48 protein-coding genes and 4 pseudogenes are annotated in these 50123 nt (G+C 38.7%); 22 read left to right on the top strand and 30 right to left on the bottom strand.

Features of this window, described 5'->3' with window-relative positions:
• Nucleotides 1-207 (top strand): annotated as a pseudogene (locus FJR06_RS20630) (hypothetical protein); the annotation flags it as partial.
• Here the strand turns inward: FJR06_RS20630 and FJR06_RS24795 are convergent.
• The 3 genes from FJR06_RS24795 to FJR06_RS20640 are packed head-to-tail and all read right to left on the bottom strand — an operon-like array spanning nt 183 to nt 1625.
• A complete protein-coding gene (locus FJR06_RS24795; protein WP_256369533.1) occupies nt 183-317 on the bottom strand; it encodes a hypothetical protein in 135 nt (44 codons plus the stop codon). The pseudogene FJR06_RS20630 and the gene FJR06_RS24795 sit on opposite strands and share 25 nt — an antisense overlap.
• Nucleotides 299-1006 (bottom strand): molybdopterin-dependent oxidoreductase, encoded by a 708-nt coding sequence (locus FJR06_RS20635; protein WP_015083681.1) that lies wholly within the window; start codon nt 1004-1006, stop codon nt 299-301. The genes FJR06_RS24795 and FJR06_RS20635 overlap by 19 nt, the downstream gene beginning before the upstream one ends.
• Nucleotides 1007-1031: 25 nt before the next feature.
• The gene (locus FJR06_RS20640) at nt 1032-1625 is read right to left on the bottom strand and encodes a cytochrome b/b6 domain-containing protein (protein ID WP_015083682.1); all 594 of its coding nucleotides are present in this window, start codon (nt 1623-1625) and stop codon (nt 1032-1034) included.
• Nucleotides 1626-1970: 345 nt separating this feature from the next.
• On the opposite strand from FJR06_RS20640, the gene nblS reads away from it, so the two are divergent.
• A complete protein-coding gene (gene nblS / locus FJR06_RS20645) occupies nt 1971-3941 on the top strand; it encodes a two-component system sensor histidine kinase NblS (RefSeq protein ID WP_015083683.1) in 1971 nt (656 codons plus the stop codon).
• Between the two features lie 25 nt (nt 3942-3966).
• Here nblS and FJR06_RS20650 read toward each other — a convergent pair whose 3' ends face one another.
• On the bottom strand, nt 3967-4338 hold the full coding sequence (locus tag FJR06_RS20650) for a zinc ribbon domain-containing protein (RefSeq protein WP_168632372.1): 372 nt from the start codon (nt 4336-4338) through the stop codon (nt 3967-3969).
• Between the two features lie 215 nt (nt 4339-4553).
• Here FJR06_RS20650 and FJR06_RS20655 point away from each other — a divergent pair, with 215 nt between their 5' ends.
• Nucleotides 4554-5066 (top strand): hypothetical protein, encoded by a 513-nt coding sequence (locus FJR06_RS20655; RefSeq protein ID WP_015083685.1) that lies wholly within the window; start codon nt 4554-4556, stop codon nt 5064-5066.
• Between the two features lie 50 nt (nt 5067-5116).
• Here the strand turns inward: FJR06_RS20655 and FJR06_RS20660 are convergent, their stop codons facing one another.
• Nucleotides 5117-5998, bottom strand: a complete 882-nt coding sequence (locus tag FJR06_RS20660; RefSeq protein ID WP_168652178.1) for an alpha/beta fold hydrolase — start codon at nt 5996-5998, stop codon at nt 5117-5119.
• Between the two features lie 254 nt (nt 5999-6252).
• Here FJR06_RS20660 and FJR06_RS20665 point away from each other — a divergent pair, with 254 nt between their 5' ends.
• The 6 genes and pseudogenes from FJR06_RS20665 (at nt 6253) to FJR06_RS20690 (ending at nt 10159) form a co-directional block, all read left to right on the top strand.
• On the top strand, nt 6253-6564 hold the full coding sequence (locus FJR06_RS20665; protein ID WP_015083687.1) for a carbon dioxide-concentrating mechanism protein CcmK: 312 nt from the start codon (nt 6253-6255) through the stop codon (nt 6562-6564).
• An 89-nt stretch (nt 6565-6653) separates the two neighbouring features.
• A complete protein-coding gene (locus FJR06_RS20670; RefSeq protein WP_015083688.1) occupies nt 6654-7001 on the top strand; it encodes a carbon dioxide-concentrating mechanism protein CcmK in 348 nt (115 codons plus the stop codon).
• 295 nt (nt 7002-7296) lie between these two features.
• Complete coding sequence (locus FJR06_RS20675) at nt 7297-8430, top strand: HetZ-related protein 2 (protein WP_168652179.1); 1134 nt, start codon at nt 7297-7299, stop codon at nt 8428-8430.
• A gap of 94 nt (nt 8431-8524) precedes the next feature.
• A pseudogene (locus FJR06_RS20680) lies at nt 8525-8926 on the top strand (trans-aconitate 2-methyltransferase); the annotation flags it as partial.
• Nucleotides 8919-9896 carry a PrsW family intramembrane metalloprotease gene (locus FJR06_RS20685; RefSeq protein WP_168652180.1) on the top strand — a complete coding sequence of 326 codons (978 nt, stop codon included), beginning with the start codon at nt 8919-8921 and terminating at the stop codon, nt 9894-9896. The pseudogene FJR06_RS20680 and the gene FJR06_RS20685, both read left to right, overlap by 8 nt.
• A gap of 32 nt (nt 9897-9928) precedes the next feature.
• A complete protein-coding gene (locus FJR06_RS20690; RefSeq protein WP_041458611.1) occupies nt 9929-10159 on the top strand; it encodes a type II toxin-antitoxin system VapB family antitoxin in 231 nt (76 codons plus the stop codon).
• 259 nt (nt 10160-10418) lie between these two features.
• Here FJR06_RS20690 and FJR06_RS25005 read toward each other — a convergent pair.
• The 8 genes and pseudogenes from FJR06_RS25005 to FJR06_RS20735 all read right to left on the bottom strand — a co-directional run.
• Nucleotides 10419-10883 (bottom strand): annotated as a pseudogene (locus FJR06_RS25005) (6-pyruvoyl tetrahydropterin synthase family protein); the annotation flags it as partial.
• Nucleotides 10884-10913: 30 nt separating this feature from the next.
• Nucleotides 10914-11687: pseudogene (locus tag FJR06_RS25010) on the bottom strand (6-carboxytetrahydropterin synthase); the annotation flags it as partial.
• 439 nt (nt 11688-12126) lie between these two features.
• The gene (locus tag FJR06_RS20710) at nt 12127-13035 is read right to left on the bottom strand and encodes a MoxR family ATPase (protein WP_015083692.1); all 909 of its coding nucleotides are present in this window, start codon (nt 13033-13035) and stop codon (nt 12127-12129) included.
• Nucleotides 13036-13245: 210 nt separating this feature from the next.
• Complete coding sequence (locus tag FJR06_RS20715) at nt 13246-13836, bottom strand: hypothetical protein (RefSeq protein WP_015083693.1); 591 nt, start codon at nt 13834-13836, stop codon at nt 13246-13248.
• Nucleotides 13833-15251 carry an AAA family ATPase gene (locus FJR06_RS20720; RefSeq protein WP_168652182.1) on the bottom strand — a complete coding sequence of 473 codons (1419 nt, stop codon included), beginning with the start codon at nt 15249-15251 and terminating at the stop codon, nt 13833-13835. Before FJR06_RS20720 ends, FJR06_RS20715 begins: the two co-directional genes overlap by 4 nt.
• A 153-nt stretch (nt 15252-15404) precedes the next feature.
• Entirely contained in the window at nt 15405-16403 is a 999-nt protein-coding gene (locus FJR06_RS20725; protein WP_015083695.1) for a bifunctional riboflavin kinase/FAD synthetase, read from the bottom strand.
• A 146-nt stretch (nt 16404-16549) separates the two neighbouring features.
• Entirely contained in the window at nt 16550-17305 is a 756-nt protein-coding gene (rsmG, locus tag FJR06_RS20730; protein ID WP_015083696.1) for a 16S rRNA (guanine(527)-N(7))-methyltransferase RsmG, read from the bottom strand.
• A gap of 235 nt (nt 17306-17540) precedes the next feature.
• Nucleotides 17541-18221, bottom strand: a complete 681-nt coding sequence (locus tag FJR06_RS20735) for an ABC transporter ATP-binding protein (protein WP_015083697.1) — start codon at nt 18219-18221, stop codon at nt 17541-17543.
• A gap of 121 nt (nt 18222-18342) precedes the next feature.
• On the opposite strand from FJR06_RS20735, the gene FJR06_RS20740 reads away from it, so the two are divergent.
• Genes FJR06_RS20740 through FJR06_RS20750 form a run of 3 tightly spaced genes read left to right on the top strand, consistent with a single transcriptional unit; the run spans nt 18343 to nt 20204 of the window.
• Nucleotides 18343-19266 carry a Sll0314/Alr1548 family TPR repeat-containing protein gene (locus FJR06_RS20740; RefSeq protein WP_015083698.1) on the top strand — a complete coding sequence of 308 codons (924 nt, stop codon included), beginning with the start codon at nt 18343-18345 and terminating at the stop codon, nt 19264-19266.
• Nucleotides 19267-19311: 45 nt separating this feature from the next.
• Complete coding sequence (locus FJR06_RS20745; protein ID WP_015083699.1) at nt 19312-19764, top strand: DUF3531 family protein; 453 nt, start codon at nt 19312-19314, stop codon at nt 19762-19764.
• Between the two features lie 8 nt (nt 19765-19772).
• Complete coding sequence (locus tag FJR06_RS20750; protein WP_015083700.1) at nt 19773-20204, top strand: NUDIX hydrolase; 432 nt, start codon at nt 19773-19775, stop codon at nt 20202-20204.
• 294 nt (nt 20205-20498) lie between these two features.
• Here FJR06_RS20750 and FJR06_RS20755 read toward each other — a convergent pair whose 3' ends face one another.
• The 3 genes from FJR06_RS20755 to FJR06_RS20765 all read right to left on the bottom strand — a co-directional run bounded on the left by FJR06_RS20755 (nt 20499) and on the right by FJR06_RS20765 (nt 22368).
• A complete protein-coding gene (locus tag FJR06_RS20755) occupies nt 20499-20771 on the bottom strand; it encodes a cupin domain-containing protein (RefSeq protein WP_168652183.1) in 273 nt (90 codons plus the stop codon).
• Between the two features lie 9 nt (nt 20772-20780).
• Nucleotides 20781-21119 carry a Mo-dependent nitrogenase C-terminal domain-containing protein gene (locus FJR06_RS20760; RefSeq protein WP_168652184.1) on the bottom strand — a complete coding sequence of 113 codons (339 nt, stop codon included), beginning with the start codon at nt 21117-21119 and terminating at the stop codon, nt 20781-20783.
• Nucleotides 21120-21552: 433 nt separating this feature from the next.
• Entirely contained in the window at nt 21553-22368 is an 816-nt protein-coding gene (locus FJR06_RS20765; protein ID WP_168652185.1) for an HAD family hydrolase, read from the bottom strand.
• Between the two features lie 105 nt (nt 22369-22473).
• On the opposite strand from FJR06_RS20765, the gene FJR06_RS20770 reads away from it, so the two are divergent.
• Nucleotides 22474-23304, top strand: coding sequence for a hypothetical protein (locus FJR06_RS20770; protein ID WP_168652186.1), 831 nt, complete (start codon nt 22474-22476; stop codon nt 23302-23304).
• Nucleotides 23305-23404: 100 nt separating this feature from the next.
• Here the strand turns inward: FJR06_RS20770 and FJR06_RS20775 are convergent, their stop codons facing one another.
• The 4 genes from FJR06_RS20775 to FJR06_RS20790 all read right to left on the bottom strand — a co-directional run bounded on the left by FJR06_RS20775 (nt 23405) and on the right by FJR06_RS20790 (nt 28181).
• Entirely contained in the window at nt 23405-24121 is a 717-nt protein-coding gene (locus FJR06_RS20775) for a DevA family ABC transporter ATP-binding protein (protein WP_015083705.1), read from the bottom strand.
• A 115-nt stretch (nt 24122-24236) separates the two neighbouring features.
• Entirely contained in the window at nt 24237-25391 is a 1155-nt protein-coding gene (gene devC, locus FJR06_RS20780) for an ABC transporter permease DevC (protein ID WP_015083706.1), read from the bottom strand.
• Nucleotides 25392-25460: 69 nt separating this feature from the next.
• A complete protein-coding gene (locus tag FJR06_RS20785) occupies nt 25461-26879 on the bottom strand; it encodes an HlyD family efflux transporter periplasmic adaptor subunit (protein ID WP_168652187.1) in 1419 nt (472 codons plus the stop codon).
• Between the two features lie 570 nt (nt 26880-27449).
• Nucleotides 27450-28181, bottom strand: coding sequence for a phycocyanobilin:ferredoxin oxidoreductase (locus FJR06_RS20790; protein WP_168652188.1), 732 nt, complete (start codon nt 28179-28181; stop codon nt 27450-27452).
• A 264-nt stretch (nt 28182-28445) separates the two neighbouring features.
• On the opposite strand from FJR06_RS20790, the gene FJR06_RS20795 reads away from it, so the two are divergent.
• Nucleotides 28446-28859, top strand: a complete 414-nt coding sequence (locus tag FJR06_RS20795) for a hypothetical protein (RefSeq protein WP_051155262.1) — start codon at nt 28446-28448, stop codon at nt 28857-28859.
• Nucleotides 28860-29028: 169 nt separating this feature from the next.
• Entirely contained in the window at nt 29029-29445 is a 417-nt protein-coding gene (locus FJR06_RS20800) for a DUF4351 domain-containing protein (RefSeq protein WP_051155263.1), read from the top strand.
• A 20-nt stretch (nt 29446-29465) separates the two neighbouring features.
• Here the strand turns inward: FJR06_RS20800 and FJR06_RS20805 are convergent, their stop codons facing one another.
• On the bottom strand, nt 29466-30059 hold the full coding sequence (locus FJR06_RS20805) for a nucleoside triphosphate pyrophosphatase (RefSeq protein WP_015083709.1): 594 nt from the start codon (nt 30057-30059) through the stop codon (nt 29466-29468).
• Between the two features lie 70 nt (nt 30060-30129).
• Entirely contained in the window at nt 30130-30675 is a 546-nt protein-coding gene (gene psbP, locus FJR06_RS20810) for a photosystem II reaction center PsbP (RefSeq protein WP_015083710.1), read from the bottom strand.
• A gap of 211 nt (nt 30676-30886) precedes the next feature.
• On the opposite strand from psbP, the gene mnmA reads away from it, so the two are divergent.
• Nucleotides 30887-31939, top strand: a complete 1053-nt coding sequence (gene mnmA / locus FJR06_RS20815) for a tRNA 2-thiouridine(34) synthase MnmA (protein ID WP_015083711.1) — start codon at nt 30887-30889, stop codon at nt 31937-31939.
• Between the two features lie 299 nt (nt 31940-32238).
• Here mnmA and FJR06_RS20820 read toward each other — a convergent pair whose 3' ends face one another.
• The 3 genes from FJR06_RS20820 to FJR06_RS20830 all read right to left on the bottom strand — a co-directional run bounded on the left by FJR06_RS20820 (nt 32239) and on the right by FJR06_RS20830 (nt 35629).
• Complete coding sequence (locus FJR06_RS20820; protein ID WP_168652189.1) at nt 32239-32958, bottom strand: class I SAM-dependent methyltransferase; 720 nt, start codon at nt 32956-32958, stop codon at nt 32239-32241.
• Between the two features lie 471 nt (nt 32959-33429).
• A complete protein-coding gene (gene arsS, locus FJR06_RS20825; RefSeq protein ID WP_168652190.1) occupies nt 33430-34404 on the bottom strand; it encodes an arsenosugar biosynthesis radical SAM (seleno)protein ArsS in 975 nt (324 codons plus the stop codon).
• 424 nt (nt 34405-34828) lie between these two features.
• Nucleotides 34829-35629 (bottom strand): formylglycine-generating enzyme family protein, encoded by an 801-nt coding sequence (locus tag FJR06_RS20830; protein ID WP_015083714.1) that lies wholly within the window; start codon nt 35627-35629, stop codon nt 34829-34831.
• Between the two features lie 339 nt (nt 35630-35968).
• On the opposite strand from FJR06_RS20830, the gene FJR06_RS20835 reads away from it, so the two are divergent.
• Nucleotides 35969-36787 carry an Rpn family recombination-promoting nuclease/putative transposase gene (locus tag FJR06_RS20835; RefSeq protein ID WP_168652191.1) on the top strand — a complete coding sequence of 273 codons (819 nt, stop codon included), beginning with the start codon at nt 35969-35971 and terminating at the stop codon, nt 36785-36787.
• Between the two features lie 71 nt (nt 36788-36858).
• Here the strand turns inward: FJR06_RS20835 and arsM are convergent, their stop codons facing one another.
• Nucleotides 36859-37827: an arsenosugar biosynthesis arsenite methyltransferase ArsM gene (arsM, locus tag FJR06_RS20840; RefSeq protein WP_015083716.1), complete on the bottom strand. Its 969-nt coding sequence runs from the start codon at nt 37825-37827 to the stop codon at nt 36859-36861.
• Between the two features lie 279 nt (nt 37828-38106).
• Between arsM and FJR06_RS20845 the strand changes: the two genes are divergently transcribed.
• Entirely contained in the window at nt 38107-38730 is a 624-nt protein-coding gene (locus FJR06_RS20845) for a TMEM165/GDT1 family protein (RefSeq protein ID WP_168652192.1), read from the top strand.
• 125 nt (nt 38731-38855) lie between these two features.
• Here FJR06_RS20845 and FJR06_RS20850 read toward each other — a convergent pair whose 3' ends face one another.
• Nucleotides 38856-39887, bottom strand: a complete 1032-nt coding sequence (locus FJR06_RS20850; RefSeq protein WP_254434462.1) for a lipopolysaccharide assembly protein LapB — start codon at nt 39885-39887, stop codon at nt 38856-38858.
• Nucleotides 39888-40278: 391 nt separating this feature from the next.
• On the opposite strand from FJR06_RS20850, the gene FJR06_RS20855 reads away from it, so the two are divergent.
• On the top strand, nt 40279-41268 hold the full coding sequence (locus FJR06_RS20855; protein WP_015083720.1) for a hypothetical protein: 990 nt from the start codon (nt 40279-40281) through the stop codon (nt 41266-41268).
• Nucleotides 41269-41418: 150 nt separating this feature from the next.
• Here FJR06_RS20855 and FJR06_RS20860 read toward each other — a convergent pair whose 3' ends face one another.
• Together FJR06_RS20860 and hisD are read right to left on the bottom strand one after the other, a co-directional pair.
• On the bottom strand, nt 41419-42588 hold the full coding sequence (locus tag FJR06_RS20860; protein ID WP_148764610.1) for a homocysteine biosynthesis protein: 1170 nt from the start codon (nt 42586-42588) through the stop codon (nt 41419-41421).
• Nucleotides 42589-42687: 99 nt separating this feature from the next.
• A complete protein-coding gene (gene hisD, locus FJR06_RS20865; RefSeq protein WP_168652193.1) occupies nt 42688-43983 on the bottom strand; it encodes a histidinol dehydrogenase in 1296 nt (431 codons plus the stop codon).
• Between the two features lie 645 nt (nt 43984-44628).
• Here hisD and rpsT point away from each other — a divergent pair.
• From rpsT to rpoB, 3 genes are all read left to right on the top strand, one after another.
• Complete coding sequence (rpsT, locus tag FJR06_RS20870; protein ID WP_168632342.1) at nt 44629-44916, top strand: 30S ribosomal protein S20; 288 nt, start codon at nt 44629-44631, stop codon at nt 44914-44916.
• 114 nt (nt 44917-45030) lie between these two features.
• Complete coding sequence (locus FJR06_RS20875) at nt 45031-45816, top strand: TatD family hydrolase (protein WP_015083022.1); 786 nt, start codon at nt 45031-45033, stop codon at nt 45814-45816.
• A gap of 727 nt (nt 45817-46543) precedes the next feature.
• Nucleotides 46544-49882: a DNA-directed RNA polymerase subunit beta gene (gene rpoB, locus FJR06_RS20880; protein WP_168652194.1), complete on the top strand. Its 3339-nt coding sequence runs from the start codon at nt 46544-46546 to the stop codon at nt 49880-49882.
• Here the strand turns inward: rpoB and FJR06_RS24095 are convergent.
• A partial coding sequence (locus FJR06_RS24095; protein ID WP_217359803.1) for a hypothetical protein occupies nt 49830-50123 on the bottom strand: 294 nt, incomplete at its 5' end. The two genes, rpoB and FJR06_RS24095, sit on opposite strands and share 53 nt — an antisense overlap.

A 50123-nucleotide genomic window follows, 5' to 3' on the forward strand; every position in this document is an offset into this window, starting at 1 on the left:
AGTTCTCCAAATGCTTCGCCCGTACAGTGGTCGCATTTGGAAGATAAATTATCGGTCATTGCCAAAAATAGTTCTCCAAATGCTTCGCCCGTACAGTGGTCGCATTTGGAAGATAAATTATCGGTCATTGCCAAAAATAGTTCTCCAAATGCTTCGCCCGTACAGTGGTCAGTTGTCAGTTGTCAGTTGTCAGTGGTAATTAGATAATTTTCTTTCTCCTGATTCCTGACTCCTGACTCCTGACTCCTGAACTCCTGACTCCTGACTCCTGACTCCTGACTCCTGACTCCTACTTTATTTACAATCCTGCAAACCATTCATAACCCAAATCCTCCCAATAACCTTGAGCATTTGATAATTTACTGGTGAGGGTAACTCGTGTCACCCATTTACTTTGTTTATAGCCAAGTTTAATGGGTGAAGCTAACCGCAAAGGCGCACCATTTTCCACAGGCAAAGCTGCACCATTTTTTTGATAAGCTAATAGGGTTTGTGGGTGTAAAGCTGAGGCTATATCCCAACTTTCATAATAACCATCTGCTGATTTAAAATAGGCATATTTAACCGAGGATTTAGGTTGAGAAAGGGCGATAATTTCCCGCAAACGAATGCCACCCCATTGCACAATTGCCGCCCAGCCTTCTACACAAACATGACGAATAATCATAGAAGTAAGGGGTAAGGCTTGAATATCTGCCATACTCAAACTCAGCGGATGATTTACTTCACCATCTACAATTAAACGATATTTTGCTAGATCAATAACTGGTGTAGATTTAAAACTATTAATTATTAACTTATTTGGTTCAATTTGATTAGGTAAAAATTCTGGAACTGGCTTTTGAGGCTGAAATATCAATTCTTCAAATTTCTGATTGAGAGGTTCAGAAAGTTTCCCTACTAAATCTGCAAATATAGGTGTACCACAACCACCAAGTAATAAACTCATACTCGATAAACCAGAAAGTTGTAAAAACCTTCTTCGGGTAAATTCATGATTATTCATTTTGATGCCTAAATTCTGCTATTTTTTACAAAAATATAGATTTTGTCAGGGGATTTCCCCCTACCTTCTGCCCTAACTTCCAGTGAAGCCAGACAAATATTACCACTGTTGGTACAGCAGCAAAGTGGACAATTCTTAATGCTTGCCAACTGCCAAAAATATCAACTATCCAATAAAATTGAGCAGGTTTGTACATTCCTATGCCTGTAAATATTGCCAGTAATAAAATAGGAATGATTGCTGTATAAATAATTCGATGCCAAGCATAATTTAAACGTTGGTGATTCTGACTTTTTTGTAATGCCTTGATATCTTTTTCGCTAACAAATCTATTTTTCCAGCGTTGGGTAACGAAAATATAAATTCCATAGCAGAAAAGATTCAGAGAAAATAGCCACATGGCTGCAAAATGCCAATGTCTACCTCCAGCCAACCAACCACCTAAAGTAAACAGGGGGAAAATATATAATCCACCACGTCCGCCAAAAACAGGATTAGCATTATAAATTTGCAATCCACTGGTGATCATAATAAATAAGCTGATGAAATTACAATAGTGGAAAATTTTTGCCCCTATTGCTTGGGTGGGTGATTTACGTGGTGTTTCCGGAGAATTCATAGATAGAATAGGAAAAATTTAATTACGTTATCAGTATTTTGGGGATAATTGACTGAGTGAGAATGTTTGTTAACCCTAGAAAGTTGAAATATTCTCAATTTTGGATTCTAGATGATTACGTATTTTACATTGTAATAGTCCCATCACATTACCTTTCTTGCAACTAAGTTTTTACGATTACTCCAAAAACATAGTTAAATTAGAAAAGAAGAGGTAAAAGATCAACTATATTCTTTCCTCTGTCCCCTGTCCCTCCTGCCAATTCCTAGCACGTTTGGAAAATTAACTGGCAATTTTTAGTTTTTGGGATAGAAAACAACGAACTACTAACAACCGTATTTTAAGATGCTGGCTCTTTTTACAAATTTCCGAGATGAATTCGCCTCTGGTGCATCAAAAGCACTCGCCAATTGGTGGTCAGAGTTTACCCTTCAGACCAAACTCCTAGCCGTCGCCACCCTCATGGTTTCCTTGGTCATGAGTGGTTTGACCTTCTGGGCTGTAAACACAATTCAGCAAGATGCACGTCTCAATGATACCCGCTTTGGTCGTGATTTAGGATTACTCCTGGCCGCAAATGTAGCCCCCCTAATTGCTGATCACAATTTAACTGAAGTTGCCCAATTTTCTCAACGTTTTTTCAGTGCCACTTCTAGCGTGCGTTATATGTTATACGCTGATGAAACTGGGCAAATGTTTTTTGGTCTTCCTTTTTGGGAACCAGAGGTAGAAAACTCCCTCACTATTAAGCGCCATATCCAACTACCAGAAGATTATTCTGACAATCAAGATCAACCAATGGTTAGGCAGCATAACACCCCCGATGGTGCAGTTACAGATGTATTTGTGCCTTTAATAGTAGATAAAAAATACTTAGGTGTATTAGCAGTTGGTATTAACCCTAACCAAATCGCAGTCATATCCACTAATTTCACCCGTGATGTTACCATTGCCGTTTTTATCACAATTTGGGTCATGGTGATTTTAGCAGGAGTAATTAATGCTTTAACTATTACTAAACCTATTAAAGAATTGCTAGTAGGTGTTAAACAAATTGCGGCTGGAAATTTTAAACAGCGCATAGATATCCCTCTCGGTGGTGAACTAGGAGAAGTAATTTTCAGCTTCAATGAAATGGCAGAACGGCTAGAACGTTATGAAGAACAAAATATTGAAGAATTAACTGCCGAAAAAGCTAAATTAGAAACCTTAGTCTCCACCATTGCTGATGGTGCAGTTTTGATTGATAATAATATGCAAGTAATATTAGTTAATCCCACTGCTAAACGGATTTTTAATTGGGAAAGTGTGGATGTTGTTGGTAGTAATATACTCCATCACTTACCCCATACTGTCCAAATGGAAATATCCCGGACTTTATATGAAATGGCAGCAGGTGAATGTGAAAGTGCTGAATTTCGTATCCTCCTCAAACAACCTACTCAACGCACAATTCGCATTGTTTTAACCACAGTTCTTAACCTCCAACGGGAAAGTATTAAAGGTATAGCTATCACTGTCCAAGACATTAGCCGGGAGGTGGAACTAAATGAAGCTAAAAGCCAGTTTATCAGCAATATTTCCCATGAATTAAGGACTCCTTTATTTAACATCAAAACCTATATTGAAACTTTACATGATTATGGCGAAGATTTAGGTATTGATGAACGCAAGGAATTTTTGCAAACAGTTAATAATGAAACTGATAGACTCACCCGCTTGGTTAATGATGTTTTAGATTTATCAAAACTTGAATCTGGTCGGAATTACACTTTTGATAAGGTAGATTTACCACAAGCAATAGAACAGACATTACGGACTTATCAGCTTAATGCTAAAGATAAAGGTATTGAACTGTGCCAGGAACTGACTCATGATTTACCTTTTGTTCTAGGAAATTATGACTTGTTACTGCAAGTTTTTGGGAATTTAATTGGTAATTCTCTTAAATTCAGTCTAGCTGGTGGTAAGGTAGTTATCCGTGCTTATCAACTAGATGCTAATTCTCATTCTCAGCATCATTCTGGTAAAGTGAGAATTGAAATTAGTGATACAGGAATTGGTATCGCACCAGAAGATCAACAGGCAATTTTTGACCGATTCTTTCGTGTAGAAAATAGAGTTCATACTCTAGAAGGAACAGGTTTAGGTTTATCAATTGTCAGAAACATTATGGACAGACATCATAGTCAAGTTAATTTGGTAAGTGAAGTTGGTATTGGTACTACTTTTTGGTTTGATTTAGAAATATTTGCGGAAGAGATTTCATCAACTGGGGAAATTATGCCAGAAAACTTAGAAGTAAAGACAGTTTAAGGGCAGTTTTCGTGATTCTGTTATATCAAGAGTTGAACAAGGTTATTAATAAACAAACTAATAACAAAGTTAGTATTAATAACAAAGTTTGATGGCGTTTTATCCAATTATTAACCCTTGTACTCAAGTTATAATTAGAATTTTGCTTTTGCGATTCTAATTCACTTTCTTCTATATTTTGATAGAGAGTACAATCTTGAGCATAGGGATATTGAGGAAAGTTACAGGTATGATCAAAGTGATAGCTACAACTGTCGCATAGATGATCATTTCCTTGAGCGCGGTGCAAAGGAATACCAGGATGTCCATAAGCTTTCAGCAATAGCCGACACTGAGGACAAGTAATTGCTTGACTATCAATAATTTGATGACAACGAGGACAAGATATAGTAGCCAAAACAGAAAAAGGATAGGTAATTAAACATCTTGATTTTATCTATTATCTGCACTAATATCAATAATTCATCCGTATTTATCTGCGTTTATCTGCGTTTATCTGCGGTCAATAATTCTTGAAATCTGATTTTGCAAAGAAATTGGGAATATAAGATTTTATTGTCACTTCCAGACGTATACTTAAATAATGACGGCGTAATTGGAGTTGATAAAGTAATGCCTAAAAAAAATCTCTCTAACTTAATACAAGAAGAAACCACAAAATTTATACCCTTACAAAATGAACCTGTAATTGAAGTTTCGGCTGAAGCAGTATTGGAAACCCAAGTACAAACGGATAATAATCAGTTAGAACTAGAAGCCAGTATTAAAGAATTACAGCAAACAGTTTCTACATTAAAACAAAAAGAATCTACTTTAATCAAGCAAATTAGTGATTTACAAACAGCTTTTTCAGAAAAAGAAGCATTGGTAGAACGTTTGACAAATGAACTTTACGAAACAAAACAAACCGCTTTACAACTAGCAGATTCCAACTCTCAGTTACTAGAAGAAATCAAGGGTTTAAAACAACCTAGTCAACAACCTCATTCACAACTTAGTCAACAAGCTAGTCAAATTTCCAAATCCATTCAATACAAAAAATCTCATAGGTCAATAGAACGACTTCAAGAAAAACCCAATCAAGACAGTGAGGATTTTTCCAAAAATACTTGGTTGTATGATTGAAGTTAAGAATTTAGATCCCCGACTTCTTGAAGAAGTCGGGGATCTTGTTGCTAAAACTCTAATATATGTTCAGCGACAATTTGTGATTGTTCCAAGTGAGGAATATGACCACAATCTTTAATCCAAATTAGCTGACTTTGGGGAATTGCTTTGGCAAATTTCGGAGCGTCCCCAGTTCCTAAAATTTTATCACTATCACCCCATAAAATTAAAGTTGGTTGTGCAATTTTGGCAAGTTGGGGAAATTTAAAAGCACCATAACCGCCACTTTTGGTAAAGGCAATTAAGGCTTGAGTCCAATTAGGCATTTGTAAGTGTAATTCTCCACAGCACAAAGCATCCTCGGAGATCAGATTTGGGTTTTTATATGCAGTTCGACAAATGCTCTTCCGCACTTTGGGATTTCGCAAAAATTCCGTCGCCCAATAATCCAAAGGTGGAAATATATATTTACTTAATGGGGAATTACCTTTCAAACCCGCACTATCTATTAATACCAATTGTTTTACCGCCTCTGGGTAAGTGAGGGTAAAATCTATAGCCGCAGCCCCACCCATTGACGCACCCACCAAAATCACAGGTTGGTTAATCAGGGTTTGCCAAAATGAGTAGAGATGGTTTTTAATCGTGACCGAACTGTAAGCAATCCCCGGTAATCTATCTGTAAAGCCAAATCCCAATAAATCTACAGCCCAAACTGCATTTTTTTCAGCTAGTAAAGGCAAAAGTCGGCGGTATTCCAGCACCGAACTATCAAAACCATGAATTAATAAAATCGGTGTACCACCATGACCTTGTTGGACATAAGTGGTATTAATGGGTTCATTGGCGGCATGAGTAATAATCGCCTGACTTTGGATATTTTGAGCCAAAGCGATGGATGTTGGTTCTGTGAGTTGCCCAACTGCGGCAGGAAGAAAACTTGGAAACATAAACTCCAGTTTACATCAGTGCGGATCACCTTAGGGACTCCCAAATAAAAAAATGTCCCAAAACTGACGCAAAAATTCTCTCTCTGTGTTCTCTGTGCCTCTGTGGTTCGTTTATTGAGATAATTTATTTCTTGCAAGTCCCTTAGCTAATACCCAGTCACCAATTAAAAAAGAAAATTTCCGCAAAAATTAAAATAGGGACACAATCCACGTAAAATAGGAATCAATTATCCCGATAGTAGGAGATTTAAGCCATGCCAATGGCAGTTGGCGCAATTGAAACATTAGGTTTTCCTGCGGTTTTAGCATCAGCAGACGCAATGGTCAAAGCTGCTAGTGTCACGATTGTTTATTACGGTATCGCGGAAAGTGGTCGCATGATAGTTGCTGTCAGAGGCCACGTTGCGGAAGTGCAAACAGCCGTAGCCGCTGGAATTGTTGCTGGTGAAGAAGTTTATGGCGGTGAGGTTATTACCCACTACATTATTCCCAACCCCCCGGAAAATGTGGAAACAGTCTTACCTATCCACTTCACCTCCAAATCTGAACCTTTCCGTATTTTCTAAGTAAGTTCGCTATGAAAAATTGAAGCATTTCTTCATAAAAATTAACTTGTAGCAACCGATAACTTTATATTCAAAACAGGAGATTAAAAATGTCATCACAGGCAGTTGGATCATTAGAAACTAAGGGTTTTCCCGCCGTTCTCGCAGCAGCAGACGCAATGGTAAAAGCCGGTCGAGTTACCCTCGTTGGTTATATCAGAGTTGGGAGCGCTCGCTTTACCGTCAATATTCGTGGTGATGTTTCCGAAGTTAAAGCCGCTATGGCAGCCGGTGTGGATGCTGTAGAAAAAGTTCATGGTGGTACTCTCGAATCCTGGGTAATTATTGCCCGTCCCCATGAAAACGTAGAAGCTGTATTGCCAATTGCTTATACAGCAGACGTTCAACAGTATCGAGAATCTGTGGAAAATCCCATTATCGGTGCTGCTAGGATCTAATTTCATCTATTAGGTGGGCAATGGGTAATAGGTAATAAACCCCTATTCCCTCTTTCCCTAAATAGCAACTTGCATCAATAGTCCACAATATTATTATGTTCGTAATCCCATAACGGCTGAATCTTTACATCAAATTTATTAATTCATCCGTCTTAATCTGCGGTTAATTATTCTTGAAATATTATTCAATGTAGGTTCATCTTAATTTGATATTACGGTCTATGGAACGAATCAATTAGGAGTTATTACCTGCTACTAAATCGCTAAATCTAATTTCAAGGAGCGCAATGTTGCTATGACACAAGATGGGGTAAATTTAGCTCAATATTGGCAACAGCGACTAATTACAGAATGTCCAGAACAAAGTCAGGCTACTAGACAAAGTATTCTTAATTGGCTTTTGGGAGTGGATTTAGCACGGTTTGATCTACTTAACCCCAAAGAACTAGAAATTGCTAAACAAGCAATGGAATATCGGTGGCGAATTCTGCACAAACGCTATTTAGGTATGAGCAGAGAAAAGGCTTATCGTCAACTCATTAGCCGCTTGAGTAGTGTAGTGGCGGTAAGAAACAAAATTCAGATGTGGATATCTCTCAGCCGCGATCGCCAACGAAGCGTTATTGATGTGCTGCAAGAGGTCCTCCAAGAACTGATGCAAAGTGACTCATATATCCAACAACAAATGACTCACATTACCGCAATCACAACGGACAAAAGATTGCGGGATACGTTACTATTTGCCAGCATAGAAGAATATTGTTTGCGTCCAGTTCGGAATCAACCGATATTAATGTACCGCTTTGTTAACTACCTGCGAAAAATCCAGAGAGGAGGCTTAACACAAGTACCTACTAGCGAATTAGTGAAACTTGTTTCTGAGGAAATTCTCACAGAAAATAACGACAATCCGATTAGCTTAGTTGATAATCAAGCGATCGCTCAATATCAAGAAACCCAACACTTAGAAGAACAACAAGCTAACCGTCAACTTGTACAGCAAGAATTTGAACAATACTTATTAGAAAATATTGGACAACAAGCAGTAGATTGGTTGCGCTTATATCTGCAAGGCAAATCCCAAGAAGAAATTGCCAAACAACTCAACAAACCCATTAAAGAAGTATATCGGCTGCGAGAAAAACTCAGTTATCATGCCGTGCGAGTCTTTGCCATTAAAGGCCAACCAGAACTAATTGATCACTGGTTGTCCATTTCCCTAGAAGAACATAATTTAGGGCTAACAGAAACCCAATGGCAACAACTTTCAGAAAAAATCACTCCCATAGGACAACAAATCCTCAACCTCCGCAAAGCAGGTAACTCCATAGAAGTCATAGCCCAAGAACTACAACTGAAAACCCATCAAGTTCTAGGTGAATGGACAAAAGTTTATCTTACAGCCCAAACCCTGAGAATTCAAAATTAGCATAAATTGAGAAAATGCCAGATTCACTAAATATAGCCTCAAATCTGGTAAATATGTCATAAGTTAAAAAGAGTGTCAAAGACAAAAATGAATTGCACAGATTTCTCACCAAGCGCAAGATATATTAGACTTAGGATGTGCAGTGGTATTAAGTACCTTCGCCTTACAGGCAGTATATCCCCAAGCCAAAATTACTGGTTTAGACTTATCTCCTTACCTTCTAGCTGTAGCTAACTATCGGACTAAACAACGTCGTCTTGCCCAAATCAACTGGGTACATGATCAAGCTGAATCTACGGACATGAATCCCAAATCGGAAAATTACAAAAAAATGCCAACTTATATTTTGACGTTGCTTAAAAGTACCGAACCTTATTTAGATGAATATTTTAGTTTGGACATTGAACAAGCCCTAATTGGGGCAGGTTTACAAGCTCCTACTATTACTAGCAATAGTCCTCGTTACCGTACTATCATTGCTCAGGTGAGTGGCTAATTTATATTTAGTGCTGTGGGCAGTTATCCCCCCCCTGTTGTTTTTGTGGTTTTACTACCGCAGAACTCCTGCTGCCCCACCGTGGTTAAATTTATTGATTTTGTTCATTATTGGCGCTATCTCTGGTTTTGCTGCTCTGGGCTTGGAATGGGCTATGGAAAATGTAGCTAACCGGGTTTTAGACTGGCAACAGATCCAGCGTCATTTTTCTGGTGTCGTTTTTCGGCAAATATTAGCGATCGCTCCCATTGAAGAAGGTTGTAAATTAGTAGCAGTTATTCTGCCCATTTGCTATTTACAACGTCAGTATCATCTCCGAGCTACTACAGTTTTTTTATTTACCATAGCCGTGGCTTTAGGTTTCACTGCGGAAGAAACCTGGATTTATTTATCTCACGGCACATCTTCAATTCTAGACCGCATTATTGGTACTCCAGTTCATGCGATGTTTTCTGCTCCTTGGGGGTACGCTTTAGGGATATATATTTCTGCTAGTAGAAGGTTAAATCGAGATCGGGATTTAATTTTTATCGCTTGGTTAAATTCTGTTTGCTTTCATGCTTTAGTCAATATTTTATCTATTTCTGTGAGGTTTTCGCAGCCCACAAATTTACTCATTTATGGGTTATTTCCTTTACTATTATGGATGTTTTGGCGGTGGGAACAACTACTGCGAAAACTCCAGAGAAAACATCCTTTAGTGTTAATTTCTGGACATACATCCTCCGCTCGCACTTGGCAAAGGGGTTTAGTATTGTTAATCCTATCACTAGGCGGAAATTCTCTATTTGGATTATTGATTCTAGCCCGAAAAATTAGTCCTTTGCGGTGGGAACTTTGGTTTGATCCGAAAATTTTCTGGTTTATAGTCCAAGAACTATTATTCAATTTTGGTTTAGGACTTTTAGCTTGGTTAATTTATCGCTATTTACGCAGTTTAGCCAGTCGTCGGCATTTGTTTAACCGATAATTAGCATTATGAAAATAACGGAGAACAAAACAATGACTATTATCACAATAGATGATGAATTAATTAATGAAATTATCGCAGTCAGTCACTATGAAAATGCACAGGAAGCAGTCATTAAAATATTATCCAATTACTTGCAGCAACAAAAAAAAGAACTGCCTTTATTTGAGCGATTACGTTTTATAGATGATGAATCTGCCGAAGATGATATTGCCTCATTGTTTGAACGTGATAAAGACACAGGCAGGAATTTTGAACTATGACTTATCTAATTGATACTTGTGTAATGTCTGAGTTTGTTAAAAAAGCTCCCAACCCCCAAGTTAGTCAATGGTTTAATCAGCAACCAATGGAACAGATATTTTTAAGTAGTTAAGATCACCTGAAAACGCTAAACGTTTATTTCGGGCTTTAGAATGGACCCAAACAGAAATGGAAACTCCTCAAACATTGGCTGAATTAAAAGAGGAGTTAGGAATATAGATCCCCGACTTCTTTGAGAAGTCGGGGATCTGGATGTGTTTAAACTATTGCCAATACTGGTTGACTTACCGCTGCATTAACAGATATGGATTCAGAATCAGCCGCATAGATTTCGCAAGCGTTATTAGGACTTTCAACCAGTTTAACTTTGTAAAGAGTTGCACCCAATTCTTGAATAGGCGATCGCAAAGTATTACTAATATAAAGAGCAATATTTTCCGCAGTCGGCACAACTTGATTAAAGAAAGCAACATCCTTATTTAAGAAAGTATGATCAAATGGCTCAATCACGTAATCTGTAATTATCTGATTTAAAGCCCCCAAATCAATAACCATACCCGTAGAGGAATCAATTTCCCCAATTATCGTTACTTCCAATTGATAATTATGTCCATGTCCATTTACACGAGCGCATTTACCATAAATTTCCGTGTTTTTTGCCAAACTCAAATCAGGGTGTGCCAATCTATGAGCAGAGCTAAAATGAGTGCTAATACTCAGATAGCCTGACCTATCTTTACCCGGATAATCTGCCCAAAGTTGATGACTTTCAAACAGTTTAATGTTGGCTAGTTTCACTCCCAATTCATCAATGGGTGATTCTAAAAGACCATGAATGTAACGGGAAATATTCTCTGTAGTTGGTACAATATCGGCAAAATAAGGAATATCTTCATTCACACAAGAGTGATCAAATATTCTCACCACATAATCTTCCACCACTCGATTTAAAGCAGCTACATCCACAATCATGCCAGTACGGGAGTCTATTTCCCCTTCCACAGTCACCTCTAGATGATAATTATGACCGTGAGTCTGAGTACATCTACCATATTTATCAACACTGAGGTTAGGAGCTAGACGGTGAGCAGCGCTAAAATGAGTCCTGATAGTCAAACTAGCTTTTTCTCCCTCTCCCTGATAATCAGCCCAAAGTTGAGGATGTTCAAATAACTGGACGCGCACCAAAGGTAAATGGGGTGCTAAACGTTCCCAAATCACTCGCGCCATATTTTCCGTAGTGGGGAGAGTTTGTTGAAATTCTGTCCACACATCATTCAGATAGGAAAAATCTAGTTGACTGGTAACTTCCTCTTTGATGACGTGCTTGACATCAGACAGGTTCAGTACCATACCATACTCATCTAATTCCCCAATCATGGAAATGAACAAGACATAGTTGTGTCCGTGTCCGGGAAATTTTGAGTAAGCACCAAATTTTTCTAAATTCTCAATTTGACTCAGTTCTGGGAACCAATACCGACCAACTGCTGAAAACTGATCGCGGCGATTAACAATACATTGCATGATTATACGAGGAGGAGAACTTAATATTTCTTAAACTTTCACTATTTACAGCATAAACCAATTTGTTACTTAGAGGATGTTTTAAAAGTTTTTAATGTGGAAACAGACCCCTCTCCAAACCTCTCCCCTACCAGGGGAGAGGCTTTAAAAACCCCATTCCCTTGTAGGGAAGGGGGGAAGGGGGGTTAGGTTTTTGGAGATTATGGGTTTCATATAATACTTTTCAAACAACCTCTTAGGGTTTGCTGAAAAAGTGGCAAAAGGCAAAATCAGGACTTCTTAGTTCTTCTATCAAGATGCAATTATAAGTTTTTGTTGTTTTTATCAGACAAGGTATAAGTTTTAATAATCAGAAAAAAGATGTTCTTTTCCAAAATTGACATAAAAAACCCGAAAAAATCCGCTTTTTGGGAGGCTCTACCTCCCATGATATTTTATATTAAGGGATAGGCACAGATCGCAATAACCGTTCAACTATAGTTTTGGCATTTCTTCCCCCTCTAGGAATCAGACGATGACAAAGAACGTGCGGTGCGAGAAACTTGACATCATCAGGAAGAGCATATTCTCTACCTAAAATAAAAGCCAGTGCTTGGGAAGCTTTTTGTAACGCCACAGTACCACGAGGACTCACACCAAGAGTGATTTCTTCATCCTGTCTAGTAGTTCGCACCAATTCCAAAATGTATTGTTGCAAAGATGCTTCTACCTTGACTTGGGAACAAGCTTGGCGTAATGCTTGGACTTCTTCTAAAGTAATACAAGGCTGTAAATCAGCAACTTTTAAACCTGCTTGCAGATTTTGCAGCATTTGCATTTCTTCTGATTCCGAAGGATAGCCCAAACTCAAAGACAGCATAAACCGGTCCATTTGGGCTTCTGGGAGGGGAAACGTCCCTTGATACTCAATGGGGTTTTGGGTAGCAATCACAAAGAATGGCTGAGGAACTAGACGAGAAACACCATCAACTGTTACCTGATGTTCTTCCATCACTTCCAGCAAAGCCGACTGGGTACGGGGTGTAGCCCGGTTAATTTCGTCCGCTAGGAGGACGTTAGCAAATACAGGACCTTGTAGAAATGTAAATTCCCCAGTTTTAGGATTCCAAATATTTGTGCCGGTGATATCTGTGGGGAGTAAGTCAGGGGTACATTGTAACCGTTGAAATTTACCATCTACAGAACGAGCTAGAGATTTGGCTAAGAGGGTTTTACCGACACCGGGGACATCTTCTAATAAAGCATGACCACCACCAAGTAAAGCTACTATGACTAAGCGGATGGCTTCATGTTTACCAACAATGGTACGAGCCAAATTTTGTGTTAAAGCGTCAATTTTTTCTCTCATGCAGTACCTGGGGGGAAATGGAGAAGGCTTACTTCTGAGTTTTGACTAAAAACTTGTTTAATAGTTTAGCCTTTTCTACAGTATTCCCACGTAACAAGCTTAATCCAGCATAAGAATTAAAGATTTCTGGAGTTGCTAAACCACCGACGCAAGGAGAGGAAAGTCAAAAAACAAATTTTTTGGAACTGGTTTTACTTTTAAATATATTATTTATTTACAAATTTTATTGTTTATTTCAAAAAGTTCAAAACCATACTCTTCTAAAAAATCTTTCGCAAATGCTATCCAGCTTGAATTAAATCTTGGGTAAAATTCAGGAGTACAAACATAAGCTTCTAAATTTAAACCTGCATAGTTTCTAACTAATTTATTATCAAATAAATCAATAGTATTAGTGAGTTGGTTAATAGCTTTGTCGCGGTTTTTATCTACTTTTCTTAAACTTGTTGCATCCAATTTGAACTCTACAAAACAAAAATCATTTTCATCAAAAAATACAAAATCGCAATGAGAATCACCAAATCCTAAAAGTCCTTTTTTTCCGTCAATAGGAATAAAACCAACTATTTTAGCATTAATTACATTAAATAATTTAGTGATATCAAAACCATTTTTAACAGTATCAACACCATTTAGTTTAATAGTAAATGTGTTGTCATCTGAATTTATATTGATAATAATAAAGGACTGTCCTTGATAGTCTATCATTGAAAATTCCGATCTCATTTCAATTTCCAGAACATCGGAAAAGTTATCAAAAGCAGTTGATAGAAGTTCTTTAATATCCTCAAATTTGCTCATTTTCTTTTGAAAGTTTTAGCGTGAATACTGTACAAAGCTTGAAAATCACCACCCAAAATTTCGGAAACCGTATCTAAATAATTTTGTTGAATAGTACCTTTTTCTTGATTAAAAATAGGTTCGCAATACTTAGTATCCTCACTAACAGATTGATTTCCTAAAGAATAAGCAGAAAAATCTTTAGCACTTAACCAGGAATCTTGGGGAATTATTTGTGCTACTTCTGATTGTGTTGACGGATTTTTTTCAACTACTCTATTCGCAAAGAGTAAATTATTAAAAACTGTGAGAACATAGGGACTATGGGTGGTGATAATTAGTTGGTTATCATCATTTTGATTTACCATTAAAGCCAATAACTCAATTAGCTGCTTTTGAGCAACAGGGAATAAATGAGCTTCTGGTTCTTCCAAGATTCTTAATACTTTTGTATTATCAAGAATATTCAGAAAAATATCTTGTAAAATTCTTATAGATTCTTGCTGTCCTGACGAAGTATTAGACAAGTAAATATATTCTTCTGTTTCTTTATTAAATAGAATTTTCTCTCCTAAATCATCAATACGGTATTCTCCCTTTAATATTTTATCTATCTTATTTTTGACTTGATATAATTTTTCTTTTATGTTGTTTTCTGAATAACTTTCGATTAGTCCTTCAAAATTTCTAAACTTTCTAAAAATGTCTTTTACCCTTACAAATTTTTCTATAAATTTTTCCAATAATATTTCATCTAAAGTTTTTGAGCTACGTTCATAATTGTCAATTGAAATATTTTGTTTTAAATTAATTTCAATACTTTGTGAGAAATATTTTTCAAATAAACTAGGATAGGCTACGGTTGCACTTCTACCAGCAACAATAAACAATAAATCTCTTTGTTTATTTTGAAATAAGTCATTGAGCAGGTCATAAAGTTGTTGAGCATATTTTATTTTTTCTTCTTCCTTAATTAATGGTTGAATATTTCTATTTTTGTTGATATTTAAATATTCTTGTCTAAGTCTAAATTTAATATCACTTGCAAGAATTGTAAATTTTTCATTTATAAAAGTATCTATAGGAGATATCTTCATTTTTTTATTTTCATCATTGCTTAGTTTCAAGAATTTATTTTCATTAAAACTGTAATAAAATGTTATTTCAAAATCAGGTAAATTATTTGTAGGTCCAAAAAAATTATAAAATTTTTGCTGAATGGGGGATAAAATATCAGAATTGATATCCAGAGATTGATTTTGTTTGTCTCGGTAAATTTGACTAAATAAATCCTCTTGTATGGTCTTGAAAAAATAAATTAATTTAGCAATAGTGCTTTTACCACTAGCTTGTTCACCAATCAAAACTAATATTTTCTTAACTTCAATTTCTGCATATTTAATTGGACCGAAGTTTTCGATGATAATTTTTTGCATAGGTAAATGTGACTTTTTTATGCTTACATAACAAATGTACCATAATAGAAATACTTTTTGGGAAGTTACACCTCCCATGATATTTCATATTACAGAAGTAGTTACCTAAAAATCGCTGTAATGTTTAGATTAACATTGAAAATCCCCCCATCATTAAGAATTAAAAATTTCTTGAGCTATTTTACAATCTAGTTGAATTTGGTTTTTCAGCGCTTCTAAGGAGGTAAATTTCTGTTCGGGACGCAAAAATTTTATTAGTTGTACCAGCAAATTTTTACCATACAAATCACCAGACCAATTTAAACAATGTACTTCTACGCTAGTATCTATACCATGAACTGTGGGACGATTGCCAATATTCATGACTCCAAAATGTTGAGTGGGAGAGTTGTCTGGAGTTTCGTTATCAATAATAACCTCCACAGCATAAACACCATGACGAGGTAAAAATTTATCTTTTGGTAGTTGAATATTGGCGGTAGGAAAGCCGATAGTTCTCCCTAATTTTTGACCTGTTACTACTATACCTGTAAGGCTGTAAGGTCTTCCCAAAAGACGATTTGCTTTTTGAATATCACCGACTTCCAAACTTTCCCGGATTAATGAGGTACTAATGCGAGTATCATCTGCTGCGGAAAAGTTTTCTATATCAGTTTTTATAGGAACTATGGTCACGGGTATATTATATTTTGCTGCGAGTATTTGCAAATCTTGAGCAGTACCCATGCGCTTTTTGCCAAAACAAAAGTCTTGTCCAACGCTAATCTGTTGACATTGCAGTTGTTGAACCAGGATTTTATCGACAAATTCTTCAGGGGAAAGGGCAGATAGTTCTCTATCAAAAGGTAATAATACTAATTGTTCCACCCCAAGCGATCGCAATTGTGCAACTTTTTCATCCAGTGGTGTTAACAAATCACGGGGAAGTCCTGTAAAAAACTCCTGGGGATGGGGATCAAATGTGACAACGGTTGAGTACGGGCGGACTGAATTCTCCTCACTCCGTGCTGACTGCAATACTGGCTGAATCACTCTTTGATGACCAAGATGAACACCATCAAATTTGCCAAGAGCAACAGCAGTTGGTGTCAGCAGTTCTTCTGTTGCAGAAGCAACCCATACAGAACACCCATTTTGAGACAAATTTAACACTTGGATTTTGGGATTTTAGGTTTGTTTTCGCTATCAGCGGTTAGCTACTGTTGAACCTTTGGTTCAGCCATTTATAACGATGTTGACGCTCTCGCGCTGTTAGATATCTAATCACCAATCTAATCTAAAATCGAGAAATCAGTTGATTAAATTGGTTTTTGACTGGGTATACCAACCGCACGGGGAAAACTAATTGGTGTGTTTGCTACTTTTCGTAAATAAAGACAATGACGAATACTATTACTCAAGGGAGTAGAAAATTCTTCAATTAGTTCAATTACCCCACCTAATTGGGTAACAGCCATTTCTAAACTTTCATTTTCGGCTTGAGTCCAAGTACCGCGATAAATTACCGCTAAACCGCCTTTTTTTACTAAAGGTAAAGAATATTCAGCACAAGCAGAAACATTACCCACAGCCCTAATTACAGCTAGATCATACTGTTGTCTGTGTTGAATTTGCTGACCAACTTCTTCGGCTCTCCCCAGTAAAGTTTTGGCATTATTCAGAGCAAGTGCTGATAAAATTGTCTCAATAAAACTAATTTTCTTCCCTGTAGAATCTAAAAGCGTAACTTGAGAATTAGGAAAAACTAGAGAAATTGGGATACCAGGAAAACCTGCACCCGTACCAATATCAATTATCCGCTTACCCTTTTCAATACCGGGAATAAATAATTGTTTAGGTGCAATTCCTCGCAAAGAATCCCAAAGATGTTTTTCCCAAAATTCTTCAGGTTCAGTAATGCGAGTTAAGTTAAGTTGACGATTTCCTGCCAAGATTAATTGATAAAGTTGTTGAAATTGGTTTTCTTCCCAGTTTGTTGGTTGCCAATTCAGAGTTTTTTGCCATATTTCCCCCATTTCTGGCAAAATAGTTATAGGTAAAGATTCTAAATTCATTGGTTAAAATTAATTTTTTTAAGTTATTTTGGCGTTACTGATTCAGGGTATGAATTTTAGTCTCACCCCAAGGCGCAATCACGCAAAGGAAAGAGTTTTAAAGGTTCAATTTGGGAATTTCATACCTAATTTTATGTGAAGCTACATAACATCATCAAATCCATGAATTCATCCCTCCTTATCTGTGTTCATCTGCGTTCATCTGCGTTCAATTACTCTGAAGATTAATTTAGAATTAAGCAGATTTTACCTCTTCTCCCTGACTTCTGACTCCTGACTCCTGACTCCTGACTCCTGATGTTAAGACCCCATGATCTAAAGTCCAACAATAATCAGCTATTGGTAACATATCACCAGCGTCGTGTGTTACAACTAACAATGTCCAATCTTTTTTGAGTTCGGCTAATAAATTCACCAATTGGCGACGCATTGACCAATCTAAACCCGCTGTAGGTTCATCTAATAATAATAAATTTGGTTGACGAATTAACTGCACCGCTAAAGCTAACCGTCGCTGTTGTCCACCACTTAAAGCATGAGGTGACGCAGATAAAGATAAATGATCTAATCCAACCTCTGTTAATGCTTGTTTAACCCTGTCCGCTCCCAGTTCAGGATGTCCTAAGCGCAATTCTTCTAAAATTGTCCCCCCGCAAAAATGTCTTTCTGGAAATTGAAATACTAAACCGGCTAATTGTTGTAGTTGTTCGGCTATGAGTCCCTGTTCTCTCCAGAAAACTCCACCAGCAGTGGGATCAGCCAATCCAGATAAAATTTCTAATAAGGTGCTTTTACCCGAACCGCTAGGACCAATAATTAAACCCAGTTTCTGGGGTGGTAATTCTAAATTTATAGCTTGAAGAATTGCTTTTGGGCAGGCTGTGGGGTGATAAGTTAGATTTCTGAGATAGAGCATTTGTGAAGATTACCAAGTTATGAGAAATTTTTGATGGAAATAGACGTAATTTATATTCACTATTTTTGCATTTTAGGTAATAGACACAACAATTTCAACTGTAATTATTCTGAGGGTTATCATGTTTAAACAGGTTTTAATGCCTCAATTTAGGATATTCTGGCGATTTGCTCCATTTTTCAAGGTGACTGTAACTACTTCCATCCTTTTAAATATTTTAGTAAATCCATCCTTTGCGGGTGATCCATTTCGCTCTCGTGAACCTCATAAAATTGGCGATCGCACGGAAGCTGTTTTTAATGCTATTTTTCAGCAAGGAAATTACCCAGCAGCCAAAGATGCTTTACAAAAAGCCGTCTCTAGCGAACCCAATGAACCTTTAATTTACGCCCTTCAGGCTTCTTTAGCATATCAAAATCAAGATCAAACTAATTTAGCAAAATACAGCCGAAAAACCCTGGAAACTGGACAAAATCTCATCGCTAGTGACCCATTACGTGGTAATTTATACACTGCGGTTGGTCATTTTTTAGAGGGGGCGGTAATTTTAAAGCGGGAAGGAACTGTAAATGGTGCGCCCCTCGCTTTTAGTCGGTTGCGGAAAGTCTATACATATCTTGACAGAGCCGAAGAGATTTCTGCTAATGATCCAGAGTTAAACTTAATTCGCGGCTATATGGATTTAATGTTAGCTGTGAATTTACCTTTTACTAGTCCAGATGATGCAATTAACCGATTGGAAAAAAATGCAGCACCTGGTTATTTAGTAGATAGAGGTATTGCTTTAGCATATCGAGATTTAAAACAACATTCCCAGGCTTTAGATTATGTCAACCGCGCCTTAAAAACAACTGCTGACAACCCAGAAATTTACTATCTCAAAGCCCAAATTCTCCATGAAAAAGGAAAAAAAGAAAAAAGTCAGGATTTAATCAAGGAAGCAATAATTCATTTTGATAAAGCATTAGCCAAAAAGTCTCAACTTCCTGCTAACTTAGTTAAACAAATTGAATATGAACGCAATCAGGCTGTCAGTGGTCAGTAGTCAGTGGTCAGTTGTTACAAAATTCTAGTTTTACCCATTACAAAAATGGAAATTCAATTCCGCGAGTTTAATCCTTTTGATGCTTGGATTTGGTTGAAGTTTAGCAATGTTCCCTCCCAACGGGAAAAACAATATGTAGAAGAAGTCTTTAATTCCTGGTTTTATCTAGGTAAATTGGGAGGATTTAATGCGGAAAATCTGCAAATCCAAGATACAGGACTTGATATCAGCCACATGGACTATGATGCAAGAGGCTATGATAAAAGCTTAATGGCTTTGATGCACAACATGGGTGAATTTGAATATGAAGGAGAATGGGGACGTTGTTGGTTTGATTTAGGTACAAGTGATGCGATCGCCTTAGACATTCTTATCAACGCCCTCACCCAACTAACTGAAGAATACGTCACAATTGAAGAACTATACATTGGTGGTGAAAATCCAGATTGGCCTACAGAAGATAGCGAAAGTCGTCCCTCTTCAATTTACGATAATTAATTGTCATCATGAATAAAGAAGGTCAAATCCGGGTAATTGTTTTAGCCCTAATTCGAGATGGTAATCGAATATTTGTTTCTGAAGGATTCGATCCTAAAAAACAATCAATATTCTACCGGGCTTTAGGTGGTGGCGTAGAATTTGGCGAAACTAGCCGCATAGCCTTAGCTAGAGAATTTCAAGAAGAAATTCAAGCCGAATTAACAAATATTCGCTATCTAAGTTGTATTGAGAACTTATTTACTTTTGACGGTAGACAAGGACATGAAATCATTCAACTTTATGAATGCGACTTTGCTGATTCCCAGTTTTATCAAATTGAAAGTTTAACTTTTGCGGAAACACCAGAACGTCAACATCGCGCATTGTGGATAGATATTTCTCGATTCAAATCTGGTGAATTAAGATTAGTTCCCGAAGTCTTTTTTGATTATTTGTAAATCTAGATCCCCGACTTATTTGTTATATCTTGTTAATAAATAATCAATTGAGTTGAGAAGTCGGGGATCTGATTGCTTCTTTGTTATATCTTGTATTATTGTTTATCGCTACCCTAGCGAAAATGGTTATAGCGACATTCAAAAACTAAGTCGAGGAGAAAAAATGTCAATTCAAGCATTCCCCGAAATTAATTTAGTTGTAGATGATATTTTGGGATCAATAGTTTCATAGCCAACCTCTAAATAACATCCAATTCACATCTTCAGATATTGGTTATTGAGATTGCAAAAATATTAATCAAAGCAATAATGTTTTTTTACGTCGCTGGTAATTTCCCATTTACAAGACATCCCAGCGGGAAAAGTTACTAAGTCTCCCTTACCCATTTGTACCGCTTGTCCTCCATCAGGAGTGACAACAACATTACCTTCTAAAAAGTAGCAAGTTTCTTGATCATCGTAAGTCCAGGAAAATTGGGATATTTCCTTTTCCCAAATTGGCCAGTTGAATACATCTAACTCATTGAGATGTGCAAGATTTGGTTGATGTACGACTTTAATTTCCATGAGTTTTATTTAACAATAAGATTGGATGTCTTCTCCACACTTATCTACTAAATAACATAATGCGCGAAAACGCAAGCCGACAAACTGATCATACAGTGGGTTTAGTTTGCACATAGGTGGAATATGAGCAATTGTTCGTCCAAAAACCACGATATCACGCTCGAAGGGACATTGGGCAGGAATTACTTTAGCAATTAATCTAGCAACTCGACGATTATCAATTTCAATGTCGTCGAACCATTGACGGATTTTTTGCAATAAATCAAACTTATTTTTAACTGAATGGTTTTCTTCGATAGGGTTGACAAAACTGGAGAGAATCATCGGTTCACTATTTGTTTTTAGCATTATTGTAAATCCTATGTAGATGAGATTGATAGAAACTGGAGAATGTGGCAATTTGGACTGAACTTGAAGAACGGTAAAGTAGTTGAACTAATTTTTATTAAAACTGGCTTTGTGTTGAATAACTGTTCAGTTGAATACAAAATAACAAAGAAAATATAAAAATGGTATAGTTTTAGCTTATGGATTCCTGATATTGAATATAGTAATTTTATATATGAAATTACTATGGGAATTGCCAAAAACACTGATGTATATAGCTTTCTCCTCCAGCTAGACTGCATAACCATTAGGAAACGATGACATTAATTTTAGGTGATAGAAGATCAATAAAAAAGCTATGCAAGTCACTTTATCGCAGGGAATAGGGAACAGGTAATTTTCTTCTGACTCGGTGACTCCTAACTGGGCCTAGTCCCTGCGTCCCTACCTCCTGCTAACGCTGGCAATTTTGCAAAATATAACTACACAACTCGCAAAAACCATCTCCTTCGGCTGCTGTAGTTATATATGTAGGTTGATGCTGTAACTGATTTGTATACTCCTGGATATTTGCCACACCTACGGACATAGGAAAATAACGCTGGTTAAATAAACTTTCATCATTGGGACTGTCACCAACAGTGATAACCTGTTCTGGCAAGTATGTGGGAAAATATTGATCTAAGACTTTTAATAAACCAGCAGCTTTATTTTGTCCTTGGGGTTTAATATGGCACTGAATATTGCTGTAAGTAAATCCCCAACCCATCTGGTTACAAAGATCACTTATATTTTTTAGTTGATCAGCCGTTAGTGAGGTAAGATCAAATGTCCAGTCTGTGACTCGAAATAAATTATCAGCAGATGCTCGGATTTGCGGAAAATAAGTTTGTAAGTTCACAAAGGTTCTAGCTAAATCTTGACGATGGTTAGCCAAATCAGGAATATGCGTGAGTGTAACTGGATCAGAATTACCTGATGGATAAAATAAACCACCATTTTCGGCAATTGCACCGACAATGGGCATTAAACTACTAATAGCACTTACCCACCCTGCCGAACGTCCAGTCACAATCAAGACCGGAATTTTGGCTGCTGATAGACTCTCTAAAGTATTTAGCAGTTGAGATGTAAATCTGCCATCTTTAGTTAGTGTCCCATCCATATCTGTTGCTAACAGGCAAATATGAGATGAATGCGTAGATGTTATATTAGACAATGGCTGTATATTGATAAAATGCTGATCCAAGTGACTAATAGGTTTGTACATATGACATGATCAAGACAATCTAAAAAATACTTATACCACAGCCAACTACTAAATAAGATTTGGGTATTATAAACATCAGGAGTTAAAAGGTTCAAATTGTGAATTATGGTTAGTACAATTTTTCTGGCTCAATCGTCTAGATTGAAAACAACAAAAACGAATACAGAAGTTTCTAGCAATGAATTACCAGCTATACCATTGCTATTGTGTGCTAGTGGAGGACTGGTTTTAGCTCTGGTTGCTGTAATTATTTATGGCAAAATTTTAGTGCAAAAGGGGGAGAAAAAACTAACTTTTGAAAAATTCCGCACACGAGAATTAGAGAGAAAGCTGAAGTTAGCTTTAGAAACTATTCGCAAAATGGAAACTAATCCAGATTTACTTCACTCACGGGACTTTAACTTAGATTATCTGCGAATGCGGATGTCAGAGGAGGTATTCTATTTTGCCCTAGTTAATCAAATTAAAATTAAGGTTAAAGATAAGATATCTCAAGTCCTACGTCCTGCTCAAGCTAACCAAGGATCTATAGGAGTTGCTAGTAATACTGGTAAGGAAATAGATGAAACTTTCGATATTGAGTATGAAACTGGTGTAGCACCCAACATTGTGAAACGGGTGCTGTTTAGAGCGCAAATTCGATTAATGAAGTTGCCAACTCAAGCTACTTCTTCTACAATTAGTGAAATTATGAATTGTATAGAAACATACCTTAGACCCAAGGAAGATGATGATACCTGGCAACCGACTATTCAAGGTAGGATTGTTTATATGCACTGGGATCAAAAGGCTAAACCTACCGCGTTGCTGGTACTAGAACAATCAAATGAAGGCGTGAATGTGACATTTAGAACTAGCCGTCAAACCCCTCTGACAAAAAACAAAAAAAACAATAGGACAGCAAATTCACATCATGCAGACACTATTCAGAAATAATCACAACTTGAAATTACGAATAAATACCGAAAAATTCAAACCGGAAAAAAATTTTGGTTTGGAATACATCACTTGTATTGAAGAAGACGGATCATCAAAATTAGGAGTTGTGATTAGAAGCAACATTTTGAGCGTCACGGGTTAGAAGACCATCTTCCATTTCGACAATGCGATCAGCGATATCTAAAATCCGGTTATCATGGGTGACTAATAAGATAGCAGTTCCCTGTTCTTTAGCCAAACGCTGCATGATTTCGACTACATCACGTCCTGATTGTTTATCTAATGCGGCTGTTGGTTCATCTGCTAATACTAAAGGAGGATGATTAACTAAAGCGCGAGCGATCGCTATTCTTTGTTTTTGTCCACCAGATAAATTATCTGGATAGTAGTTAACCCGTTCTTGTAAACCTACAGATGCCAGCATATCTTCTGATTGGGAAATAGCTGTTGATTGGGAAATATTATTATTTAATTCCACAGCCATTTGCACATTTTGCCGAGCAGTTAAAAAACCCAATAAATTATGAGCTTGGAAAATATAACCAATCTTCCGTCTCATGTGTACCAGTTTGTTTTGACTAGCACCACACAATTCATCACCTAAGAATTTTAAACTTCCCTCTTGTACCGATCTTAACCCACCAATCAAACTTAATAAAGTCGTTTTCCCTGAACCAGATGGTCCAGTCATAATCACGATTTCTCCAGCATATATTTCCAAACTAATATCAAATAGGATCTGTTTTTTCAGCGATCCTTTACCGTAGTAGTGATTGATATTTTTAATAGATATTACAGGTTCTTTGTTGATCATAATAAAAGGATTCAGGAGTTCAGGAGTCAGGAGTCAGGAGTCAGGATAAAGAAGGAAGAAGAAAGAAGGAAGAAGGAAGAATAAATATTGTTTTTTCCAATGACCAAGAACTAAGCTAAAAAATATCGGCTGGATCAGCAGAACTTAATTTCCGAATAGCAATCATTCCCGAAATAAAGCACATTAAAATAGTTAACATGATTACCATAATGGCGCGATTATAACTCATAAATATAGGCAAAAGTGTAGCATCTCTAGCAACATTGTAAAGAACAAGAGCGCAGCCAAATCCAGGTAAATAACCAACAACAGCTAATAAAAAAGCCTCTTGAAGAATTACAGTTAGTAAATAATTTTGAGTGTAACCTATAGCTTTGAGCGTAGCATATTCAGATAAATGGTCATTGACTTCTGTATACAAAATTTGATAAACAATTACAGTTCCTACAATAAAACCCATAATTGTTCCCAAGGTAAAAATAAAGCCAATAGCTGTACTACTTGCCCAATAATTTCTTTCAAATTCAATAAATTCTTCCTTAGTTAAAACATTGATATCTGTAGGTAGATAACTTCGCAATTCTTGAGCTACTAGGATGGGATCTGCACCAGGCTTTAACTTAATAATGCCAATATCAATTAATCCCCTTTGACGGTTATTAAAAATCCGTAAAAAGTTAACATCACTGGTAATTAAATTTCCATCTGCACCAAAAGATGCCCCTAATGTAAATAATCCACCGACCTGAACTTTTCTTCTGCGTACTTCGGCTGTTACAACTTTTCCGGCATTAAAACTATCAGCAATCGGACCATATTCTACTCTGGAAGAACGGTCATATAAAACAACATCAGGAAGTTTGAGTTTATTTAAATTTTCGTCTACTCCAGGTAAATCAAAAAGATTAACTTCTGGATTTATGCCGAAAATTAAGATACTGCGAGGGCGACCTGTAACAGGATTTCTCCAGCTTGTATAGTCTAAATATATAGGATGTACTGACTGAACTGTAGGCAAGTCTAATGCCTTATATAAACGGCGTTGGGAAAAGGTTTTCATTGCTAAAACAGCATTAGATTGACTGTTAATTAAAACCACTTCTCCGGCTAAACTGCTGTGCATTCTCACGTTACTGTAATAGAGTGCATCCCGAAAACCTAGCTGCATGAACATTAAAATATCAGCAAAGGCAATACCTGACAAAGCCACTGCTAGGCGAGTTTTTTCTCTTGTCAGTTGCAGCCAAGATAAAGGTATTTTTACTGCCATTTTTTATTTTTTTTGATCTCGATACTAATTAAGTAGTTGAACATGAATATTTGGCGTAGAAATAGGAAGTTAATTCTCATTAATTTCTACGGTGACTTTAGCATTTGTTAAACCGGAAACTTGCTTGGTAAATTCTGGAGATAGGGCAATTTTCACTTCGACAACTCTGGCATCAATATCTGCCGCTGGATCATTATTGAGGACATCTTTCTTGCCAATTTTTCTACCAATTGATGTAATTCTGCCTTTTAATTGACCATTAAATGCACCGTTGTCACTAGAGATAGTAGCACTTTGACCCAAACGGACTTTATTAATACTATCTTCAGGAACTTCTGCAACTACAAACATCTGATCTGTTTGTCCGATTTCCGCAATTCCATTTGCTCCCATGATTTCCCCTGATTTAGTGTGAATTTTTAATATTTCACCAGAACTAGGAGCTTTAACATAGCTTTGCTGAAGTTCTACTTGAGCTTTTCTCATTAAAGCAATGGCATTAGTAACTTGTGCTTGAGCAACTTGGACATTTAGCGGACTAACTACTAATATTCTGCTCAATCTTTCTCTTTCTTCGTCTATTTGTCTTTGTAAAGTGGAGACAGTTTTGTTACGGTTGGCTGTGGCTTCAATTAACTGCTGTTGTAAGGTCGCTAGGGTTTTAATTTGATTAGCTCTAGCTTCGGAAACTTGCTGTTGAATAGTATCTATTGCCCGTTTTAAACTAGCTTCACTTTCAATTAACTGTTGATTTGTAGTTAACGCACTTAAGCGACGGCGATCGCGTTCTTGCTGAGAAATAGCACCTTGTTTGTATAAAAAATCATAGCGCCCATAATCTACTTGAGCATTTCGTTGTTCGGCTCTAATCCTCTCCATATTGGCTTTTAAAGAATTTCTTTGTCCCAGTAGTTCCGCTTCCAAACGGTTGACTGTGGCTTGTTGGGCAACCTTCTCACCACTTAACTGGGCAGCAATTCGGCTAATTGTTGCCTGTTGAGCCTCTTTTTCCCCAGCTAGTTGGGCTTGCAACCGAGAAATAATGAATCTTTGAGCTTGAGCATCTCTTGGTGGACCAGCACTAACTTGGGCTAAATTCGCACGGGATTCTTGCAATTTAGCTTTGGCTTCTTCTACTACTGCCATACTGGTATCGCGGCTGTCTAAAATGGCCACAATCTGTCCTTGCTGTACTCGTTGCCCTTCTCTGACTAAAAGTTGTTGTACCCGTGAACTACCTGATAAACCCGCTGGAGCAGAAAGTTTAACTACTTCTCCTCTTGGTTCTAAGCGTCCTATGGCAGTAATACTATTGGGAACTGGGGCAACAGATACAGTAGAAGTCAGTTTTTTTAATTGTTCCATTCTCGCTGTAGCTAAGAAACCGGCAGCTATAGCTACTGGTAAAGCTACGGCAATACTCAACCAAATTTTTGGCTGCTCAAGTGCCTTTTCTGGGGATTTTGATTTTTCATTCACCCTTGACATGATATTTAACCTATTTATCTGAATTGTGGTGATGAAACTAAAAAAGTAAATTAGCTGTAATTAAAATCCACAGCAAACTTTATCCAAGATTTACACCTTTTTAGGTTTTTGTTTTGGCAATTTTATAACTATTGTTGGGTATGATTAACTTTGGATAAACTACACTCTGTGATTATTCAGGTGTATTATCTTTACATGAAAATTTCTATCTCAAAGCAACCTGGGATACAATTGGTAGATTTTATAAATCATTAGTAGTTGAGATTCCACACTTCATTTTTAAGAAGATGTGCGAAATTTTAGAAGTTAAAGTTTACAAAAGAAAATAAAACTTTTGAGCAAATAGGTGAGAATTTTAACAATTAATAATTACTAATTATCAGCCGAAACCGAATAACTAGAAACTTGAGTGATTAACGTTAATTTTCCCTCCCAGAAGTATCCGTGGTGATGACTTCATATAAATTCTACATTTATCAGTTGAGGGAAAACGTAACGCATTTTACAGATAGATTAATAGCAATTTTTAATTGCCGACACTTCTGGTAATATTTTCTCAGATTATTCTGGTTATTCTGGCAAATCAAATAAAACTGTAGTCATATAATTTTCTGCCCAATCTACACCAAAAGCCTTTTCTAAAACTCTACGGGTTTTATCATTTTGTTGTTGTTTGGTACAATAATTATGTTGTCCAGCAATAATTTGAGCTACTTTTTCCGGTGCAACTGGACTAGACGCGATGGCTTGTGTACAATGGATATCTAAAAATGATTCTACGTGAGAAATAAACATTGTTTCTTCTTGGGGGGAACTAGGACGAATAAATAGACAAAAATCGGAAAAAATATTTCCCCATTCTGGTAAATCACGAGGTTGAGAAAAGTTGGCTGTGGTTAATTTACTAAGTTGCGAATTATAACCATCTGGTAAAATCCGCTCTAAGTTTACCGGCGAAAGATCGGCAATTGCTGCACTAATTTGACCTCTACCTCCGACTAAATCACAACCAAACATGGGAATATCATATTCTGGACGGGGAAACATCACACAGTGCAGAATATCTAACATATTCCCTACTCTTGCTAGTTCCAAGTGTATTTTGCGAAACTGGGGACTTTGATAACAGCGATTTTCGATAATTAGTTTTTCCCCTTCTAATTTACCTTCTACATATCCCAATTCCGCTGGTAAATGGTATGGTGATAAGTCTAGGTGTTTATGCCAAACTGCTTCAATACAATCAGCTAGTTGACGAATCAGAGGATGTTGTTGTTCACGAAGAGAAGGAGTAGAAGACATATTATGTAAGAGGGACAATTTATTTGTTAGTTTACAATTATTTGTACCATTTTTTCTGCCTGGAAATATAAACAAAGAGTTATAGTATGGGCTGATCATGAAAATAAATTTATGTAACAAAAAGTGCAATTGTATTCTGTAATATGATTAATTATCTGGGATACTGAATTGTAAGATATTAATATATGACTACTGACTCAAATAATAATTTCAAAAACCAAATTATGATAATTCTTTACAAATAAATAACGACCATAAAAAAATATGAGCTATGACAGTACGCTGAAATACTTAATTGAAGAATATCCCCAAGCCATTGTTCAATGGTTGTTGAATACAGAAATTACAGAAAATCCAGAATTACTAAAAACAGAATTAAACTTAGAACCAATTCGTGTTGATGGACTTTTTTTATTAAAAACCAACAACAATATCATTCATTTAGAATTTCAAACAGTTCATCAATCAAAACCCCCGCTACCATTACGAATGCTAGATTATTGGGTGAGATTATATCGCCAATATGATACTAACATTGAACAAATTATTATCTTTTTAAAACCCACCACATCAGAGGAGGTTTTTATCAATGAATTTAAAACAGCTAATACTTTTCATCGCTATCGAGTCATCAGAATTTGGGAATGTGATCCTCAGAGGATGTTTGAAAAGTTTTAGGTTGTGATTTTAGGCACTTACAGATCCCCCCTAACCCCCCTTGTTAAGGGGGGAACTAGAGTCAAAGTCCCCCTTTTTAAGGGGGATTTAGGGGGATCTAAAAATATTCGATACACCATGAGGGACTTTTCAAACACCCTCTCAACCATTATTAGCAACGACCGAACTTTTGCCCTTAGCTGTATTAGCCAAAGTTGATAATCCCAGAGCAATATTAGAACAAGTTGCAGCTAAAGTAAATATAATAGAAGATAGAAGACAGCAAATCAACGTCTCAGCCTGTGTGCAACTTCTAGCTGGAATTAGATTTGATGCGGATTTGATTAACGCTTATTTTCGGGAGGATATTATGCAAGAATCTGTCGTTTATCAAAAAATCGTTCGAGAAGGTTTAGAACAGGGAAGACGTTCTGAAATTAGATTAATTGTTCGTCAACTTCAACGTCATTTAGGAAAAATAGGGACTGAAACTCAAAATAAAATTCAAGACTTATCTTTTCTGCAATTAGAGGATTTAGGAGAAGCTTTATTAGATTTTAAAACTGAAACTGATCTAATTAACTGGTTAACTGAACATTGTGATTGAAAAAATCATAATTTTACAAATTATCCCCAAAAATCTATAACTTCATATCCCAATTCCCCGATCATCTGCCGCAATAAGGGTAAACTCAAACCAATGACATTACTGTGGCAACCCTCGATTTTCTCCACAAATAAACTCCCAAAACCTTCTAAAGCAAAAGCCCCAGCGCATTGAAGAGGTTCACCTGTAGCTACATAGGCAAGAATAGCGCGATCGCTCATTTTTGCAAAATACACCCTAGTAACTTGACATTTAACCACAGTTTGATTTTTAGTGGTATCAATCAAAACATGACCAGTGTACAAGTCACCAAAATTACCTTGCATCAATTGCCACCGAGCGATCGCTTCCTCAGCATTTTCTGGTTTACCATAAATCCCCCCACCCATAGCCAAAACCGAATCACAACCCATCACCAAAGCTGATGGAAATTGGGAAACCACAGTTTCCGCCTTACACTGAGCCAGCGTTTTCACCAATTCCCCAGGTTCAGTCAGTTGTATTTGTGACTCATCAAAATCACTCGCACAAACCATTGGTTCAATTCCCACAGTTTGCAATAACCGACGACGGGCAACAGAAGCAGAAGCAAGGACAAATTGCGGAATTTTCATAAATTGCTGTATAAGTAATTTTTTGGGTAATTGATCATAGTTAATTCTCAATTACCACCATTTCTAATTATTAATAAACAGTGAAAGAACTCACAACTTCATCAATAATTCGTTGCAGTTTCTTCCAACGTTTCTCAGGAACAGAAGCATTAAACGTAAACAGCTTACCACGACTGATAGCCACACTAGAAATATTATGTCTTTCCTGTCCATTAGGAAATTTAACTCCATATTCTAGAAAGTAGTAAATTTTCCCATTTACTTCCCTTTCAGCCGCATTGATTAACTCAGCAGTCCGATCAGAACCGACAGGAGCAAGAGCCACCTTTCCTAACTTATAACCGACTTCTGTTGGTGTTCCCAATTCCGCTAAAGTTTTACCAGAGGGAACAGGACTAATTACCACAGACACATTTTCTGATACTTCAATTAAATCATGAAACACCACATCAGGCCCATCACCAACTTTAACTTGTAACCAACCATTAGGATAATCAAATTGATAACCGTCAGCACTATCTACAAACCGATTTAGTCCAGCCGCATTAGCCACACCAACACTACTCAAGCTGAAGCTCAACACCAATAATAAGATCAACGTAATTCTTTGCCACATTTTTTCCAATTCCTTTGGTCAGTCAAGAATACAAGGTAAAGATAATTGCAAGTTCTTATTTTCTCACTAATCTGGACAATCTGGAGACTTTACTTTTGTTATCCCCTTCAGGCTTGATAAGTATGTGTGCTATAATTGGACAGTCTCGCACCTTGTGGTCAAATAAAAATCTCTTTGTGGCAACAATTAAGCCCCAAAGACTTTGAAAAATATGAAAAAAGTTGTCGTTGGTCTTTCCGGTGGCGTTGATAGTTCCGTAGCCGCCGCTATGCTGCATAATCAGGGCTATGATGTAATTGGTTTAACTCTTTGGCTGATGAAAGGCAAAGGGCAATGTTGCTCTGAAGGAATGATCGACGCGGCTGATATTTGTGAACAATTGGGTATACCCCATGAAGTTGTTGATATTCGGGATGTCTTTCAAACAGAAATTATTGATTTTTTAGTGACAGGTTATAGTGTGGGAATTACACCTTTGCCTTGTTCCCAATGTAACAAAACGGTGAAATTCGGTCCAATGGTGGAATATGCTCGGGAAAAATTGGCATCAACGAAAATCGCCACAGGTCATTATGCCCAAATCCGCTACGATGACACTACTAACCGTTACCAATTGTTACGAGCCGTAGACCGCAACAAAGATCAATCTTATTTCCTCTATGACTTATCCCAAGACTTATTAGGGGCAACAATTTTTCCTCTGGGTGAACTGAATAAAACTGATACTCGGAGAATTGCTACTGAATACAACTTAAAAACCGCCGATAAACCAGAAAGTCAAGATTTATGCTTGGTAGAAAGCAATGGTTCTATGCGGGCATTTTTAGATAAATATTTAGCCCCCAAACCCGGTGATATTGTTGATGAAACTGGTAAAGTTCTGGGACAACATGATGGTGTTCATCATTACACTATTGGTCAGCGAAAAGGCTTAGGTATCGCCGCCGCCGCCCCCTTGTATGTGATCGAATTAGATGCAGCTAATAACAGGGTAATTGTAGGCGATCGCACCAAAGGATCTCAGTCAGAATGTACAATAAATCGAGTAAATTGGGTTTCCATAGCTGAACCCGTTGCCCCCATTCGCGCCGAAGTTCAAATCCGTTATCGTTCCCAACCCGTACCCGTCACAGTCATTCCCCTACCAGATTCCCGCGTCCGGTTAGTATTTGATGAACCACAATTCAGCATCACCCCTGGACAAGCAGCGGTTTGGTACGACGAAGATACGGTATTAGGTGGCGGAATCATCGAACAATCGTAGGGGCGCAGGGCCTGCGCCCTGTCTTTCTGGGGAGAGAACCACCTCTGGCTTAAATACCGCAAGGGGTCTAAATTAAGGGACTTCCAAGAAATAAATTATCCTGATTAACGAACCACAGAGGCGCAGAGGACACAGAGGAATAAGGGTTTGAGAGATTTTTGCGTTAGGTGGTTGAGTATTTTTTTATTTGGAAGTCCCTAAGTGGACTCGTTGAACCAAGAATCTCAGTGGCTAAAGCCAGTAAGAGTGTCAAAGTCATGATAGTTTCGATCCGTATCTTTACCCCTGAGAGTGTAAAATCACTTGTATAGGCATAAAAATTGTGCAGATTCAGGAGTATCTTTGTATAAGCATTCAAAACGAACAAAATTGTGCTTTTGTGCAATTTGGTACAAAGTAGTTTGAGTTTCGGGCAAATCATAAGTAGATATATGATTTTCAATCATGGACATATCTTGAGACGAGAGTGCAGTCCAGTTTTGACGCATATTTTCTAAGTAGCGATTAACAAATTTTTCTCGGTCTTCCCCTTGTTTACAAACTATGTCAATCAAAACAAATACACTCTTGGGTTTCAAAAGATGGAATACTTGCTCAATAACTTTATCTTTTTGTGCCAAACTTAGATGATGTAAAACAAAGGAAGTCGTAACTATATCAAAGCTTTGCTTTCGGTTTTCAGCTAGTTCCTCAACAACTTTCGATATGTCGTCTTCAATAAAAGTTTGTTCACAGTTAATTTGTGCCATGTTGCCTTGGGCAATTTCCAAAGCAGCCGCAGATAAGTCAATTCCGGTATAGGAGGCAACGGTAGTATTTAATAAAGCTTGAACTGATGAACTAGCATCACCGCATCCAAGTTCAAGTAAGGAAAATGGTGTTGGCAAGTAATCAGTTAATAATTTATGCAAAACACCATAAATTTCTCGGTGTTCCATGTAATTATTGGCTAAGACTTTTTGATATGTTTCCCAATTCTTCTTAAAGTAATTATCTGATTGAGTTTTCAGAGTATTCATGGAAGCATTCCCATAACTGACAATATATTGAAAATAATAGCAGTATAAGAGGATGTTTGAAAAGTATCAGAATTAATCGAGATCCCCCCAACCCCCCTTACAAAGGGGGGCTAAATTCCTCAAAGTCCCCCTTTTCAAGGGGGATTTAGGGGGATCTGCGGGTGTCAGATACCACACGGAAAAGTTTTCAAACAACCTCTTAGTTTCATTGGGTTGTTAATTAGCTGTTCCCCAGCACAAACAAAACCACCTATTAAAAATTTTATCAATGCGTAAGTCATAATTATTTTTTTGTCCATAAAAAAATAAAAACCGTGAAAAAATAAATTCACGGCTTTAATAAAAAATGTGGTGTGAGGAGACTTAACTTACTTCATCATACTTCATCTAAAAATTAGAAGTTCAACTACCGCAAATTTCTTTACAAAGTAATTCTTTGATGACATATATATATTCTTAATATTTGTCACCTTATATTATAGCACCACCACAACTAGAACCACACCCCGCAGTACAACCATAGCAATATTCAGCAGTTTGGACTTCTTGAATTATATCTAAACTACCAATTTCTAATAATTTGCTCACTGTCAATTTTTCACCATTGCTAGTTTTTGCAGGTAAATTCATCATTTGGTTAAAGTCACAATCATAAATATTCCCTAAATAGTCAATAGAAAGTTGTTCACGACACATTAAACCATCAATTGTTTTGGGGTTAAAGTGAGACTCTAAAAACTGCAAATAGCTAGAATAAAGCTGTTTTCTTTCTAAATGAAACTTTGTTCTCCCCACAGGTATATTAGTAATTGTGAAAAGATGATTAAATCGAATATCAAATTTTTCCATCAAAAAGGTTTTATAAGCCTTTTCTAAATTTTCCTGTTCGGGAGTTAAAGAAAAATTTTCACTATTTGGTAATGGAGGATTGTACACCAAATCTAAAACTAAATTTGGGTTTTGACCATAACCTAATTTATTCAACCATTGCAAAGCTTGAATAGATTGATCAAAAACACCATTCCCCCGCATTTTATCCACATTGTCTGCTAAATAACAGGGAAGAGAAGCCACAATTTTAACTTGATGTTGAGCAAAAAAATCTGGTAAATCCTCAAATCCCTCCACAAAATAGATTGTCAAATTTGATCTGACAATGACCTGTTTACCTGCATTTTTAGCAGCTTCTACCAAAGACTTAAAACCATAATTCATTTCTGGAGCGCCACCAGTTAAATCCACCGTTTTAATTTGCGGAAACTTCTCAATTAAAGTAATTAACTGTTGACAAATTTCCGGTGTTAATTCCTCAGTTCTTTTCGGACCAGCTTCCACATGGCAATGGTTACAAGTCAAATTACAAAGTTTTCCCAAATTAACTTGTAAAACGTTAATTTCTTTTTTTGTTAAAGGAGAATTTAGCTGTTGAAAAAAAGGTGTAATCATAGAAGCATCTCTAGCACGAATTTCTATAAGAGGATATTTTAAAGGTCATTCAACCTAAGAGGATGTTTGAAAAGTTTTGAATATATAGACTGACCCCTCTCCAAACCTCTCCCCTGCAAGGGGAGAGGCTTTAAAACCCCCATTCCCTTGCAGGGAAGGGGGGTAGGGGGGTTAGGTTTTTGGAGATTACGGGGTTTGATATAATACTTTTCAAACAACCTCTAAGAGACAGGGGGAAGTGGCAGACTATTGATAATTGGAACATACCACTTGACTAAATCGAAAGTTTCCTATATCATGAAGAAACAACTCATCAATCATTACCAAAATCTAAATAAAATATTTTTGATCGCTCCACTCCGTTACGCTAGGGAAGTGAAAAGAATCAAGAGCGCAGAGCGCAAAAGAGCAAGAGTGTAGAGTGCTAATAAGTCCTCGCCGCACCACTACACACAACCCGAAAACCAATATTGAAGCTGTTGAAACCGAGGTTGTAGTCGTGGCGATAAGCAGAACGGCAAAATGCAGGAATGGCGTTCCACGAACCACCGCGCAGCAGCTTATGTTGACTGCTTAGACTTGTCCAAGCACTGCCATCGGTAGGCGCGTTTATATAGTGATCATGCCACCCATCCTTACACCATTCCCACACATTCCCACACATATCATATAAACCAAAAGGGTTGGCGGGAAAAATTCCTACCTCTGTGGTTTTTTCTCGATATTCTCCTTTTTGTCCCTGCCCGTAAGTGTAGTTACCATCATAATTAGCTAAATCTGTAGAAATTGTTTCCCCACAATAAAACGGGGTAGTAGTTCCTCCACGACAAGCATATTCCCATTCAGCTTCGCTAGGTAAACGATAGGTTTTATTTCCCATTCGGGAAAGTCTGGCACAAAATTCTTGAGCATCATTCCATGATACACACTCAACAGGCAAATTGTTGGTGAGCGAAGTCGAACCATCACCTTTAAACCGAGATGGATCAGATTTTAAATCAATCTTAACCTTTTTCAGAGCAGCTACAGCCCGCCATTGTTTCTGAGTAACTGGATATTTACCCATGAAAAATGGGGGAACAGTAACTTGATGTTGTGGACTTTGACAATAAAAATAACCTTCCTCATTTTCTGGAGAACCCATGATAAAAGTCCCCCCAGGAATAGCCACCATTTCTAAAATCACACCATTTCCCAAGTCTTGTCCAAAATAATTTGCTGCCATTTTAATAAAATTAATTATTTATTCCATCTAAATTAAACCATACTTAGTTGAGAAATAAAAGCAAAGATTAGAAATCTGAGGATTTTACCCCATTTTCTCGCTAGTTTCTCCTATTCTCTCGTTCCCATGCTCTGCGTGGGAATGTAGTTAAGAGGCTCTGCCTCTATTATACCTGGAGGTAGAACCTCAAAGATAACATTCCCAGTCAGAGACTGGGAACGAGGAAACCGTAAATCTGGAGACTGGGAACGAGGAAAATTTTCTTTCTTTGCGTCTTTGCTCCTTTGCCTCTTTGCGCGAAACCTCAGCTAGATTAGATACAAGAATTACTCAATTACCGTGAAAACCGATACAATTTTCTATAGCCTATTTCAAGCATTTCCTAGCATCTTTTTTGAATTAATTAATAATTCTCCCACAGAAGCAGATGTTTATGAATTTACCTCTCGTGAAGTTAAACAACTGGCTTTTCGTTTAGACGGTTTATTTTTACCAACCACCAAAGATCCTAAAAAACCATTTTATATTGTCGAGGTTCAATTTCAACCCGATGATAATTTATATTATCGTCTCTTTGCAGAACTTTTTCTCTACCTACGACAATACAAAACTCCTCATCCTTGGCAAGCTGTAATCATCTATCCTAGTCGTAATATAGAAAGAGAACAGAATTTACAATTTGGCGAAATCTTGCTGCTTGAAAGAGTTACACGCATTTATTTAGATGAGTTGGGAGAGAGTTCTTTAGGGGTGGGAGTTGTTAAACTAGTAATAGAAACAGAGAAGGCTGCACCAGCATTAGCAAGACGCTTAATTGCCCAAGCAAACCAACAACTAACTGATATCAAAATTAAACGGGATTTAATTAATCTGATTGAGACAATTATCGTCTACAAATTACCCAAAAAAAGCAGAGAGGAGATTGAAGCTATGTTAGGTTTAAGTGAGTTGAAACAAACCAGAGTTTATCAAGAAGCTTTAGAAGAAGGTAAGGCTGAAGGTAAAGCTGAAGGTAAAGCTGAAGGTAAAGCTGAAGCTACCAGAAAGTTTGCTTTAAAATTGTTACGAACTGGCATGAATTTACAACAAATTTCTGAAGTTACGGAATTATCTCTTGCACAAATTCAGGCTTTACAAAAAGAAATTCAAGAATCATAGTTTTAATTAGAACTTGCTGATAGCGTGGCGGATGATTATTGCATCGTCACGCAAGCTATAACTATCTAAAATTAACAACATCCCCCACCATCGTAATACCATGTAGAATCAGTAATTATAATTTCTTCAGGATTTACAACTGCTAAATTTCCCGCTGTTTTATCACAAACCGCCGCAGGAATTCCTCTTTGTAAAATATGCCCATTCTTATCATCAAAAAATATTTCCTTACCTGCATAAATCGCTGTTTTCCCAGTAAAAATACAAGCACCGTCCGCGGGAATATCTACCTTAAAAGCCACAGAATCTAGACTTTCTAAAAGTAGATTTTCTTCTAATTGATAATTGTGTTTATCTAACAACCGATAAGGACGACGAGCGCGAATTTCAATTTGTCCAAAACCAGCATTAATAATTAATTGAGTATATTCTGGATATGTAATAGCGCCAGATAAACACAGAGCGCGTAAATGTTCATTTTGTTGTAAATGAGCAGGAATTGGACTTGTTGCAATCGGGTCACTCATCTGCAAGCGTCCACCTGATTTTAATACCCGATATGCTTCTTTTAAAGCACGAGTTAAATCTGCTGGTTCAAAAATATTAAACAGGCAATTTTGCGCTACTACATCTACAGAAGCATCAACAACAGGTAAATTAAACGCATCTCCCGGACGAATTTCGACAAAGCTAAGATCAAACCAAGGGTTTTCCTTTGCAGCAAGTTGTAAATTACGGGTTGCAGCTTCTCTCATAGCTTCCACAGGTTCGACAGCAATAATCGCACCAGGACGACGAGAAAAATAAGCAAATTGCAAAGCTTCTAAACCGCCACCGACACCAATATATAAGACTGTTGGTTCATTATTGAGTTCGTTGTGATGAACCGTAGTTCCACAACCATAGTTCATTTCCTGCATAGCTAGAGGAATTTTTAGCCCTGGTAATTGTAAAGGTGTACTTTGAACACAACAAAGACCTATTTCTGGTGTTTGGGCAACTTGGCTGTAAAATTGGGCTGCGGTTTCTAAATAGGTCATAATCTCAAATTAGGGTTTATGGCTTGACTTTCGTTGTCAAAAAGAGTATTATACATAACTAATAGAAGGGGAGTAGCTGCTGGCAGTAAATCAAAGTTTTCTGTTCAGTATATCTAAGTCAACATACTGGTGATGAGCCTGGTTTAGATAGCGAATAAATAAAGTATTTGAAAGCGAGACCTTCACTGACTACACATTTAACTATGTGGAGTTCAGTGAGGTTTGATTGCTCTCATTGATACTCCACACAGGTAAAAAATCCTTTAGGAGTTTGAGAGAGTGTTAACAGCTTTTACCGAAGGTTTACTACTAATTACCTTTTCCGAACTAGGTGATAAAACATTTTTTATTGCTGTGATTTTGTCCATTCACCACCCCCGACGCTTGGTATTCGCTGGTGTGGTAGCTGCTTTGGCGGCTATGACTGTCTTATCAGTTGCGCTTGGGCAGGTAGCATCTTTATTGCCAAAAGACTATATTCATTACGCCGAAATAGTTTTCTTTATTGCCTTTGGTTTGAAGTTAATTTATGATGCCAATAAAATGGCTATATCTGCTACCGAAGAAGTCGCAGAAGAAGCACAAGAAGCGGTGGAAAAAGCAGATTTAGATAATTCCCAGCAAAAAAGTGTTTGGTCAATTTTACTGAAATCCTTCGTATTAACATTTATAGCAGAATGGGGCGATCGCACACAAATAGCCACCATCGCTTCAGCAGCCGTGAATAGGAATAACCCCATTGGTGTGACACTGGGAGCAATATTAGGACACGCGATTTGTGCAGCGATCGCCGTCATTGGTGGTAAATTAATAGCAGGTAAAATTTCCGAAAGACAAATTACCTTTTTAGGCGGCTTTCTATTTATCATCTTCGGCATAGTGGCCGCCATAGAAGGAAAATAAACTGAACATTACCATAGTTCAGATCCCGGACTTCTCTAAGAAGTCCGGGATCTTGTTATTCATAACTAATCTAGGATTGCTATAGCAATGCGTAACTCCTATGCTATACCAATAATCAAAAGATGCTACCGATTAAGATTACATCTTATTCTATATACAAGCATATACGCTTCCATTTTTGACTTTGTTACAACTTCACCTCTATCACGCTCAATCAATTCCTTAGTTACTCGATCAATACATTTCTGTTTTGTTTCTTCGGTTATTGCTTCAGGTGTTGATTGAGGTGTTTCTTCAACTATTGCTTCAGGTGGAGTAAGATTAGAAGCTGCGGCTTTATTAATCTCATCCTTATACTGAGCCGGTGCTAAAGCCGTCGCACTATCAAATAAAGGTTTTGCTTTATCAAGCTTTCCCTGTTCCTTAAACAGCATTGCCTTTGCTAAAACGGGGCGAAAATCTTGAGCATCTTTCTTAATTGCTTGATCATAAGCAGAGATAGCTTTATTATCATTCTTTTGAAAAGCGTATACACTACCTAAAAGCACCTGCACAGCAACCACATCCACACTACCCGGCTGAATAGTATTAGCTTGAGTCGCAGCAGCTAAACTTTCTTGTAATAAGCCAATAGCTGCTTCTGGACGCTTTTCACTTAATTGCAAATTCACCATGCCCTGCAAAGCTTTCAAATCACCAGGTTTTTTAGTTAAAATAGAGCGATAAGTTTGGGCAGCCCCCTCCTTATCACCAATTTGTTGTTTAGCTTGTGCCAGTAAAACCCCATACTCCGACTGTTGGGGATTGAGTTTAGCGAGTTTTTCTAAAGGTTCAATCACAGCTTGAATATCCGCTGGTTTCACTTCCCCTTGGCTTTTTTGACTCAACAAACCTAAACGCGCTTGCAAAAGTCCCTTGAGTGCAGTTTGATTTTCTGCATCTTTTTGTAAAACTAATTCATAACCCCGAACTTGATCTTCCAGTTTTGACTTTTGCTCCGATGAAGATATTTTAGGGTCAGCAGTGGGCTGATTTTGTGGAGATGATTGGGGTTTATTAACCGCTGTAATGATAGGCATAATAGAAACACCCAAAAAAGCAACAACAGCGAAAGCTAAAACTACTCGGACTATCCAGCGATTACGCGATTCAGACACAATATTATTCTGCTCCTAAATGGGAATGAGATAAATTGCAAAGTTAAAAATTTCCAAAACTTTGCGGAATACGGTCATTTGTCTGTGAATTTTATAACAAATAAATATCTATCCTGCTAAAGTAAGTGATGACTTTAGGAAGATCCGTCCGAATTATCGGTATGCTATGCTTCCGATAGCGTAGCTTGGCGTAAGCCATAACTGGATTAAGGACGCTAAATTACACATTTAGTGTATAAATGTGATATCTGGCGTTTTGATTTTCGTACAGAGCATCAAGGGACTGACCAGATTAAAAAGAAATATACTCTGATCAGTCACACACTTGCTCTTTTCCTTTGTTTTTATTAAATCCCACAATGGGGTATGTCTTGTGCCGTAAGGAGTTTTTATGAATTCCGACCTGATGCCGTCTTCTGAATCCGCAAATTTAACAGCCTCTAACCAAGGCATAAAAGAGATTGAATCCCCTGTTAATGCTAATACATTAGCAGACCAATCCTCTAAACTGGAAAAATCCCTGACTGACTCTAATGGGCATTTGCCTAATCGAGAACAACCAATTCCACCTCCTAGCGAACCGACTCAATACCGAGCTATTGGGTTAATTCGCGGATGTTACCATGCTAGTGATGAACAGTTCACCCAGGGGACACTAATCACAAAAGATGGGGTTGAACTTAATGCCGTCCTCTTAGGTCGGATTATGAGTTTAGTCAAAAATCACTTAGACCTAGAAACAGAACATCTATGGGTAGTTTATCCCCGCACTAGACAAGAAAATGACGCATTGCACCTGCAAATTGTTGGTGTTTGGGAACCAGAAAATCTGGCCAAATATGAACTAGATGAAGCTGGTACAGATTCGACAGCAGTTTCTAATAACGGTAGTGTAGCGTTAAGCATTCATCCAAAACCTTCATCAGCAGTTCCTGATGGTGGCTTTTCTGTGCGTGGTGAGGTAGTTTACCAGTCTTTTGACGAAAAGAGTTTGGTTGTGAAAATCAAACAAGCTCCCCGTAAACCTACTGATAAAGCTAAATATTTTAAGTTGAAACTCAAGGGCGTATTAACTACCAAAGCTGTAGGTAAGTTCTGGGACTTCAATGTTAAACGGGAAAATGACGCATTAGTAGTAGTTAATGCCGAAGCGATCGCCGATTTACCCAAAAAACGCCGACCACCGTTCAAAGGAGCGCCTCGTGGTGGTGGTGGTGGTGGTGGTGGTGATAGAAGGCCATTCCCTCCCAGACGCAATGGCAATGGAGATGCCCCACGTCCCATTAAAAAGACAGCAGGTGATCCCACCGTCATCACCAAACCCATACCAAAAGCCCCCACTCCTATGCCAGTTAAAAAGCCTAAACCAAGTCCGGATTAGGTGATTGGTCAGTTGTCAGTTGTCAGTTGTTAATTGCCAAGAAGCTTAAACTCAATGGGGATTAATTTTGAGGGAACAGGTAAAGAATTTTATTCTTTCTTATTCCCTCTTTCTCCTGACTCCTGACTCCTGACTCCTGACTCCTTCTTCTTAAAACTCCGTCCAACGGTCTTGGGGTAAAAAAGAACGCTCCATAGGAATTGGGGCTACTGGTTCAGTTAGGGTAAATATCCCTTCTTTAATCCACTGTTTCAACTCTTGGGCTACTTGTCGGGAAAGAAATAAACTGGCTAAAGAGGCTACTCGTACCGTCCTACCTTCAATAGTGATACGTCCAGATTTAAGTTGTGCGTAACTCACTAAACCGAAGGTAGGACGGACACGACGAGGAATCGAAAAATCTACAATTGGTGCTACTAAATCCTTGTCTTGCACAGCACAGCGTTCTACCACACCAGCATTTAAAACTGGCAATGGTACACCCACACCCATCATTAAAGATGGTCCATAGCTTTTAAAATAACAGCCTCGTATCCATCGCGCATCCATTTGTTTAGCATCACCAATTAACGCCAAAGTTGCCGAAGGTCCAATAGGTGTGCGATTTTCTAACCGCTTTTGCAAGGGAAAATGTTGTGTCCCTTCCCAAGCCACATAACCAACACCCCCAGCCAAAAAAATCTTTGTCCCAATTCCCACAAGTTGTAAATCGGGGTCATTCAGGAGGGGGGAAAGCGAACCGGGGTTAGAATAAACCGCATTTCCTAAGCGGGGTTGCAATGGTCCTAGATAGGTATGTAGTGGGCGATCGCCTCCATTCACACCAACAATAAAATTTTGATAAAGATTGCGCGGATTAAATAAATAAAACTGATTGATAGTGTCACGGGTAACGGTGGTTTCAAATGTGGCTCTAGGGTAGCAATCGGTAACTTGTCCCACAGCGCGAACTTGGATAGATTTACCGGCAATTAAATCCTCAATCACATGACCACCACCACGTTCCCGCACATCTTCCCCATCCAGAGAGTCAACTGGACAACTAGCACCTAAGTATAAATCCACAGCCCCAAAACCCGCATAAGCCGGGACTCCATCTAACCAGCAACGCCGAATTTTAATGGGTGGGTCAGTATGTCCTAAGTTAATAATTGCACCACTTGATTCCATTGGTTCAAATGTGCCAGTGGTAATTACATCTACTTCTTTGGCAGCTTTACTAACACCAATTTCCGCAACTCGGGCTTTTAACTCTTCAGCAGTCCAGACTACCGCCCGTTTTCGGGTGATTTTCTCATTAATTTCCGCAATTGTTCGCATTTTAAATTTATTTGAAGGACTATCGGTACACTGGGGGCGTTGACGATAGCCTGCTTACGGGGGAGTCATTTTTAAGACCGTATTTTCAACCTCAGAGTGTCAATCCTCTACCCTGAGTTTAACGGAATCAGCATGAGAAGGTAAACCCTCCGTAGTTGCTAAGATGTCAATGGCAGATGCCACTTTTTCCAAAGCAGTTTGTGAGTATTGGATAATACTTGAGTGTTTTAAAAATGTTTCTACCCCTAAAGCTGAAGCATAACGGGCTGCACCGGAAGTAGGTAAGGTATGGTTAGGACCGGCTAAATAGTCTCCTACAGCTTCAGGTGTGGAACTACCCAAGAAAATTGCCCCAGCATGGCGAATTTGGTTCATTAAAGCCCAAGGATCAGCAACTTCTAATTCTAAGTGTTCTGGTGCAAACTCGTTGGCAAGTTCGGCGGCGGCTTCCAGGGATTCCACCACGACGATTAAACCATAATGGGCGATCGCTTTTTCGGTATCTATCCGGCGCGGGTGATCTACCAATTGTCTTTCCACCGCCATTTGTACTTTTTTTGCCAACCCAGCATCTGTTGTCAGCAAAATTGCGGCCGCCATAGGATCATGTTCTGCTTGAGCTAACAAGTCAGCCGCTACATAGGCAGGATTAGCTGTTTCATCAGCAATTACCAGCACTTCGCTAGGACCTGCTAAAGAATCAATTCCCACCGTTCCGTAAACCAACTTTTTCGCCAAGGTGACATAAATATTCCCTGGTCCTGTAATGACATTAACCTTGGGAATGGTTTCTGTGCCATAGGCTAAAGCCGCGATAGCTTGAGCGCCACCCACACGGTAAATTTCCTGAACTCCTGCTTCTTGGGCCGCTACCAAAACCGCAGGATTCACCATTTTACCGCCTCTAGCAGGTGTCACCATCACCACACGAGGGACACCAGCCACTTTTGCCGGAATGGCGTTCATTAACACTGTACTGGGGTAACAAGCCCGACCGCCTGGGATATATAAACCTGCTCGGTCTACGGGGGTATAGCGTTTGCCTAAAACTACTTGATCATCACCAAACTGTACCCAGCTTTTGGGAACTCGCTGACGGTGAAAAGCTTCTATTTTTTGGCAAGCGAGGCGAATCGCCTGGAGGAAATCCTTGGATACCTGTTGGTAAGCTGCATCCAGTTCTGAGCCTGTTACTTTGAGTTCTTCTGGTTTGAGGATTTGGTGATCAAATTCCGCTGTATAATGTAGTACAGCTTTGTCACCTTGGCGCTTCACCGCTTGCAACACTTCGCGGACTGTTGCTTCTTTATGAAGTACCTGTTCATCCTGGGTGCGATCGCAGATCCGTTGCAGTTCTGATCTAACGTCTGCCTGCTGAGTAATAATTCGCAGCATGGAGTAATGACAATGCCAAATTTTACAATATTTTGATCTTCAGAACCATTTGGGCTTTTTACTTGCTACTACAACATTGCGTCAGTAGAAAAACCATTCAAAATAGCTAAAAAGCCTAACATATAAGCTTTTTGACCTTTGATTTTTGACTTTTGACTTCCGCTCTGCGGTGTTAGGGTCTAAAGCTGGATATGATTCTCTTCTCTAGCTTAACCTGGATTTTTTCTGATACTACTTTATAAAACTCGGACAACCGTTCTATAAAACTTACCCAAAATTACCAAAGTCTAGACACATCTGGACAGCGATAACCTTAGTGTTTACTTCCTGCTTCATCACGGTCTTAGAATGGCTTCTAAGAGGTTTTTCCGCTCCACAGGCAATCTCGGTAGAACTTACCGTTTCTGACCGTAGTTCCTAAAAGGAACCCCAGAAATTTAATATTCCCTCTGTCTGAATTGAGGTAACTGGTCTGTTTTCCTTGTCAGTAAACCATTCTAATCTATTTTTTTAGCCGTAAGCATCAGCTTTTACGCCCAAATAAAATATTTTTTTTCAAAAATTATCACATCAGCAAAAATAATGCTATATTTATTAAACCTAGTAGTGTGTGTACATAATTAATAGTCTTTTTTTGGAATTACTGTGGCGAATACAAAATCTGCTCTTAAACGCGCTCAAATCGGAGAACGAAACCGACTGCGTAACAAAGCTTATAAATCAGCAGTTAAAACGCTGATGAAGAAATACTTTAGTTCTGTGGAAGCTTTTGCTGCCAACCCGACAACAGAACTCAAGCAGGAAGTGGAAACGAGAATGTCCGAAGCTTACAGCAAAATTGATAAAGCTGTAAAGACTGGTGTGCTTCATGCCAACAATGGAGCTAGAAAAAAGTCAAGTTTAGCTCGTAAACACAAAACCCTTACTGCTTAGTCAATAGTCAGTGGTTTGTTGACAACTCACCCTCTCCGGGGTTAGTCATTTGTTCATTGGGGAAACCTTCAAGACCGCGCTAACTCACCACTGACCATTGATTAATGACAAGCTATGCAACTTATAGATACCCACGTACACATTAACTTTGACACTTTCCAGCCAGATTTAGCAGCCGTTCGCACTCGGTGGCAAGAAGCAGGAGTAGTCCGATTAGTCCACTCCTGTGTTCACCCCCAGGAATTTGCGAGCATTAGCCGCATAGCCGAGCAGTTTCCTGAACTTAGCTTTGCTGTGGGGCTGCATCCTCTGGATGCTCATAAATGGGATGACCAAACAGCCGCCCAAATCAAGTCTTTAGCCAGTTCTCATTCTCAAGTGGTAGCCATTGGGGAAATGGGGTTGGATTTTTACAAAGCAGATAATTATGAGCTTCAGCATGAAGTATTTGCATCACAATTAGCGATCGCTTGTGAACTGAATTTACCAGTGATCATCCATTGTCGTGATGCTGCACCAGCAGTCAGGGATGTATTGCAAAAATGGCGGAATTGGCATGGGGAAAAGGTACGGGGTGTCATGCACTGCTGGGGAGGGACACCAGAAGAAACTCAATGGTTTCTAGATTTAGGTTTCTATATTAGCTTTAGCGGCACAGTGACATTCAAGAATGCCAAAACTATTCAAGAGTCTGCCGCAATGGTGAATAGCGATCGCTTACTGATAGAAACAGATTGTCCATTTCTGTCACCCGTTCCCAAACGTGGCGAAAAGCGGAATGAACCCGCCAATGTTCGCTATGTAGCGGAGCAATTAGCAAAACTACGAGAAGAAACAATAGAGGAAATTGCCCAGAAAACCACCCAAAATGCCTGTAGATTATTTGGTCTAGCGTTGTAGATCAGCATCAAGTCCCAAAGAATTAGCGCTGATTTCATCAAGAAGATACTTCTATTGAATGAAAATGTGCTAAAATTATTCCCTCTAAAACATTTAGGTTAAGCCATAATGGTAAAGGAAGGATAATAACTCCTAAAACTCAATTTGTGCTGTTATCAAAATGATATTAGCCAGTTTGGGAATTTGTGGTTTTAGCCAGCTTGATCAATCGCAACGACCCCAATCTAAAATCCAAAATTGTCTGCCCATCCACTTAAATCTCTACAAACGGATGCTCTCAATAGATAACAAACCGTGGCAACCTAGGTTGACTAAAAAAAACTTGAAACCTGAAAACAGCAATCCTTCAATATATCAAACAATAAAGAAAATCGTTAAAAATAATTGTCTAGTCCAGACAATCATATCCATATCAAATCCATAGTGCAGGCTCTTATGCCATATTGCGCTATCGAATTCGACTCTTGCGGAACTCCCAGTTTGGGGATCTTACAGCAAGGATAAAGTATCAGGCATAAGGTGTGAGGGGTGAAGTATGAAGAAGTGTGAAGTAAAAAAAATCTTATAGCCAACGCCACGCTATCAGCTAAATTGTCGGTGGAGCAGGCTGTTACCAAGTAAATAGACTTCAACACTCACCAATTCATATTTTATGCAGAAAAGCCTTCATGGCAGAACTCCACCAATACCTCTTTGAAAGTTTAACCAGGTTGATAAAGGTAAAGGCATGACTAACGACGATAAATACATGGAATCCGCCTTTCTATTACCCGACTTGATTGAAATTCAGCGTTCTAGTTTTCGCTGGTTTCTAGAAGAAGGGCTAATCGAAGAACTGAACTCCTTTAGTCCAATTACAGACTACACTGGCAAACTAGAACTGCACTTTTTAGGCAATAACTATAAACTTAAAGAACCTAAATACAGTGTTGAAGAATCCAAGCGGAGAGATAGCACTTATGCAGTGCAAATGTATGTCCCCACCCGGTTGCTAAACAAAGAAACAGGAGACATTAAAGAACAAGAAGTATTTATTGGCGATTTGCCATTGATGACAGATAGAGGCACATTTATTATTAACGGTGCTGAACGCGTCATTGTCAATCAAATTGTGCGATCGCCTGGAGTTTACTATAAATCAGAAATTGATAAAAACGGACGACGGACTTATTCTGCCAGCTTAATTCCGAACCGGGGGGCATGGCTGAAATTTGAAACAGATCGTAATGACTTAGTTTGGGTACGGATAGACAAAACCCGGAAACTGTCAGCCCAGGTACTGTTGAAAGCCCTGGGATTATCAGATAACGAGATATTTGATGCACTGCGCCATCCAGAATACTTCCAAAAAACCATCGAAAAAGAAGGGCAATTTTCCGAAGAAGAAGCCCTAATGGAATTATATCGGAAACTTCGTCCCGGTGAACCGCCCACAGTTTTAGGTGGACAACAGCTTTTAGACTCCCGCTTCTTTGATCCTAAACGCTATGACCTGGGTAAAGTTGGACGTTATAAACTCAACAAAAAACTTCGTCTTTCCGCCCCCGACACCATGCGCGTCCTCACCCCTGGGGACATCTTAGCCGCCATTGATTACCTCATAAATCTAGAATACGATATCGGTAGTATTGATGACATTGACCACCTCGGAAATCGCCGAGTCAGAAGCGTTGGGGAATTACTGCAAAATCAAGTCAGAGTAGGGTTAAATCGCTTAGAAAGAATTATTCGAGAACGGATGACCGTATCCGATGCCGAATCTCTCACTCCCGCATCTCTAGTTAACCCCAAACCCTTAGTAGCAGCTATCAAAGAATTCTTTGGTTCAAGCCAACTCAGTCAATTCATGGATCAAACTAATCCCTTGGCAGAATTGACCCATAAACGCCGCCTCAGTGCCTTGGGACCAGGTGGTTTGACCAGAGAAAGAGCCGGGTTTGCAGTTCGAGATATTCACCCCAGCCACTACGGACGGATTTGCCCCATTGAAACACCAGAAGGACCAAATGCCGGACTCATCGGTTCATTAGCCACCCATGCCCGCGTTAACCTCTATGGTTTTCTAGAAACACCCTTCCGACCAGTAGAAAATGGCAAAGTCCTCTTTGATGTGCTGCCTGTTTACATGACAGCAGACGAAGAAGACGACCTGCGGACAGCCACAGGTGACGTTCCCCTGGATGAAAATGGTTACATCAAAGGACCCCACGTGCCAGTGCGCTATCGCCAAGACTGGACAACCACCGGACCCGAACAGGTGGATTACGTGGCAGTTTCTCCAGTGCAGATTGTCTCAGTAGCCACCAGCATGATTCCCTTCTTGGAACATGACGACGCTAACCGAGCGCTCATGGGTTCTAATATGCAGCGCCAAGCTGTACCCCTACTCAGACCAGAACGCCCCTTGGTGGGAACCGGTTTGGAGGCCCAAGCCGCCAGAGACTCCGGCATGGTCATAGTTTCCCGCACCGATGGCGATGTAGTCTATGTTGATGCCACAGAAATTCGTGTCCGCGCCAGTGGTCAGTTGTCCGCAGCCAGTGGTAGCCAAGTTATTGAAAAAGGCCAAGAACTTAAATACAAACTTTCCAAATATCAACGTTCCAACCAAGACACCTGTTTAAACCAAAAACCATTGGTGAGAATTGGCGAAAAAGTCGTAGCCGGTCAAGTATTGGCAGATGGTTCTTCCACAGAAGGGGGAGAACTGGCACTAGGACAAAATATAGTTGTCGCCTATATGCCCTGGGAAGGCTACAACTACGAGGACGCAATCCTCATTTCCGAGCGCCTAGTCCAGGAAGATATCTATACTTCCATTCACATCGAAAAATACGAAATCGAAGCCAGACAAACCAAACTCGGACCCGAAGAAATCACCAGAGAAATTCCCAACGTTGGTGAAGATGCCCTCAGACAATTGGATGAACAAGGCATTATCCGCATTGGGGCGTGGGTAGATGCTGGGGATATTCTCGTGGGAAAAGTTACTCCCAAGGGTGAATCTGACCAACCCCCCGAAGAAAAACTCCTCCGCGCCATCTTTGGTGAAAAAGCCCGTGATGTCCGCGACAACTCCCTGCGAGTTCCCAATGGTGAAAAAGGTCGGGTAGTTGATGTCCGGTTGTTCACCCGTGAACAAGGTGATGAACTGCCACCGGGAGCAAATATGGTAGTCCGGGTTTATGTGGCTCAAAAGCGCAAAATCCAAGTGGGCGACAAAATGGCAGGGAGACATGGCAACAAAGGGATTATTTCCCGGATTCTGGCTGCTGAAGATATGCCCTACTTAGCTGACGGTTCACCCGTGGATATTGTTCTCAATCCCTTGGGTGTACCCAGCCGGATGAATGTGGGTCAGGTGTTTGAATGTTTACTGGGTTGGGCTGGTCATAATTTGGGAGTCAGGTTCAAGATTACTCCCTTCGATGAAATGTATGGCGAAGAAACTTCCCGGCGGCTAGTGCATGGCAAACTCCAAGAAGCCAGAGACGAAACCACTAAAGACTGGATCTATAACCCCGACAATGCCGGTAAAATCATGGTCTATGATGGTCGCACTGGTGAACCCTTTGACCGGGCTATTACCGTCGGTGTGGCCTATATGCTCAAGCTGGTGCATTTGGTTGATGACAAAATTCACGCCCGTTCCACTGGACCCTATTCTCTGGTGACTCAGCAACCTTTGGGCGGTAAGGCTCAACAGGGTGGGCAAAGATTTGGAGAAATGGAAGTTTGGGCGTTGGAAGCTTTCGGCGCTGCTTATACTTTGCAAGAATTGTTAACTGTCAAATCCGATGATATGCAGGGACGGAATGAAGCCCTCAACGCCATTGTCAAGGGTAAGGCTATTCCCCGTCCTGGTACTCCTGAATCTTTCAAAGTATTGATGCGCGAGTTGCAATCTTTGGGTTTGGATATTGCCGTGCATAAGGTGGAAACCCAAGCAGATGGTAGTTCCCTAGATGTGGAAGTAGACCTAATGGCAGACCAAGCTGCCCGGCGCACACCTCCTAGACCGACTTATGAGTCACTCTCTCGTGAGTCTCTGGAAGGGGAAGAGTAGCGAGGCAGAAGAAGGAGTCAGGAGTCAGGAGCCAGGAGTCAGGAGAAATGAAGAAGAAAGAAAGAAAGAAAGAAGAAGTAAAAAATTCCTTCCTCTTTCTCCTTTCTCTTTCCTCTTTCTCCTTATTCCTTCCTCTTTCTCCTTCCTCTTTCCTCTTTCTCCTTATTCCTTCCTCTTTCTCCTTATTCCTTCCTCTTCCTCTTTCTCCTTCTTCTGACTCCTGACTCCTGACTCCTGACTC

The sequence above is a fragment of the Dolichospermum sp. UHCC 0352 genome (assembly GCF_009711925.1).
Classification (GTDB): Bacteria; Cyanobacteriota; Cyanobacteriia; order Cyanobacteriales; family Nostocaceae; genus Dolichospermum; species Dolichospermum lemmermannii.

What these genes read in the sequence shown, in the direction of transcription:
- FJR06_RS24795 (WP_256369533.1), bottom strand. Translation starts at nt 317, where the DNA reads ATGGTTTGCAGGATTGTAAATAAAGTAGGAGTCAGGAGTCAGGAGTCA.
- FJR06_RS20635 (WP_015083681.1), bottom strand. Translation starts at nt 1,006, where the DNA reads ATGAATAATCATGAATTTACCCGAAGAAGGTTTTTACAACTTTCTGGT.
- FJR06_RS20640 (WP_015083682.1), bottom strand. Translation starts at nt 1,625, where the DNA reads ATGAATTCTCCGGAAACACCACGTAAATCACCCACCCAAGCAATAGGG.
- nblS (WP_015083683.1), top strand. Translation starts at nt 1,971, where the DNA reads ATGCTGGCTCTTTTTACAAATTTCCGAGATGAATTCGCCTCTGGTGCA.
- FJR06_RS20655 (WP_015083685.1), top strand. Translation starts at nt 4,554, where the DNA reads ATGCCTAAAAAAAATCTCTCTAACTTAATACAAGAAGAAACCACAAAA.
- FJR06_RS20660 (WP_168652178.1), bottom strand. Translation starts at nt 5,998, where the DNA reads ATGTTTCCAAGTTTTCTTCCTGCCGCAGTTGGGCAACTCACAGAACCA.
- FJR06_RS20665 (WP_015083687.1), top strand. Translation starts at nt 6,253, where the DNA reads ATGCCAATGGCAGTTGGCGCAATTGAAACATTAGGTTTTCCTGCGGTT.
- FJR06_RS20670 (WP_015083688.1), top strand. Translation starts at nt 6,654, where the DNA reads ATGTCATCACAGGCAGTTGGATCATTAGAAACTAAGGGTTTTCCCGCC.
- FJR06_RS20675 (WP_168652179.1), top strand. Translation starts at nt 7,297, where the DNA reads ATGACACAAGATGGGGTAAATTTAGCTCAATATTGGCAACAGCGACTA.
- FJR06_RS20690 (WP_041458611.1), top strand. Translation starts at nt 9,929, where the DNA reads ATGACTATTATCACAATAGATGATGAATTAATTAATGAAATTATCGCA.
- FJR06_RS20710 (WP_015083692.1), bottom strand. Translation starts at nt 13,035, where the DNA reads ATGAGAGAAAAAATTGACGCTTTAACACAAAATTTGGCTCGTACCATT.
- FJR06_RS20715 (WP_015083693.1), bottom strand. Translation starts at nt 13,836, where the DNA reads ATGAGCAAATTTGAGGATATTAAAGAACTTCTATCAACTGCTTTTGAT.
- FJR06_RS20720 (WP_168652182.1), bottom strand. Translation starts at nt 15,251, where the DNA reads ATGCAAAAAATTATCATCGAAAACTTCGGTCCAATTAAATATGCAGAA.
- rsmG (WP_015083696.1), bottom strand. Translation starts at nt 17,305, where the DNA reads ATGAATTTAGAATCTTTACCTATAACTATTTTGCCAGAAATGGGGGAA.
- FJR06_RS20735 (WP_015083697.1), bottom strand. Translation starts at nt 18,221, where the DNA reads ATGCTCTATCTCAGAAATCTAACTTATCACCCCACAGCCTGCCCAAAA.
- FJR06_RS20740 (WP_015083698.1), top strand. Translation starts at nt 18,343, where the DNA reads ATGTTTAAACAGGTTTTAATGCCTCAATTTAGGATATTCTGGCGATTT.
- FJR06_RS20745 (WP_015083699.1), top strand. Translation starts at nt 19,312, where the DNA reads ATGGAAATTCAATTCCGCGAGTTTAATCCTTTTGATGCTTGGATTTGG.
- FJR06_RS20750 (WP_015083700.1), top strand. Translation starts at nt 19,773, where the DNA reads ATGAATAAAGAAGGTCAAATCCGGGTAATTGTTTTAGCCCTAATTCGA.
- FJR06_RS20755 (WP_168652183.1), bottom strand. Translation starts at nt 20,771, where the DNA reads ATGGAAATTAAAGTCGTACATCAACCAAATCTTGCACATCTCAATGAG.
- FJR06_RS20760 (WP_168652184.1), bottom strand. Translation starts at nt 21,119, where the DNA reads ATGCTAAAAACAAATAGTGAACCGATGATTCTCTCCAGTTTTGTCAAC.
- FJR06_RS20765 (WP_168652185.1), bottom strand. Translation starts at nt 22,368, where the DNA reads ATGTACAAACCTATTAGTCACTTGGATCAGCATTTTATCAATATACAG.
- FJR06_RS20770 (WP_168652186.1), top strand. Translation starts at nt 22,474, where the DNA reads ATGGTTAGTACAATTTTTCTGGCTCAATCGTCTAGATTGAAAACAACA.
- FJR06_RS20775 (WP_015083705.1), bottom strand. Translation starts at nt 24,121, where the DNA reads ATGATCAACAAAGAACCTGTAATATCTATTAAAAATATCAATCACTAC.
- devC (WP_015083706.1), bottom strand. Translation starts at nt 25,391, where the DNA reads ATGGCAGTAAAAATACCTTTATCTTGGCTGCAACTGACAAGAGAAAAA.
- FJR06_RS20785 (WP_168652187.1), bottom strand. Translation starts at nt 26,879, where the DNA reads ATGTCAAGGGTGAATGAAAAATCAAAATCCCCAGAAAAGGCACTTGAG.
- FJR06_RS20790 (WP_168652188.1), bottom strand. Translation starts at nt 28,181, where the DNA reads ATGTCTTCTACTCCTTCTCTTCGTGAACAACAACATCCTCTGATTCGT.
- FJR06_RS20795 (WP_051155262.1), top strand. Translation starts at nt 28,446, where the DNA reads ATGAGCTATGACAGTACGCTGAAATACTTAATTGAAGAATATCCCCAA.
- FJR06_RS20805 (WP_015083709.1), bottom strand. Translation starts at nt 30,059, where the DNA reads ATGAAAATTCCGCAATTTGTCCTTGCTTCTGCTTCTGTTGCCCGTCGT.
- psbP (WP_015083710.1), bottom strand. Translation starts at nt 30,675, where the DNA reads ATGTGGCAAAGAATTACGTTGATCTTATTATTGGTGTTGAGCTTCAGC.
- mnmA (WP_015083711.1), top strand. Translation starts at nt 30,887, where the DNA reads ATGAAAAAAGTTGTCGTTGGTCTTTCCGGTGGCGTTGATAGTTCCGTA.
- FJR06_RS20820 (WP_168652189.1), bottom strand. Translation starts at nt 32,958, where the DNA reads ATGAATACTCTGAAAACTCAATCAGATAATTACTTTAAGAAGAATTGG.
- arsS (WP_168652190.1), bottom strand. Translation starts at nt 34,404, where the DNA reads ATGATTACACCTTTTTTTCAACAGCTAAATTCTCCTTTAACAAAAAAA.
- FJR06_RS20830 (WP_015083714.1), bottom strand. Translation starts at nt 35,629, where the DNA reads ATGGCAGCAAATTATTTTGGACAAGACTTGGGAAATGGTGTGATTTTA.
- arsM (WP_015083716.1), bottom strand. Translation starts at nt 37,827, where the DNA reads ATGACCTATTTAGAAACCGCAGCCCAATTTTACAGCCAAGTTGCCCAA.
- FJR06_RS20855 (WP_015083720.1), top strand. Translation starts at nt 40,279, where the DNA reads ATGAATTCCGACCTGATGCCGTCTTCTGAATCCGCAAATTTAACAGCC.
- FJR06_RS20860 (WP_148764610.1), bottom strand. Translation starts at nt 42,588, where the DNA reads ATGCGAACAATTGCGGAAATTAATGAGAAAATCACCCGAAAACGGGCG.
- hisD (WP_168652193.1), bottom strand. Translation starts at nt 43,983, where the DNA reads ATGCTGCGAATTATTACTCAGCAGGCAGACGTTAGATCAGAACTGCAA.
- FJR06_RS20875 (WP_015083022.1), top strand. Translation starts at nt 45,031, where the DNA reads ATGCAACTTATAGATACCCACGTACACATTAACTTTGACACTTTCCAG.
- rpoB (WP_168652194.1), top strand. Translation starts at nt 46,544, where the DNA reads ATGACTAACGACGATAAATACATGGAATCCGCCTTTCTATTACCCGAC.